At 68.4% G+C, this 56,079-nt stretch carries 54 protein-coding genes; 18 read left to right on the forward strand and 36 right to left on the reverse strand.

Going from position 1 to position 56,079, the window contains the following annotated elements:
* The first annotated feature begins 215 nt into the window (after positions 1-215).
* Positions 216-854: a TetR/AcrR family transcriptional regulator gene (locus OQ789_RS20785; RefSeq protein ID WP_420716164.1), complete on the forward strand. Its 639-nt coding sequence runs from the start codon at positions 216-218 to the stop codon at positions 852-854.
* Between the two features lie 133 nt (positions 855-987).
* Here OQ789_RS20785 and OQ789_RS20790 read toward each other — a convergent pair whose 3' ends face one another.
* Positions 988-1,872: an SDR family NAD(P)-dependent oxidoreductase gene (locus tag OQ789_RS20790; protein WP_324688039.1), complete on the reverse strand. Its 885-nt coding sequence runs from the start codon at positions 1,870-1,872 to the stop codon at positions 988-990.
* A gap of 671 nt (positions 1,873-2,543) precedes the next feature.
* Here OQ789_RS20790 and OQ789_RS20795 point away from each other — a divergent pair.
* From OQ789_RS20795 to OQ789_RS20805, 3 genes are all read left to right on the forward strand, one after another.
* Positions 2,544-3,359, forward strand: a complete 816-nt coding sequence (locus OQ789_RS20795; RefSeq protein ID WP_324688040.1) for a SigB/SigF/SigG family RNA polymerase sigma factor — start codon at positions 2,544-2,546, stop codon at positions 3,357-3,359.
* A 148-nt stretch (positions 3,360-3,507) separates the two neighbouring features.
* Positions 3,508-4,110 (forward strand): hypothetical protein, encoded by a 603-nt coding sequence (locus tag OQ789_RS20800; RefSeq protein ID WP_324688120.1) that lies wholly within the window; start codon positions 3,508-3,510, stop codon positions 4,108-4,110.
* A 29-nt stretch (positions 4,111-4,139) separates the two neighbouring features.
* Entirely contained in the window at positions 4,140-4,601 is a 462-nt protein-coding gene (locus OQ789_RS20805) for a DUF2231 domain-containing protein (protein WP_324688041.1), read from the forward strand.
* A 9-nt stretch (positions 4,602-4,610) separates the two neighbouring features.
* Here the strand turns inward: OQ789_RS20805 and OQ789_RS20810 are convergent, their stop codons facing one another.
* The gene (locus OQ789_RS20810; protein ID WP_324688042.1) at positions 4,611-5,087 is read right to left on the reverse strand and encodes a nitroreductase family deazaflavin-dependent oxidoreductase; all 477 of its coding nucleotides are present in this window, start codon (positions 5,085-5,087) and stop codon (positions 4,611-4,613) included.
* Positions 5,088-5,223: 136 nt separating this feature from the next.
* Here OQ789_RS20810 and OQ789_RS20815 point away from each other — a divergent pair, with 136 nt between their 5' ends.
* From OQ789_RS20815 to OQ789_RS20845, 7 genes are all read left to right on the forward strand, one after another.
* Positions 5,224-5,946, forward strand: a complete 723-nt coding sequence (locus tag OQ789_RS20815; protein ID WP_324688043.1) for a TetR/AcrR family transcriptional regulator — start codon at positions 5,224-5,226, stop codon at positions 5,944-5,946.
* Positions 5,943-7,166, forward strand: coding sequence for a cytochrome P450 (locus tag OQ789_RS20820; RefSeq protein WP_324688044.1), 1,224 nt, complete (start codon positions 5,943-5,945; stop codon positions 7,164-7,166). The genes OQ789_RS20815 and OQ789_RS20820 overlap by 4 nt, the downstream gene beginning before the upstream one ends.
* The gene (locus OQ789_RS20825; protein WP_324688045.1) at positions 7,160-8,107 is read left to right on the forward strand and encodes an SDR family oxidoreductase; all 948 of its coding nucleotides are present in this window, start codon (positions 7,160-7,162) and stop codon (positions 8,105-8,107) included. The genes OQ789_RS20820 and OQ789_RS20825 overlap by 7 nt, the downstream gene beginning before the upstream one ends.
* Positions 8,108-8,137: 30 nt before the next feature.
* The gene (locus OQ789_RS20830) at positions 8,138-9,310 is read left to right on the forward strand and encodes an amidohydrolase family protein (protein ID WP_324688121.1); all 1,173 of its coding nucleotides are present in this window, start codon (positions 8,138-8,140) and stop codon (positions 9,308-9,310) included.
* Complete coding sequence (locus OQ789_RS20835; RefSeq protein WP_324688046.1) at positions 9,307-10,566, forward strand: Xaa-Pro peptidase family protein; 1,260 nt, start codon at positions 9,307-9,309, stop codon at positions 10,564-10,566. Before OQ789_RS20830 ends, OQ789_RS20835 begins: the two co-directional genes overlap by 4 nt.
* The gene (locus OQ789_RS20840; RefSeq protein ID WP_324688047.1) at positions 10,556-11,686 is read left to right on the forward strand and encodes a M24 family metallopeptidase; all 1,131 of its coding nucleotides are present in this window, start codon (positions 10,556-10,558) and stop codon (positions 11,684-11,686) included. The genes OQ789_RS20835 and OQ789_RS20840 overlap by 11 nt, the downstream gene beginning before the upstream one ends.
* Positions 11,687-11,765: 79 nt before the next feature.
* On the forward strand, positions 11,766-13,121 hold the full coding sequence (locus OQ789_RS20845; RefSeq protein ID WP_324688048.1) for an HNH endonuclease signature motif containing protein: 1,356 nt from the start codon (positions 11,766-11,768) through the stop codon (positions 13,119-13,121).
* Between the two features lie 23 nt (positions 13,122-13,144).
* Here the strand turns inward: OQ789_RS20845 and OQ789_RS20850 are convergent, their stop codons facing one another.
* Entirely contained in the window at positions 13,145-13,381 is a 237-nt protein-coding gene (locus tag OQ789_RS20850; RefSeq protein ID WP_324688049.1) for a DUF1059 domain-containing protein, read from the reverse strand.
* A gap of 86 nt (positions 13,382-13,467) precedes the next feature.
* Here OQ789_RS20850 and OQ789_RS20855 point away from each other — a divergent pair, with 86 nt between their 5' ends.
* Positions 13,468-14,313, forward strand: coding sequence for a sigma-70 family RNA polymerase sigma factor (locus tag OQ789_RS20855; protein ID WP_324688050.1), 846 nt, complete (start codon positions 13,468-13,470; stop codon positions 14,311-14,313).
* Between the two features lie 32 nt (positions 14,314-14,345).
* Here the strand turns inward: OQ789_RS20855 and OQ789_RS20860 are convergent, their stop codons facing one another.
* The 8 genes from OQ789_RS20860 to OQ789_RS20895 all read right to left on the reverse strand — a co-directional run bounded on the left by OQ789_RS20860 (position 14,346) and on the right by OQ789_RS20895 (position 23,264).
* Complete coding sequence (locus OQ789_RS20860; protein WP_324688052.1) at positions 14,346-14,696, reverse strand: hypothetical protein; 351 nt, start codon at positions 14,694-14,696, stop codon at positions 14,346-14,348.
* A gap of 191 nt (positions 14,697-14,887) precedes the next feature.
* Positions 14,888-16,177 carry a hypothetical protein gene (locus OQ789_RS20865; RefSeq protein WP_324688053.1) on the reverse strand — a complete coding sequence of 430 codons (1,290 nt, stop codon included), beginning with the start codon at positions 16,175-16,177 and terminating at the stop codon, positions 14,888-14,890.
* Positions 16,178-16,181: 4 nt separating this feature from the next.
* A complete protein-coding gene (locus OQ789_RS20870) occupies positions 16,182-16,943 on the reverse strand; it encodes an SDR family NAD(P)-dependent oxidoreductase (RefSeq protein ID WP_324688054.1) in 762 nt (253 codons plus the stop codon).
* A complete protein-coding gene (locus tag OQ789_RS20875; RefSeq protein WP_420716165.1) occupies positions 16,940-19,273 on the reverse strand; it encodes a CoA transferase in 2,334 nt (777 codons plus the stop codon). The genes OQ789_RS20870 and OQ789_RS20875 overlap by 4 nt, the downstream gene beginning before the upstream one ends.
* A 19-nt stretch (positions 19,274-19,292) precedes the next feature.
* Positions 19,293-20,261, reverse strand: a complete 969-nt coding sequence (locus tag OQ789_RS20880; RefSeq protein ID WP_324688055.1) for an enoyl-CoA hydratase/isomerase family protein — start codon at positions 20,259-20,261, stop codon at positions 19,293-19,295.
* 9 nt (positions 20,262-20,270) lie between these two features.
* Positions 20,271-21,119: a mycofactocin-coupled SDR family oxidoreductase gene (locus OQ789_RS20885; protein WP_324688056.1), complete on the reverse strand. Its 849-nt coding sequence runs from the start codon at positions 21,117-21,119 to the stop codon at positions 20,271-20,273.
* A complete protein-coding gene (locus OQ789_RS20890; RefSeq protein WP_324688057.1) occupies positions 21,116-22,321 on the reverse strand; it encodes a cytochrome P450 in 1,206 nt (401 codons plus the stop codon). Before OQ789_RS20890 ends, OQ789_RS20885 begins: the two co-directional genes overlap by 4 nt.
* A 262-nt stretch (positions 22,322-22,583) precedes the next feature.
* Positions 22,584-23,264, reverse strand: a complete 681-nt coding sequence (locus OQ789_RS20895; protein WP_324688058.1) for a TetR/AcrR family transcriptional regulator — start codon at positions 23,262-23,264, stop codon at positions 22,584-22,586.
* 194 nt (positions 23,265-23,458) lie between these two features.
* On the opposite strand from OQ789_RS20895, the gene OQ789_RS20900 reads away from it, so the two are divergent.
* Together OQ789_RS20900 and OQ789_RS20905 are read left to right on the forward strand one after the other, a co-directional pair.
* Complete coding sequence (locus OQ789_RS20900; protein ID WP_324688059.1) at positions 23,459-24,067, forward strand: preprotein translocase subunit SecD; 609 nt, start codon at positions 23,459-23,461, stop codon at positions 24,065-24,067.
* Positions 24,067-24,903, forward strand: a complete 837-nt coding sequence (locus OQ789_RS20905) for a sugar phosphate isomerase/epimerase family protein (protein ID WP_420716167.1) — start codon at positions 24,067-24,069, stop codon at positions 24,901-24,903. Before OQ789_RS20900 ends, OQ789_RS20905 begins: the two co-directional genes overlap by 1 nt.
* Here the strand turns inward: OQ789_RS20905 and OQ789_RS20910 are convergent.
* Genes OQ789_RS20910 through OQ789_RS20920 form a run of 3 tightly spaced genes read right to left on the reverse strand, consistent with a single transcriptional unit; the run spans position 24,891 to position 28,744 of the window.
* The gene (locus OQ789_RS20910) at positions 24,891-25,883 is read right to left on the reverse strand and encodes a Gfo/Idh/MocA family oxidoreductase (RefSeq protein ID WP_324688061.1); all 993 of its coding nucleotides are present in this window, start codon (positions 25,881-25,883) and stop codon (positions 24,891-24,893) included. The genes OQ789_RS20905 and OQ789_RS20910 overlap by 13 nt on opposite strands.
* Positions 25,876-27,111 carry an FAD-dependent oxidoreductase gene (locus OQ789_RS20915; protein WP_324688062.1) on the reverse strand — a complete coding sequence of 412 codons (1,236 nt, stop codon included), beginning with the start codon at positions 27,109-27,111 and terminating at the stop codon, positions 25,876-25,878. Before OQ789_RS20915 ends, OQ789_RS20910 begins: the two co-directional genes overlap by 8 nt.
* A 31-nt stretch (positions 27,112-27,142) precedes the next feature.
* Entirely contained in the window at positions 27,143-28,744 is a 1,602-nt protein-coding gene (locus OQ789_RS20920) for an arylsulfatase (RefSeq protein WP_324688063.1), read from the reverse strand.
* A gap of 170 nt (positions 28,745-28,914) precedes the next feature.
* On the opposite strand from OQ789_RS20920, the gene OQ789_RS20925 reads away from it, so the two are divergent.
* A complete protein-coding gene (locus tag OQ789_RS20925; protein ID WP_324688064.1) occupies positions 28,915-29,934 on the forward strand; it encodes a nitronate monooxygenase in 1,020 nt (339 codons plus the stop codon).
* A 4-nt stretch (positions 29,935-29,938) separates the two neighbouring features.
* On the opposite strand, the gene OQ789_RS20930 is transcribed toward OQ789_RS20925, so the two are convergent.
* The 10 genes from OQ789_RS20930 to OQ789_RS20975 form a co-directional block, all read right to left on the reverse strand.
* Positions 29,939-30,760, reverse strand: a complete 822-nt coding sequence (locus OQ789_RS20930) for a class I SAM-dependent methyltransferase (RefSeq protein WP_324688065.1) — start codon at positions 30,758-30,760, stop codon at positions 29,939-29,941.
* Between the two features lie 6 nt (positions 30,761-30,766).
* On the reverse strand, positions 30,767-32,035 hold the full coding sequence (locus OQ789_RS20935; protein ID WP_324688066.1) for an amidohydrolase family protein: 1,269 nt from the start codon (positions 32,033-32,035) through the stop codon (positions 30,767-30,769).
* 48 nt (positions 32,036-32,083) lie between these two features.
* Positions 32,084-32,857, reverse strand: coding sequence for a class II aldolase/adducin family protein (locus OQ789_RS20940; RefSeq protein WP_324688067.1), 774 nt, complete (start codon positions 32,855-32,857; stop codon positions 32,084-32,086).
* Positions 32,844-34,466 carry a class I adenylate-forming enzyme family protein gene (locus OQ789_RS20945; protein ID WP_324688068.1) on the reverse strand — a complete coding sequence of 541 codons (1,623 nt, stop codon included), beginning with the start codon at positions 34,464-34,466 and terminating at the stop codon, positions 32,844-32,846. Before OQ789_RS20945 ends, OQ789_RS20940 begins: the two co-directional genes overlap by 14 nt.
* A gap of 36 nt (positions 34,467-34,502) precedes the next feature.
* Complete coding sequence (locus tag OQ789_RS20950) at positions 34,503-34,790, reverse strand: hypothetical protein (RefSeq protein WP_324688069.1); 288 nt, start codon at positions 34,788-34,790, stop codon at positions 34,503-34,505.
* A 36-nt stretch (positions 34,791-34,826) separates the two neighbouring features.
* Positions 34,827-35,339: a hypothetical protein gene (locus OQ789_RS20955; RefSeq protein ID WP_324688070.1), complete on the reverse strand. Its 513-nt coding sequence runs from the start codon at positions 35,337-35,339 to the stop codon at positions 34,827-34,829.
* Positions 35,332-36,633, reverse strand: a complete 1,302-nt coding sequence (locus OQ789_RS20960; protein WP_324688071.1) for a molybdopterin-dependent oxidoreductase — start codon at positions 36,631-36,633, stop codon at positions 35,332-35,334. The genes OQ789_RS20955 and OQ789_RS20960 overlap by 8 nt, the downstream gene beginning before the upstream one ends.
* Before the next feature lie 118 nt (positions 36,634-36,751).
* Positions 36,752-37,492, reverse strand: a complete 741-nt coding sequence (locus OQ789_RS20965) for an SDR family oxidoreductase (protein WP_324688072.1) — start codon at positions 37,490-37,492, stop codon at positions 36,752-36,754.
* A 36-nt stretch (positions 37,493-37,528) separates the two neighbouring features.
* Entirely contained in the window at positions 37,529-38,938 is a 1,410-nt protein-coding gene (locus OQ789_RS20970; RefSeq protein ID WP_324688073.1) for an acyl-CoA desaturase, read from the reverse strand.
* 67 nt (positions 38,939-39,005) lie between these two features.
* Complete coding sequence (locus tag OQ789_RS20975; RefSeq protein WP_324688074.1) at positions 39,006-40,103, reverse strand: ferredoxin reductase; 1,098 nt, start codon at positions 40,101-40,103, stop codon at positions 39,006-39,008.
* Positions 40,104-40,311: 208 nt separating this feature from the next.
* Here OQ789_RS20975 and OQ789_RS20980 point away from each other — a divergent pair, with 208 nt between their 5' ends.
* Positions 40,312-41,175: a DMT family transporter gene (locus OQ789_RS20980; protein WP_324688122.1), complete on the forward strand. Its 864-nt coding sequence runs from the start codon at positions 40,312-40,314 to the stop codon at positions 41,173-41,175.
* On the opposite strand, the gene fadD1 is transcribed toward OQ789_RS20980, so the two are convergent.
* Genes fadD1 through OQ789_RS21025 form a run of 9 tightly spaced genes read right to left on the reverse strand, consistent with a single transcriptional unit; the run spans position 41,156 to position 50,308 of the window.
* Complete coding sequence (gene fadD1, locus OQ789_RS20985) at positions 41,156-42,757, reverse strand: fatty-acid--CoA ligase FadD1 (protein WP_324688075.1); 1,602 nt, start codon at positions 42,755-42,757, stop codon at positions 41,156-41,158. The genes OQ789_RS20980 and fadD1 overlap by 20 nt on opposite strands.
* A gap of 23 nt (positions 42,758-42,780) precedes the next feature.
* Positions 42,781-44,376: an NAD(P)/FAD-dependent oxidoreductase gene (locus tag OQ789_RS20990; protein WP_324688076.1), complete on the reverse strand. Its 1,596-nt coding sequence runs from the start codon at positions 44,374-44,376 to the stop codon at positions 42,781-42,783.
* Positions 44,373-45,380, reverse strand: a complete 1,008-nt coding sequence (locus tag OQ789_RS20995) for an alpha/beta hydrolase (RefSeq protein ID WP_324688077.1) — start codon at positions 45,378-45,380, stop codon at positions 44,373-44,375. Before OQ789_RS20995 ends, OQ789_RS20990 begins: the two co-directional genes overlap by 4 nt.
* Complete coding sequence (locus tag OQ789_RS21000) at positions 45,377-45,778, reverse strand: Zn-ribbon domain-containing OB-fold protein (RefSeq protein ID WP_324688078.1); 402 nt, start codon at positions 45,776-45,778, stop codon at positions 45,377-45,379. Before OQ789_RS21000 ends, OQ789_RS20995 begins: the two co-directional genes overlap by 4 nt.
* Before the next feature lie 2 nt (positions 45,779-45,780).
* Positions 45,781-46,983 (reverse strand): thiolase family protein, encoded by a 1,203-nt coding sequence (locus tag OQ789_RS21005; protein ID WP_324688079.1) that lies wholly within the window; start codon positions 46,981-46,983, stop codon positions 45,781-45,783.
* Positions 46,980-47,426 carry an acyl dehydratase gene (locus tag OQ789_RS21010; RefSeq protein WP_324688080.1) on the reverse strand — a complete coding sequence of 149 codons (447 nt, stop codon included), beginning with the start codon at positions 47,424-47,426 and terminating at the stop codon, positions 46,980-46,982. The genes OQ789_RS21005 and OQ789_RS21010 overlap by 4 nt, the downstream gene beginning before the upstream one ends.
* Positions 47,423-47,923, reverse strand: coding sequence for a MaoC family dehydratase (locus OQ789_RS21015; RefSeq protein ID WP_324688081.1), 501 nt, complete (start codon positions 47,921-47,923; stop codon positions 47,423-47,425). Before OQ789_RS21015 ends, OQ789_RS21010 begins: the two co-directional genes overlap by 4 nt.
* Positions 47,920-49,095, reverse strand: a complete 1,176-nt coding sequence (locus tag OQ789_RS21020) for an acyl-CoA dehydrogenase family protein (protein WP_324688082.1) — start codon at positions 49,093-49,095, stop codon at positions 47,920-47,922. The genes OQ789_RS21015 and OQ789_RS21020 overlap by 4 nt, the downstream gene beginning before the upstream one ends.
* 22 nt (positions 49,096-49,117) lie before the next feature.
* On the reverse strand, positions 49,118-50,308 hold the full coding sequence (locus OQ789_RS21025; RefSeq protein ID WP_324688083.1) for an acyl-CoA dehydrogenase family protein: 1,191 nt from the start codon (positions 50,306-50,308) through the stop codon (positions 49,118-49,120).
* Between the two features lie 255 nt (positions 50,309-50,563).
* Between OQ789_RS21025 and OQ789_RS21030 the strand changes: the two genes are divergently transcribed.
* Positions 50,564-50,728 carry a hypothetical protein gene (locus tag OQ789_RS21030; protein ID WP_167540309.1) on the forward strand — a complete coding sequence of 55 codons (165 nt, stop codon included), beginning with the start codon at positions 50,564-50,566 and terminating at the stop codon, positions 50,726-50,728.
* Between the two features lie 11 nt (positions 50,729-50,739).
* Here OQ789_RS21030 and OQ789_RS21035 read toward each other — a convergent pair whose 3' ends face one another.
* Together OQ789_RS21035 and OQ789_RS21040 are read right to left on the reverse strand one after the other, a co-directional pair.
* The gene (locus tag OQ789_RS21035; RefSeq protein ID WP_324688084.1) at positions 50,740-53,391 is read right to left on the reverse strand and encodes an FHA domain-containing protein; all 2,652 of its coding nucleotides are present in this window, start codon (positions 53,389-53,391) and stop codon (positions 50,740-50,742) included.
* Between the two features lie 207 nt (positions 53,392-53,598).
* Complete coding sequence (locus OQ789_RS21040) at positions 53,599-54,642, reverse strand: alpha/beta hydrolase (protein ID WP_324688085.1); 1,044 nt, start codon at positions 54,640-54,642, stop codon at positions 53,599-53,601.
* A gap of 163 nt (positions 54,643-54,805) precedes the next feature.
* Between OQ789_RS21040 and OQ789_RS21045 the strand changes: the two genes are divergently transcribed.
* Positions 54,806-55,651, forward strand: a complete 846-nt coding sequence (locus OQ789_RS21045; RefSeq protein WP_324688086.1) for an SDR family oxidoreductase — start codon at positions 54,806-54,808, stop codon at positions 55,649-55,651.
* 180 nt (positions 55,652-55,831) lie between these two features.
* On the opposite strand, the gene OQ789_RS21050 is transcribed toward OQ789_RS21045, so the two are convergent.
* Positions 55,832-56,065, reverse strand: coding sequence for a CsbD family protein (locus tag OQ789_RS21050; RefSeq protein WP_324688087.1), 234 nt, complete (start codon positions 56,063-56,065; stop codon positions 55,832-55,834).
* Positions 56,066-56,079 lie beyond the last annotated feature (14 nt).

Below are 56,079 nucleotides of genomic sequence, written 5' to 3' on the forward strand. Positions count from 1 at the left end.
CCGACTCTATGAGCCAGACATCAGGTGATCAGGATCCAACCACCGCAACAAGCGGCAACATCACCCTGACACTGAGCGCCACTCTAGAACCACCTGCGCGGGTGGCGACCCGCGTTGTTCTAGACACCAGTCTGCAATCCGCCGCCCTCGCCGCGCGGCCGGTGGTGCATTGCCGGCAAAGGGCCAGCAATCGGGTCAGCCGACACGGCGGGTGGATGTTTGTTGGGGGCAGGCCTCGTTCCTACACTGGACGAGTGTCTAGCGATGCGCCGCCCCCGGTCGTTTCCGGAAGCGCCGCCGGCGTGGGCCGCCGGTCAGACCGGAGGCCCGGGCAGACGATCCGCAAGGTCCTCGATGCCGGCCTGGCGGAGCTGCGGGAATCCTCGTACGCGACGCTGACGATGCGCGCGGTGGCCACGCGCGCCGGTGTGTCGCCGGCCAGCGCCTACACCTACTTTCCGTCGAAAAGCGCACTGGTCGCGGCGGTGTATCTACGTTTCCTGCGCGACCTGCCCCTGCGCAACGACGTCAACGACACCACCAAGACCCGGGTCAGCGCCACCCTGCGCGACATGGCCGTTGTCGTCGCCGACGAGCCCGAGTTGACCGTGGCCTGCGGCGCGGCCCTGATGGCCGACGATCCGGCGGTCGCGCCGCTGCGGGAAGAGATCGGCGAAGAAGTGGCCAGGCGGATCGGGGCCGCGCTCGGTCCGGGTTGGCCCCGGGCCGTGAAATCCACGCTGCAGATGACGTTTTCGGGCGCGCTGATGACGGCCCGCTTCGTCAGCTTCGCCGAGATCTCGGGACAGCTCGACGAGGCGGTCAACCTCATCCTGGGCGCCTCGGTGGCCTGAAAGTGATTGCCCGCCGACACCCCGGATGTCACCCCGCCTGCTCTCCAGGCCATGCATATTCGTCGTTGTGTCCGTAGGGGCGCGCACACCCTGCGAGGTGGTGGGTTCGGCATCGGGCGCCCGCGTCGCTCCGCTACTGCGCGCCGCCGATCATGGTGTGCACGTCGCGCACCGACCACGGCCCGGCCTGGTGGTGGTCGCGGTAGCCCAGCAACTGCGGGGTCTGGCGGTCGAAGCGCCCCACGAATCCGCCCGCGGCCACGAAGATCTGGCCGGTCACGTCACGCGAGAGCTCGCTGGCGAGATAGGCGTAGACCGGCGCGACGAACTCGGGCGGGGCGCTGTCGAGTGATGCCCGCATGGTCGTCTCGTCGAGGAGGCCGCGCCGGTGCAGGTCTTCGATGTGTCGTTCGTAGTCGGGGCCGGACGACAGCCGTGTCCTGGCGCCGGGGCACACCACGTTGGCCCGCACGCCGTAAGGCTTCAGCTCGGCGGCGATGGCCATCGTCAGGCCGTTGACGGCGCCCTTGCCGGCCGGATATCCCGTGCCGCCGTAGTCGCCCAGGAACGCCACCGAGCTGGTGTTGACGATGGCCCCGCGCCCCTGTGCGGCCAGCACGGGCGCGGCCACCCGGCAGGTGTGGAAGGCCGTGCCGAGGTGGCCGCTGATCAGGTGGTCGAACTGTTCCGGCGAGATCGTCAGGATCGACGAGCCCGGCGGTTCGGCGATGCCCGCGCAGTTGATCAGGGTGTCCAACCGCCCGAATGCACTCAGGCATGCGTCGATGAGCGAGCGGGCGACGCGTTCGTCGTCCGCGGCTCCGACTACGGCGGCGACCCGCCCGCCCGACGCGGTGATTCCCGCCACGGTCTCCTGCACGGCGTGTTCGTCACGCCCGTTGACCACCACACCCGCGCCCAGGCCGGCCAGCAGCTCGGCGACCGCTCGTCCGACTCCACGGCTGCCGCCCGACACCACCACGCCGCGCCCCTTTAGCGCGAACTCCGTCCCGCTCACCGCTCGCTCTCGCCGGGTCGGCGCCGCGGGCTACGTAAAGCGTTGCGCGCGAATTGCTCTCGTCGCCGGTGGCAGGGACTGCCGATCGAGGTCAGTAACATGAGGCGAACAGTACCCAGCCCGGTCCGAAATGAGAACCGGCGGGTTGCGACGGCATCACCCACCCGGCTCTCCGGCACGGCGGTTTGCGCTCGGCACCGCCCGCGCTGCCGTCAGCCACCGCGAACCCCGCCAACCCCGCAGTTCCATAGGCAACCGCGCACTTTGGGCACATTACTCGGCGCCCGGCGCCGGCTTTGCTGGTCACGTTCGTACACTGTGGAAACTGTTAAGAGCTTCTGCGGACTTTGTGTTCGGATCCGTCACCCGATAGGGCGAGTGGGCGTATAGTCTCCAATGAAGTCCGCAATGGATGTGTCGCCGTTTAGCTAAAAGCGGTCCAGTCAGCCGCACGGCTGCTGAGCTTGGTGTGGCTCCGGCGAATCAGCTCCCCGTCATCCCCCGGTTGCCGTGCGCCCGGCAACGGCCCGTCCGGCGGATCGAGATGCAGTGGCCCGGAGTGAGCATAGCTGCTACTCCCTACTGCGCACGGCTCTAGGAGTCAGCATGCAAACTTGTTCTCGCGCAACCGTTTACCCGCTTGATCGTGTCGATACGGGATGCGCAAGCCGATGACCCGAGTCATTTCCGCAACTCGTCCGGCTCCGGCCGCGCCGCCCACCAGAAAATCCGACGATTCCTACGACGACGTCGTCGAGATGTTCATGGTGCTGCAGCGGTTGCCCGCCGAGTCGCACGAGTATGCTCACCAGCGCGAACGCATCGTGTCCCGATGCCTGCCGCTGGCCGACCATGTGGCCAGCCACTTCGCCCGCCGCGGCGAAGGCCTCGACGACCTGATTCAGGTCGCGCGACTGGGGCTGATGAACGCCGTCAACCGATTCGACCCCGCGAAGGGTCCCAGCTTCATCGGGTTCGCCGTGCCCACCATGATGGGCGAGGTCCGGCGTTACTTCCGCGATTTCAGCTGGGGAATGCGGGTGCCGCGGCGCCTGCGTGAGCTGCACGTGCAGATCAGCCGGACGACCGCGGAGCTGTCCCAGCAGTTGGGGCGGGCCCCCACCGCGGCCGAGCTGTCCCACGTGCTCGATGTGCCCCACGAGGAGATCGTGGAATGCCTCATCGCGGGCGATGCCTATCGGCTGGACTCCCTGGACGCACCGCTCGGCAGCGACGGTTCGGGAACGCCCCGCTCGGTGGCCGACTCGGTCGGCGGCATCGATCCGCAGATCGACCACATCACCAACCGTGAAGCGCTGCGGGTGCTGCTTGCAACCCTGCCGCAGCGGGAGCGCGACGTCCTGCGCATGCGGTTCTTCGAATCCATGACGCAGAGCCAGATCGCGGAGCGGATCGGCGTGTCGCAGATGCAGGTATCCCGCATCCTGGCGAACACGCTGAGCAGCCTGCGCGATCGCCTCGAGTAGGCGGCCGGCTCCCCCGGACGCTGCGCGGCAGGCCCTGCCGCGCAGCCCTGTACTGTGCGACTGGAAAAGGCGTGCGACTGGAACGACCCGCCTTTGTCGCCAGGACTACCTGGAAGGGAGCTGGATTGCGATGAGGATGTCACGGATGGTGATCGCGGGTGTCGCGGCCACGACGGCGCTCACGGTGTCGGTGGCCGGCTGCGGTAACAAGACGCAACCGTCACCGTCGAAGCCGGCATCGTCCACCTCGGTATCCGGCGCCACCAGTTCCGCGGCGGCCGCGCCGGCGCAGCCCAACGAATACGCCAAGCTGCTCATCCAGCCCAGCGACATCACCGCGCCCCCGGGCGTCACTTTCACCGCCGCACCCCCGACCGACAATCCCAACGGCCAGCCGGGCGTGGCGACCACCTTCAAGGACGACGACGGCAGCCACGTCATCAAGGTGACCATCCAGGTCTACGACGACGCCGACGCCGCCACGAAGGCGCTGAACGCCGCGAAGGGCCAGCAGGGCCAGGTGGTCAAGGAACCCACCACGCAATCGTCGAACATCGGCAGTGGCGGAACGATGTTGATGGGCAACGCCCCGGACAAGAGCAAGGGTGTGGTGGTCCTGCTCTTCACCGAGGGAAAGGCATTCGCCACGCTGGAATTCGACGGCCCCACCGATACCCTGGCCCCGCCGGAATTCGTCAACGATGTCGGCCAGAAGCAAGACACGGCCATCAAGAAGGGGCTCGGCGGCTAGGCCGTGCGCCGCCACCATCGGGGCACGCGATGAATGTCATCAACGGCATGCCGGCTCACGCCCTGCTGGTGCACCTCGTGGTGGTGTTGGTACCGCTGACCGCCCTGCTGGAAATCGTGTGCGGGTTATGGCCGGCGGCGCGGCGCGGGCAGCTGGTGTGGCTCACGCTGATCCTGGCGGCGGTGTCCATGGTGTTGACACCGATCACCATCAACGCCGGCGGATGGCTCTACGACCAGCAGAAGAATCCCAGCCCGATCCTGACCGCACACGCCGAGCGGGGCAGCCTGATGACCTACTTCTGCGCCGCGCTGCTGGCTGCTGCCATCGTGCTGGCCGTGGTCGGGCTGATCGAACGCCGGTCCGGTGCGAGCCGCGTCGCCACGCGGCTGATCGTCGCGATCTTGGTACTGGCGGTGGGGATTTCGTCGATGGTCCAGACCTATCGCGTGGGTGATGCAGGCGCGCAATCGGTATGGGCGCCGCGATAGCGGCCTGACTCACGCGGTCGGCGTGAGAAGAAAGAGCCGAAACCGGCGCCCGCCGGCGCGTTCCTGGGCGATCCGATAATTCGGCCAGCACTCAAGCGCGGTGGCCCAGGCTTCGTCACGCTGCGCGCCGTCGAGCAGCCGCACCGTCGCCACGAACCGGTGGCCGCGCCGGCGCACCGTGACCCGTTGCGCCGCTTTGAGATTCGCCGACCAGGACGGGTGGCGCGGGCGACCCCAGTTCGATCCGACCAACAGCAGGCCCTCGCGAAAGGGGACATACTGCACGGTCGCGCTGCGGGCGAGCCCCGTCTTGCGGCCCGAGATGGTGATCCGCACGTTGGGAAGGCCGGCCAGGTCCAGCACGCCGAGCCGACCGCTGGTCAGGAAGCGAAGCACGGCTTCGAGCCACTCCACGATCCGGTGACCGTTGAGGATCAGCAAGCGGTAGGCCGTCGGGTTTCGGGCCCACCGCCGCAGCGGATTCATCAGATGACTGTATTCCCCGCGCGCGGGATCGGGGCATCGGGACGATGAAATGTCATTGACCAACCGGCCTTTCGGCGGTCGATCGAATCCGATCGATTCGTACGTAAATAAACTGCTTGATTTAACCGGGCGCGCGGTGTTCACTGGGCCGATGACTGCCGAGCGGGCCGCCGGCTCCCACCGGTCGACGGGCACCCGGGAGGCCATCCTGTCGGCCGCCGAAGTGCTCTTCGCCGAACGTGGGATGTACGCCGTGTCGAACCGGCAGATCAGCGAGGCGGCCGGGCAGGGCAACAACGCGGCGGCGTGTTACCACTTCGGCACCAGGGTCGACCTGCTCCGCGCGATCGAGAGCAAGCATCGCGAGCCGATCGAGGGGCTGCGCGCCCAGATGTTGGCCGCCGTCGGCGATTCCACGGAGCTACGGGACTGGGTGGGCGCCCTGGTGCGCCCGCTGACCGATCATCTTTGCGCCCTGGGCGCCCCCACCTGGTACGCCAGGTTCGCCGCGCAGGCCATGGCCGATCCGACATACCGCCACGTGGTCACCAAGGACGCGCTGGCGTCGCCGTTGCTGGTTCGCACCCTCGACGGCATCAACCGCTGCCTGCCGGAGCTGCCCAAGCGCGTGCGCGCGGAACGGATGGTCATGGTGCGCAACCTGCTCATGCACACCTGCGCGGAACACGAAGGCGCGCTCGCCGAGCACGGACCGCGGTCGCGTTCGGCGTGGCCGGTGGCCGGCGAAGGGCTGATCGACGCGATCGTCGGCCTGTGGCGCGCGCCGGTCCACGTGGAGGCGGCCGGCGGCCCACCGGAACAGACCATCGCGCAGGCCAACAGCCGAGGAGCACGATGACACAAGGATCCACCGCCACCGATACCCCGGAGTTTCCGATGACGCGGGCGCCCGGCTGCCCGTTCGCCCCGCCGCCAAAGGCGTTGGCGCTCAACGCCGACAGGCAGCTGAGCAGGGTAGGGATCTGGGATGGCAGCACTCCCTGGCTCATCCACGGCTACGAGGTGATACGCGCGCTGTTCACCGATTCCCGAACCAGCGTCGACGACCGGTTGCCCGGCTATCCGCACTGGAACGAAGGCATGCTGGCCACCGTGCACAAGCGCCCCCGCTCGGTGTTCACCTCGGACGCCGAAGAGCACACCCGCTTTCGCCGGATGCTGTCCAAACCGTTCACGTTCAAGCGAGTTGAAGCGCTGCGTCCGGCCGTACAGAAGATCACCGACGACCACATCGACGCCCTGCTGGCGGGCCCGAAGCCGGGCGACATCGTCAGCACCCTCTCGCTGCCGGTCCCCTCCCTGGTCATCAGCGAACTGCTCGGCGTGCCCTACGAGGACGCGGAATTCTTTCAGACACAAGCCCAGCGCGGCATGGGCCGCTACGCGACCGAGGAGGACACCGCGCAGGGGGCCGCCTCGCTGGCGAAGTATCTGGCCAACCTGGTTCGGTCCAAGATGCACAGCCCCTCAGAGGAGTTGGTGTCCGACCTCGCCGAGCGGGTCAACGCCGAGGAGATCAGCGTGCGCGAGGCCGCGCAATTGGCCACCGGTGTCCTGATCGCGGGCCACGAGACCACCGCGAACATGATCAGCCTGAGCATTGCGGCGTTACTCGAACATCCCGACCAGCGCGCGCTGCTGCGCGACACCGACGATCCGAAGGTCGTCGCCACCGCGGTCGAAGAGCTGATGCGCTACCTGAGCATCATCCAGACCGGTCAGCGCCGAATCGCCGTCGAGGACATCGAGATTGGCGGCGAGACCATCCGTGCCGGTGACGGCATCATCTTGGACGTCGCTCCGGCCAACTGGGACGACCGCCAGTTCCCCAACCCGGACCGGCTGGACCTGCTCCGCGAGGACGGGCCCCACGTCGGGTTCGGCTACGGACGCCACCAGTGCGTGGGTCAGCAACTCGCCCGGATGGAACTGCAGATCGTCCTGCCCACGCTGCTGCGCCGTGTGCCGACACTGCAACTCGCCGTGCCGCTCGATGACCTTCCGTTCAAGCATGACGCGCTGGCCTACGGACTCTATGAACTGCCCGTGACATGGTGAAGCCTGATCTCGCGCTGGACGTTCCGGACCTGCGCGGCAAGCTCGCGGTGGTGACCGGGGCCAACAGCGGTCTGGGATTCGGACTGGCGAAGCGGCTTTCGGCCGCAGGCGCCGACGTGGTGATGGCGATCCGCGACCCGGCCAAGGGCGAGCGGGCGATCGCCGAGATCCGCCGCGAGGTACCCCGGGCCGAGCTCGGCATCAGCCAACTCGACCTGTCGTCGCTGTCCAGCGTCGCCACGCTGGCCGAGGAACTGACCACAGCGGGGCGCCCGATCGACATTCTGATCAACAACGCGGGCGTGATGACGCCCCCGCACCGGCAAGAGACCGGCGACGGCTTCGAATTGCAGTTCGGGACAAACCATTTAGGCCACTTCGCGTTGACCGTCCGGCTGCTGGGCCTGCTGCGGTCGGCCGCATCCCCCCGGGTGGTCACCGTCAGCAGCATCGCCGCGAGCCAGCGCAATCTCGACTTCGACGACGTCAACGCCGAACACGGTTACAAGGCAATGCACTCCTACGGGGTCGCCAAGCTGGCGCAGCTGATGTTCGCCATCGAACTGGATCGGCGCAGCCGCGTGGGCGGGTGGGACTTGATGTCGAACGCCGCGCACCCAGGCCTGAGCAAAACTAACCTGCTCAGCGGCGCATCGTACGGCCGCAGCACACCGACGTTGCAGGCCCGGCTCACACGCGTGACGTGGCGGCTGCTGCCGTTCATGTGGCTGGACATCGACGAAGGGATCAAGCCGACCCTCTACGCCGCGGTGTCATCTGATGCGCAGGGCGGCAAATACTACGGGCCGCGCGGCTTCTACGAAACCGTCGGGGGCGGAGTCACGTTCGCGGGTGTCCCCCAGCGGGCGCGCAGCGAGGCCGAGACGCGGCAGCTGTGGCAGCTCTCCGAACGGCTCACCGGCGTCAGCTATCCGGATTAACATACACGTGATCGCGACGAAGGGACGATGATGTCCACCCCAGCCCAAACCCTCTACCCCGAAGGCGTGATCGGTGCGCCCAAGGACCGCCGCGGTCACGCGGCGGAGTTCAGCACCGGCCTGCCCGCGGGCACCGAAGTGTTCTCCGCGGACAACCACATCTCGGTGGCCGACGACATCTTCTACGACGGCTTTCCCGCCGAGCTGAAGGACCAGGCGCCGCGCATCTGGTACGAGGACGGCGCCTATCTGCTCGGCCCGCCGGGACAGTCGATGGTCGTCGGCGATTTCAGCGCGGTGCTCATGCAGTACGACGACCTGGCCGGGGCGGCCACCAATAACGTCGACGCCCGGGTAGCCGAGCTCGCCGAAGACGGCGTGGACAGGGAACTGGCCTTCCCCAACGCCGTTCTCGCGCTGTTCCACCACCCCGACCACGAGATTCGCGAGCGGATCTTTCGGGTCTACAACGAGCACATCGCCGGCGTTCAAGAGCGCTCCGACGACCACTGCTACGGGGTCGGCCTGATCAACTGGTGGGATCCGGCCGGGGCCCGCCGCACGCTGGCGGAGCTGAAGGCGCTGGGGCTCAAGACGTTTCTGATGCCGATCAGCCCGGGCAACGACCGCGACGGCCGGCCCATCGACTATTCGAACACCCCGATGCGCGCGGTGTGGGACGAGATCGAAGAGGCCGGATTACCCGTCACGCACCACATCGGCGAGAGTCAGCCCAAATTCCCCAGCGAGGTCAACAGCGTCGCGGTGGCCATGATGGTCAACATCGACTCGTTCCGGGAGATGTTCTCCAAGTACATCTTCGGCGGCATCTTGGACCGGCATCCGCGGCTGCGGATCGGCTGGTTTGAAGGCGGAATCGCCTGGGTGCCGACGGCATTGCAAGACGCCGAACACGTGCTGGCATCCTATCGGCACATGCTGGCGCATCAGCCTGAGCGTGATGTCCGCTACTACTGGGACACGCACATGTGCGCGTCGTTCATGGTCGATCCCCTGGGCCTGCGGCAGCTCGACGAGATCGGCATCGACAGAGTGATGTGGTCATCCGATTACCCGCACAACGAAAGCACTTTCGGCTACTCGGAGCGGTCGCTGGCCGCGGTGGTCGATGCGGTCGGCCCCGAGAACGCCGTCCGGGTTGTCGGTGGGAACGTCAAGAGGTTCCTGAGAATCCGGGCATGACGAACTCACCGGCCACCCCCGCCGCGGTGCTCGACATCCCCGACCAGCCGGACTGGGCCCGCATGCGCACAGAGACCGGAGCGCGGATCCGGTCCGCGATGGCCGAACACGGCGTCGACGCGCTGATCCTGTTGATGAACGGCTACGTCGGCTACGCCACGGGCGCCAGCTGGCCGTTGCTGGATGCGGGCTTGTCGCATGTGGACCGACCGGTCGCGGTCGTGCTCGCCGACGACTCGCATCCACACCTGTTCATGCCGTTGCGCGGCGGAGCGTCCGCGGAGTCACCGGTGCCCGACGACCATCTGCACGGCCCCGCCTATCTCGAATTCGACTACGGCGTACAGGATTTCGCACGAACGCTGGCCGGGCTCATCTCGCCGGGGGCCAGGATCGCCGTTGACGAACTCACCGGGGCGATGCGCCGGGCGGCGCCGCGGCTGTTTCCCGCGGGCCCCCCGACGGACGCGGCGATCGTCATCGGCTCCGCGCAACTGGTGAAGACCCGCGACGAACTGTCCTGCCTGCGCAGGGCGGCCCGCATCACCGAGCAGGCGATCGTCGACGTGCAGCAGGGGCTGAAGCCCGGCGTACGACAGATCGACCTGTCGGCCACGTTCGTCCGCCGCGCCTTCGAACTCGGCGCCACCACCAACATGCTGGAGGCCATCTGGCAGGTAATGCCGGATTCGCGGGAAGCGGGCGTATGGACCACGCACGGGGATCTGGCGCTGCCGCTGCTGCCCACCGATCGCGAACTGGCCGCCGGCGATGTGCTGTGGACCGACATCAGCATCACCTACCACGGCTACTGCTCCGACTTCGGCCGCACGTGGGTGGTCGGCGAGCAACCCACGCCGCGACAGCAAGCCCAGTTCCGCCAGTGGCGAGCCGTGTTGGACGCGGTGCTCGCGGTGACCAAAGCCGGTGTCACGTCGGGAGATTTGGCGCGCGCGGCGATCGCGGCCAACGGCGGGCGCAAACCGTGGCTGCCGCATTTCTATCTGGGCCACGGCATCGGCACGTATCCCGCCGAGGCTCCGATGATCGGAACCGATCTCGGCGAGGAGTTCGACGACAACTTCGTCTTCCCGCCCGGCATGGTCCTGGTGCTCGAGCCCGTGATGTGGGAGGACGGAACCGGCGGCTACCGCAGTGAGGAGATCGTGGTGATCACGGACGACGGCTACGTGCCGATCACCGACTACCCCTATACCCCCTATGGCGATCCCCACGGCGGCCCCTATGGCGACTGAAGTCCTGCCCGACGCGCGGGCATTGCGGTCGGGCCGCCGCGAGCGGGCGCTGGCCCAGATGGCCGAACACGACCTGGACATCCTGGTGCTCGGCCGGCAGGCCAACATTCGCTACGTGACCGGCGCGCCGCAGCTGTGGATCGCCGGCACCCGGCCCTTCGGCCCGATGTGCGTGCTGGTGCGCGCCACCGGCGACATCTACCTCAACAGCACCGACGACGAGGGGGTGCCCGACGAGATCGGGCACGATCACCTCTACGGGCTGGCCTGGAACCCGATGACGCTGATCGGCGTCCTCAAAAAGGTCGACGGCGCCGAAGCGGCGCGGCGGGTCGGAACCGATGCGATCACCCCGACTTTCGCGGCCTTGCTGCCCGAGGCGTTCCCCAATGCGGAGATCGTCGATGCCGAACCCGCGCTGCGCGCGGCGCGGCGCGTCAAGACATCCGACGAGATCGCGGCGATGGATCAGTCGTTGCGTGTCGCCGAGCACGGGCTGGCCACCGCCCTGGGCGAATTGGCGCCCGGTGTATCGGAACAGGTGCTCGCCGGGGTCATGATGCAGGCGATGGCCGCAGGCGGGGTGAGCACGCCGGCCACCCAGGACGCCGCGTGGGTGACGTCGCGGGAACAGCCATGGCGCCGCGCCGCCGGGCCCGAGGTTCGCGCGGGTGACCTCGTCGCGTTCGCCGCAGGCGCGCTCGCCAATGGCTACGTAGCCGAGGTCGGCCGTACCTGGCCGGCCGGCGACACCGTCACCGATGGGGCCCGCGCACTCTTCGAGCGGTCGGATCGGTTGTACGACAGCATGCTTGGCGCCTGCCGCCCCGGCGCGTCCACCCGGGATCTGCTCGCCGCATACGGCGCGGTGGGTGAACCGATCCCGCCGATGCCGGTCGCGCACGGGCTGGGGCTCGGTTTCGACCCGCCCGTGGTGTCCGAAACCCTGGTGGCCGCAGGCGAACACGATCGGCTCGAGGCCGGGATGGTACTGGCGATCACCGCGTATGTGTGGCAGCAGGGTGTCGGCGCGGTGTTCCGTCGGGACACCGTGCACATCATCGACGGTGGCATCGAGGGTGGCGCCGAAGTACTGACCACCAGCCCGTCCTGGGCCTGACGAAATCACTTGTGCCACTGCTGTTTCAGGTGTCACAATGCACGGATTCGTGTCGGTGGGCTCCGATAGCGTCCGGGTTGTGAGTGTTGATCGGGAAGCGTTGTCGGCGGCGTTAGACGCGCTGGACGCGGCGTTCGACGAGGTGGCCGCGTTCGACTGCACGGCGCTGACCACCCCCGAACAACTCGCGATGCTGACCCGCTGCGAGAAGCTCCGCCGCCAGCTACCGGCCCTGGAACACCCGCTGATCAATTCCCTTGCCCACCAAGCCACTCCCACCGAACTGGGCGGCACCTTGCCCCACGCGATCGCCGAAGCAACACTGATCAGCCGCGCCGAGGCCACCCGCCGCCTCAAGGACGCCGCCGAACTCGGCCCCCGCCACGGACTCACCGGCGAACCCCTCGCCCCCGCACTGCCCGCCACCGCGGCCGCCCAACGCCACGGCACCCTGGGCCCCGGCCAGGTCGCCGTCATCCGCCGCTTCTTCCACCACCTGCCCGGCTGGATCGACACCGCCACCCGCGCCCAGGTCGAAGCCCGACTGGCCCAAGAAGGCGGCCGGTTTCGCCCCGAACAACTCGCCAAACTCGCCGACACCCTGGCCGACTGCCTCAACCCCGACGGCACCTACCGCGACGACGACCGCGCCCGCCGCCGCGGCCTGACCCTGGGTAACCAGCACGCCGACGGCATGTCCGAACTACGCGGCTGGCTCACCCCCGAACTGCGCGCCGCCCTAGAAGCCATGCTCGCCAAACTGGCCGCCCCCGGCATGTGCAACCCCGACGACCAGGTCCCCGTCGTGGACGGCGCCCCCTCCGAACAGGCGGTGCAACACGACACCCGCAGCGCCGCCCAACGCAACCACGACGCACTCCTTGCCGCGCTGCGCGCGCTGCTGGCCTCCGGAAACTTAGGCCAGCACAACGGGTTACCGGCCTCCATCGTCGTCTCTACCACGCTGTCCGAGCTGGAAGCCGCCGCCGGCACCGGACTTACCGCCGGGGGCACCCTGCTACCGATGTCCGATGTGATCCGTTTGGCCGGCCACGCTCGGCACTATCTGGCGATCTTCGACAAAGGCAACGCCCTGGCGCTGTATCACACCAAGCGCCTCGCCTCACCCGGGCAGCGAATTGTGCTGCACGCCAAGGATCGTGGCTGCAGCGCCCCGGGCTGCGACGTGCCGGGTTTCCTTTGTGAGGTCCACCATATCGACGAATGGGCCACCAGCTCCCGCACCGACATCGACCAACTCACCTTCGCCTGCGGACCCCACCACCGCCTCCTCGACAAAGGCTGGACCACCCGCAAAAACGCCCACGGCGACACCGAATGGATACCACCGCCACACCTCGACCGCGGCCAACCCCGCACCAACACGTTCCACCACCCGGAGAAGCTGCTAAGGGATGAGGACGACGAGCCGTAGCTCGAGAATTCAATCTCCGGGCGTCATCCCTCCGGCAGCTCGGCGAACCGCTTCTTGACGCCGTTGTACCAACCCATCGACTTGACCGGGTGGCGCCAGCGGCCCTTCATGTCGTCGCGCGCGGGCACGTGGGCGTCATCGCCGGCCGCAACCACCTCCTTGAGGTGTTGGTCCTGCGCCTTGATGATCTCGTCCGCACTCTCGCCGCGGTGCGCGAGGTCGCAGGGGCCACCGAGGTCCTGGCAGGTCATGGTCTTCATCAGGCTTCTCCTCCTCTTGGTCACACCGGGCGATCCCGCTGCGTCAGGATGGTGACGCATCCGACGACGAAAGTGTGACCGCCACTATGAATGACGACCACCTTCATGACGGCTTCGAGGCGGAGCGGCCCCGGCTGCAGCGCATCGCCGCGCGGATCCTGGGCGACGTCAACGAGGCACAGGACGTGGTGCAGCAGGCGTGGCTGCGGCTGCACGCCACGGAAGAGCTGATCGACAATCTGCCGGGCTGGCTCACCACGGTGACCTCGCGGCTGTGCCTCGACCGGTTGCGGGTGCGTACGCCGGTGCCGACGGAGTCGATCGAGGTTGCGGCGACGGCGCCCGATCCGGCGGACGACGTGGTGCTGGCCGACAGCGTCGGCATCGCGCTGCAGGTGGTGCTCGACCGGCTGTCACCCGCCGAGCGGGTTGCCTTCGTCTTGCACGACAGCTTCGGCATTGACTTCGAGCTGATCGCCAAAATGCTCGACACGACCCCGGCTGCGGCGCGCAAGCTGGCCTCTCGTGCCCGGGCCAAGGTGCGCCCGGCCGCGACCGAGGATGCCCTCGCCGACTGGGAGGTCGTGGACGCCTTCATGGCCGCGGCGCGCGACGGCGAGTTCGCTCGCCTGCTGGAATTGCTCGCGCCCGACGTGGTGGTCTCCGCCGACGCGGCCGCGGGCGCGCTCGGCACACCGACGCGCCTGCAGGGCCGCGAGGAGGTGGCCGGCTTCTTCAACGGCGCCGCCAAGGCCGCCGTCTCGGTCTTCGTCGAGGATCGCCCGGGCGCCGCCTGGATTCACCGCGGCGAGGTCAAGGTCGCCTTCGACTTCACCGTGGCGGCCGGGCAGGTGCGCCGCCTCCAATTCCGGGCGGCCGACGAGGTTTTGGCCGGGGTCCGGCGCCGCGAGGGCGCAAGCGCGCGGAAGTGAATGCGGCTGAGGCTGCGGTGGCAATCAAGCTGCTAGCAGAATTCGAGGGTCACGTCCCAATAGCCCCGCGGCTGTGCGGGCACCTTGAAGGTCCCCGCTGGAGCCGGTTGCTCGGTGTTGTCCCACCACACGTGGAACGGTCCTCCGAGGCCGGGCGCCGCATCGATGATGCGTCCGGTACCGCCTTGGCCGGTGGGATAGGGGCTATTCCACACGATGCGCTGAAACTGCGGAGGAGTCCGGGGCGTGCAGCCTCGCTGCACCTGTTCGTAGACCTGACGCACCGCCGCCACCAGGCTTGGTTCGTCACCATCGGCGTGCGCCACGGGGGCCAGAGTGATGCCCGCCGCCAGCGCTGCGGGTATCACTGCGGTGATCCTCATCGCCTGCACCTCAAGGGTTGATGGCCGGTCCACCCGGCCCGTCTTTCGGTAGCGACGGCCTCCCGCCACCGGTCGAAGTGTCGCACTTCGTGCTGACCGCCAGATGAGTTTCGACAAGTTACCTTGCCTGCACAGGGACCGCAGGGCGATAAGAGCCACATGTTACTGAGATGACGGCAACAGGGCGCGCCCTAGGCGACGAGCCCTTCCTCGGCCAGCGCCGCATCGAGCAGCTCACCCACCCGATGCCGTTCCCACAGGAACAGCAGGTTCGACAGCATCTGCAGCGGGGCGCGCACTCCTTCGTCGTCCCTGATGCGCGGATCCCTGTGGTCGCCGGGCGGCACATCTCCAAATCGCCTGCGAATCAAGGCGGGTACGCCGAGCAGCCACGCCACGCCCATCACCGCCGCATATAGCAGCATGTGTCGGCGCAGCCTGTTCGGCTCCACGCGCGGACCGCCATAGCGCTCGTATTCCGCCACGAACAACTGCAGCAGTTCATCGAGGTGGGCATCCCACATCTCGGTTTCGGCGCCGGACATCGCTCCCCACAACGCCATGCCCAGGTTCATCTGGCTGACGCATCCCCAGTCCATCAGGCCACAGCGCAGCGCCCCGTCGGGATCGCGCCAAAACCATGCGTTGTCGATGTTGGCGTTCCAGTGGCACAGCGCGACGTAGTCCGAGTCGGCGGCCAGGTGGCCGGTGATGGTCTGTTGGTGGTGCGCGAACCGGGGCGCGTCGTCGCGCAGGCGGGCGATGAACTCGGCCGAACAAGCGGGCAGCAGCCCGCCGTGGCTCTCGGTGAATTCGGCCAGTTGGTTCACCCGGCGTTCCAGCTTGGTCGCCGACAGCGGCTCGCGCTCCCCCACCGTCGCCGCCGCCACGTCCAGCGGAAAGGATCCGGTGAGCTCCGCAGGCAGCCGCCCGGACCGGTGGGTTCCGGCGAGCCGGGCCAGCGCGGTGAGCAGCGCGCGGTAGTGCGCCAACGGCTCGGGCATCTCGTAGTCGAGGCACTTGTGATATTGGCGTTCGATTCCTTTGTCGCCGAACGTGATCCGCTCGGTGATCAATATTCCGGTTCCGCTGTCGCGGTGATAGTCGGCGAACAGCACCCTGGGGACCGCGATGGGAAATTCCGGCGCGCCCGACAGCGCGGCGAACCGGACCTCGGACTCCATCTGGGTCTTCCCGCGATCGCGGTCCGGGTCGGCGAAGTCGCGGGAGAACTTGACGAACAGGTCGGTGGGCAGATCCACTGTGGGCCGGTCATATTCGACCGACAGTGCGACCTTGCGACCCGTGCTGCCGCCGCCGACCTCCGCGAAATCGCTGATGCGGGCCACACCGCTGTCGATCAGCACGCCGGAGGCGCGAAAGGCCTCCGTGAGGAATCCCGCCCCGCCACCGTGCAGGGCCCCGGCGTCGGCCGGAAAGGGCGCGCCGTATCGGTCGCCGACCGACCAATGTGAAATCACCCGACTACCACGTCTGTTCGGCCGCGCGCACCAGCATGTGGTTGACCGCCACCCTGCGGTCGCGCGTCACCATGAACAACACCGCGTCCGCGATGTCGTCGGGTCGCAGCATGACCATGCCGGCGGTCTGCCGTTCGAACGCCTGGCGGGACGCGTCCGCCAGATGACCGAAGATTTCGGTGTCGACCGTTCCGGGACCGACCACCCCGACCCGCACCCGCTTGCCGAGCACCTCTTGACGCAGGCCCTCGCTGAAGGCATTCACGCCGAATTTGGTGAGCGAATACACCGCGGTGTTGGGCCGCGCCACCCAGCCGGCGGTGGAGCTGACGGTGACCAGATCGGCCACCCCGCGCGGCGAGTCGGCGGCCGCGTCGATCAAATGCGGAAGCGCCGCGCGGGTGGCGTAGAGGACACCCCGCACGTTGACGGAGACCATCTGGTCCCACTCCGGCAGCGACGCCTCGATCGCGGGGGCCGACTGCATCAGTCCGGCGTTGTTCACCAGGATGTCGAGGCGCCCCAGCTCCGCGACCGTGCGCTGCACGGCGGACGCGACCTGCTCGGCGTCGGTGACGTCGGCGGTCACCACCAGCGCTGTACCACCGGCGGATTCGATCTGGCCCTTCACCTCCGCCAGCCGGTCGGCCCGGCGCGCGAGCAGAGCCACCGTCGCGCCCTGGGCCGCGAGCGCCCACGCGGTTGCCGCGCCGATGCCGCTGCTGGCGCCGGTGACCAGGGCCGCGGTGCGCGCCAGTGCCGTCATGTTCCGCCCGTCGGTTGCTTGCCGAGTAACTCGTGCAGAACATACCCGGTGTCCTCGCCCAGGTCCGGTGCCCCGCGCTCGATCCGGGCCGGGCAGCGGGCCATCCGCCAGGACGGCCCCAGCACCGGCCGGCTGCCTTCGCGGTGGTCGGTGACGAGGCGGTACAGCCCGCGGTCCCAAAGCCGTTGATCGGCAATCACATCCATCGCGGTGGCGCTCTTGGCGGCCGGCACTCCGGCCGCCCGCAGGCGTTCGGCGAGCCGCTCCGCGTCCTGCCCGCCGGTGAGTTGCGCGAGGTCCGCATCGAGCGCTTCGGCGTGCCGGTGTCGTGCCTCGGCCCTGGCGTAGCGGGGCTCGCCGGCCAGAGCCGCGGCGCCGAGCGCCTCGCACAACCGTTGCCATTCGGCATCGTTCGCGACGGCCACCGAGATCCACGCGCCACCCGTGCACGGGTAGCAGCCGTGCGGGCACAGATCCGGGTGGGCGTTGCCGGCGCGGCCCAGCGCCCGCCCGGTCAGCGAGTGCTCCAGCAGGCTGTCGCCGATCATCGAGGACAGGGTCTCCACCGCCGACACGTCGACGAATTGACCCGGGCCGCCGAGTTCCCGATGCAGCAGCGCCACCACGGCCGCGTAGGCGGCGGCCGCGCCGACCGTCGAGTCTCCGTAACGCATGCTGGTCCCTAGCGGGGGGCCGCCGGGATAGCCGACCAGCGAAGCCGGTCCGGCCAGCGCGGCAAAGCATGGCGCATAACCGGTCTGGTGACCCAGCGGGCCGTCGTTGCCCCACATTTTGATTGACACAGAGATGATGTCCGGCTTGATCTCGGTCAGCTGCCGATACCCCAGCCCCTGGCGTTCCATGGCGCCCGGACGCAGGTTGTTGATGACGATGTCGCTGCGGCCGATCAGCTCGCGCAGCCGCGCCATCCCTTCGCCCGACTTGATGTCGAGGTCCACGCTGAGGACCTCGGGGTTGATGCTCAAGAAATAGGGCGCGTGGTTGATGTCGGTGCCGCCGTACGCGCGCATCTCCTCGGGGGCGCCGGCCGTTTCGACCTTGATGACCTCGGCGCCCAGCATCGCCAGCAGTTTGCCGGCGTACGGGCCGGCCCACACCTTCGTGAGCTCGACGACGCGCACGCCTTGCAGCGGTCCGCCCCGCGGGTCCTTGGGCGGCTTGAGTTGCGCTCGCGTGACGGTCGGCCGGGCGCGCGGGGCATCGACGCTTTCCATGGCCGCCCGAGTGTACTCGCCGAGACGTGGTGCGGCACTGGTGATTCGGGCGGGCGAGGCGCTGAACGCGTACGGAACGGTCGGATACGCCGCCGCACCGAGCACCGGGTGGCAAACCTCTTGGAAGAAGCCGCGATACCGATACTGCGGCGAGTTCTGCAGGTCCGCGGCGCCGTTGAGGGGCACCAGCGGTACACCGAGCCGCTGGGCGCTTTCCGACGCCTCCTCTTTGCGCAAGCCGGCCACCCAGTCCGCGAAGCCCCGCTGAAAGGTGGCGACCTTGTCGGCGGTGACGGAGAACTCCAGCCAGTCGTCCTCGAACGCATCGAGCCATTCCGGATGGCCCATCAAGGTTTTCGCCCCGGCCCAGTGCGCGCCGCTGGTCATGTACAAGTACACGTAGCCGTCGGCACAGGCGAAAAACGAGGCCGGGCCGGCCTGGTCGTAATCGCCGCGCTCACCGGCGGCAGGCACCTCGCCGGTGACGAGGCGGCCCAGGATGCAGTCGGCGCGTGATACCAGCACGGCCTGCGCGGAGATATCGATGGACTCGCCGCGGCCGCTGTGCAGGCGACCGAACAGCGACGACGCGACGCACAGCGCCGCCTCCAGCCCGGCCTCGTAGTCGGCCAGAAAGCGGCCCGGTCCCTGCAGCGGGGGCTTGCGGGGGTCTGGGTGGCTCGGAGTGTGATATCCCCAGCCGCCGGCGTGAAACACGTTGATGCTTCGCGCATTGTCGAACTCCGCGGACACGCCTCGGCCGTATGGCGTGATGGAGCAGAACACCACCTCCGGATGCCGGTCGGACCAGCCGGTCTCACGGTCTTCGATGACCGCGTCGGCGCTGCCGATCAGCCGCTGCAAGTCCTCGCCGTCGAGCACCACGGACCGCTTGTTGGTGTTCAGGTAGGCGAACATGACGCTGCCGTCGGGGCCGTCGGTGAGGCGCGGCGCCATGGCGCGGGTCGCGCTGCCACCGTTCGGCGCCTCGACCTTGATCACCTCGGCGCCGAAGTCGCCCAGCAGCTTGCCGCAGTATTCTCCCGCGACGGATCCGGCCAACTCGACGACCCGGATACCCGTCAGCGCGGACATGCACGCCTCGCCAAAACGGTCAGGGCTTCGCGCGTCCGGAGCGGCTCAGGCGCCACTCCGGCGGGAAGTTCAGGTCGTTGTCCTTCACGACGTTGTTGAGTCCCTTTTCGAAGGTGCCCTCGGTCAGGTCGACCTCTTGCGCGTCGTTCTGGATCATCGGCAGCATGCCCTCGACCATGCCGGTGAGCAGGCTGCCGAAGTACTCGCCCTTGTGCTGCTTGTAGAGCTCCAAGAAGGTCTTCTGCACCGCGACGGTGTCGGTCGGCCGGGACCGCGAGCACGCCAGCGCGTACTTCTCGGTCTCCGCGTCCAGCTTGTCGCGCGGCACCACGCTGTTGACGAAGCCGCAGTCGTACATCTCCTTGGCGCTGAACGGCCTTCCGGTGAACAGCATTTCGGAGAACTTGCGCAGACCCATCGTCTCCGCCCACCACCACAGCCGCGGCCCCCAGCCGACGTAACGGAAGGCCGGATGGCCGAACAGGGCGTCGTCGGAGGAGATCACCAGGTCCGCGTCGCCGGCCTGGTAGAAGTGCCACCCGTAGCAGTACCCTTTCGCCTCGATGATGCTGATCTTCCGGAGTTCTTGCAGCGGGCGGTTTCCGGCGCGGGCCTTGGCGTAGAAGTCGGTGACCGTGGACAGGTAACGGTACGAGCCACCCGGCGGGTACTTGACGTCGTCGTCGTTGATCGCGAGCTCGTGGTGCAGAGGCAAGCCGGGATTCTCCAGCATCGGGCGCTGCTCGGGCAGGTCGCCGCCGCTGCCGAAATCCTCGCCCTCGCCCCGGATCACCACCACCTTCACGTCGTCGTCCACATTGCACTTGTGGATCAGATCGGCGTAGTTCTGCCGCATTCCCAGCGTGGTGGCGTTCTGCGCGTCGGGACGGTCGAACGTGATGTAGGCGATCCGGTTCTTCTTGTCCTTTTCGAACTTGATGTACTGCTCGGCTTCCTTCTTCAGCTCTTCGTAGTCGTATTCGGGCATCTGTTTCTCCTATTTGAGTAGAGCGCCCGCGTCGACGGGCAGCGAAACGCCTGTGATGTAACGAGATTCGTCCGAGGCGAGGAACAGGACGGCGTTGCTGATGTCGACGGCTTCCACCCAGGGCACCGGCATCATGTGGGTCATCTGCGAAAAAGGGGCGAAATCCTCCGGCCCCGGGTTCTCCAGATCCGGCCGAAACAGCCGGAAGGTGATGTCATTCATGGTCATCGGCGTGTTGACCTGGCTCGGATGGACCGAGTTCACCCGGATGTTGTGCTGGCCCAGCTCGACCGCGAACGCGCGCATCAAACCGAGCACACCGTGTTTGGCGGCGACGTAGTGGCCGGTGTAGGCCATGGCCTTGTGCGATCCGACCGAGCCGGTCAGCACGATGGAGCCACCGCGTCCGCCGCCGAGAATATGCGGCACACCGGCTTTCACCGTGTGCCAGACGCCGGACAGGTTGACGTCGATCATGTCCTGCCAGATCTGCTCGCCGATCTTGTGCAGTTTGTTGCCGAAGGTGCCGATGCCCGCGTTGGCGACGATGATGTCGAGACGCCCGAGTTGCTCGACCCCGCTGTCCACTGCGGCCTTCAGCCCGTCGTAGTCGCGGACGTCGACCTGGGCGGTCACGATGCGCCGGTCGAGGTTCTTCACCAGGTCCGCGGTCTCGGCGAGATCTTCCGGCGTCGAGTGGGGATAAGCCAGGTTCTCGATCGGCCCGCAGACATCGATCGCGATGATGTCTGCGCCCTCTTGCGCCAATCGCACGGCGTGACTGCGGCCCTGACCGCGCGCGGCACCGCTGATGAACGCGACCTTGCCCGCTACTCGGCCCTCTACCCGGCCAGTCATGATGACACGAGCGACGGCATGCACTCCCAGCCCCGCACCGTGGAGGTCGGGCTGAGCACCGCTTTGTTCAGGTCGACCTCCCACTCGGGGAAGCGCTTCAGAATCTCCTCCAGGGCGACGCGGCCTTCCAGGCGGGCCAGCGCCGATCCCAGGCAGAAGTGGGTCCCCATGCTGAAAGTGAGGTGCGGGCGGACGGCGCGGCGCAGATTGAAATCGGCTGCGTCAGAACCGAATTGGGCTTCGTCGCGGCAAGCCGACCCGATGAGCATCATCATCACGCTACCCTCGGGCACGGTCTGGCCGTGCACGCTGACGTCGCGGGTGACGTAGCGCGAGACGTGTGGTGCCGGCGGCTCGTACCGCAACAATTCCTCGATGGCGTGCGGGATGAGCGCGGGGTTCTCGACCAGGTCGCGGCGCTGGTCGGGGTGCTCGGCGAGAACCTTTCCGGACCAACCGATCAGCCGTGTGGTGGTTTCGTTGCCCGCCCCGGCGACGACATTGAGGTACACCAGGATTTCTTCGCGAGACAGCCGTCGGGTGGTTCCGGTTTCGTCCACGAATTCGACGTTGAGCAACTCCGTCATGATGTCGTCGGACGGATGTTCGGCGCGCCAGTCGATGTAGGCCTCGAACTGCTCGCCCACCGACAGGCCGTGCTGGGCGGCATCCATGGGCTTGCCGGCCTCGGTGCGCAGTTGCGCGTTGCCCCGGTCCCGGATGTACTCCTGGTCGTCCTCGGGGATGCCGAGCAGCATGCTGATGACCTTCATCGGCATCTGCGCTCCCAGGTCGGTGACGAAGTCGAAGTGTCCCGAGCCCACCAGCGGATCCAGCAGTTGAGCGCAGAAGTCGCGAATCATCGGCTCGAGCGCGGCGATCCGGCGCGGGGTGAACATCCGCGACAGCAGTTTGCGGTGCACGTCGTGAATCGGCGGGTCCTCGAAGATCAACATGCCCGGCGGGATGTCGAGATTGGCCTTGATCAGTTCCAGGATCGCGCCACGCGCCGAGCTGTAGGTCTCGTGGTCGACAAGCGCCTTGCTGACATCGGCATAACGGCTCACCGCGTAAAAGTCATATTCGGCGTTGTAGTAGAGCGGCGCCTCTTCCCGTAAGCGCGCGAACATGGGATACGGGTCGGCGATCAGCCCGACATCGTATGGATCGAAACGAACATGGCTATCGGTGCTCGCCGTCACGAAATCCTCCCTACCGCTGCAGTTTTGAATGCCCGCATTACCTGCACCGAGGCTCGCGCTGCCGGCGTTGCAGCGCCGGATTCGGCTGAGGGCAATTTATACACTCCGCTTAATTGCGTCGCTTTGACATGTACACAAGCTCGGCTGAAAACGGCGCATGAACGTGGGGCTACTCTATTCTCGTAGAGAACCATACAGCGGATGTTCCGGCAAGAGCCATAGCCCCGTGCGACGTGTCCCGCCAGGGCCCCCATCGCGAGCCTCATCCCGACCCGGCCGACCCGCGGCGCAGCACCCGAAGACCGCCGGTCTGGGTAAGCCGCCCCTTGGCCGGACTCTTCAAGATCCCGGTGGCGATCGCCGACAGGATTCCGTCCAGCTGTTCGGCGCTGTCGATGATCCGGTCGCCGTGCGCGAACCGCTGCAGCAGGCCGTTGATGAACGTCAGCGTGACGTTGCTCAGATCCTCGACGACGGCCGGATCCAACTCGGCGCCGTGCGGCATGAGCTGCACCAGGATTTCCCGGTGCAGCTTGGTGAACTCGTCGGTGGCCTGCTGCAGGATCGCGGCCAGCGCGGGATCGCGGGTGGCCTGCATGGTCAGCTCGTAACGGGCCCGGGTCCGGTATAGCTGCGGGTCGCTGCCGGCCTGGATGACCACCTGCGACAGCCGCGAGGGCGCGGGATGCTCGCCGGTGTCGGAACTGTCCGCGATCGCCTGCAGCTCGGCGAGGTCCAGCTCGGCCGAGCGCTCGGCCGCCGCGCGCAACAGCGCCGAGCGCGTGCGGAAGTAGAAGGAGGTCGTTCCGTCCGGCACCCCGGCCTTGCGGTCGACCTTCAGATGGCTCAACCCCTTGGCCCCATCGTCGGCCAGCAACCGGATCGCCGCGTCGCACAGGTCGCGGCGGCGTTCGGCGGGGTTGGGCTTTCGTCGTCTGTCCATCGTTGCTCTCCGGCCGCGACCCTACTCTATATTCGTAGTGTCGGTAAAGAGCGCATTGCCGCACACGAAACTTGCAATTGGCCGCATTTCGGCGATCAGCCCCAGCGCGTCAAACGAGCGGCGTCAAAGAAATTGCGGTGCAAGAGTTCCCGTCGACCAGGAAATCGACGACCCTGCGAGTAGAGTCTTCTCGGATGATTCACCGTCGTTTGAGCGCGCGCAATGCCGTACGGTTCGGATCCGTCGGTCTGCTCGCCGCAGTGATGTGCGGCTGCCAGCAGACGCACGGGCCCGCGCACACCGGCTCATCGACCACGGCACCGCCCGGCACGACGGCGCAGCCACCACCGCCGCCGCCCCCGCCGGTGGTGCGGATCGCGCCGCTGCCGGTGCGGCCGGTGACGAAGTCACAGCCGACGACGCCCGCCGTCAAGTGCCCGGCGATGGATCCGAACGCTCCGATAGCGCCGACCGACGCCCTCACCACCTGCGACATGGGGCGAACCACCGTCTACACGTTGGGTCCCGAGACCATGCAGCTCGGGCTCGTCCACGTGGACCCACCGAAGTCGCTGACCGCGGACTATTACGAGCTGACCCTCGTGCTGGACCCGCCGTCGACGGCCGCGTGGACCGAATTCACCAGCGCGCATCTGCAAGACCACGTGGCCTTCATCCGGGACAACATGGTCCTGGAGGCGCCGATCATCGAACAAGCGGCCACGTCCGGGCGAATCGTGCTGACCACCCAAACAGCCCAGGGCGCCGCGCAATTGGCCCAGTTGGTGGGTCGCCCCGCATGATGACCGCGGGGCGCACGGAGCGCCTCGGCATCGGCATGCTCAGCGTATTCGGGTTGCCTCCAATCGAATTGGTGGATCTCGCGGCCCAGTTGGGCTGCCGCCATATCTCGGTCGCCGTGCAGGGGATGCCCCTGGTGCCGCTGGGTTATCCCCCCTTCAACTTGCGGGACGACGACGGACTGCGGAAAGACTTGCTCGCCGCGATGCGCGACCAGGGCGTGAGCATCTCGCTGGGCGACGGGTTCCTCGTGCTGCCCGGCGCCGACGTCAGCGCGCTGCGCGGCGACCTCGACGCGCTGGCCGGGCTCGGTGTCCCGCGGGTCAACGTGGTCAGCATGGACCCCGACCTGCCCCGGACGCTTGACCAGTTCGCCGCGCTGACCGAGCTGGCTGCCCAGCGCGACATCGGCACGGTCGTCGAGCCGGTGCCCGGCCTGACGATCGGCGATTTGGACGCGGCGCTGGACGCCAAGAACTACGTCGGCCGAACCGAATTCCGGTTGTTGATCGACACCATGCACCTGGTGCGGTCGGGTTCTGCGGCCACCGACCTGGCCGCCGTCGCTGCCGATGCCATCGGCTACGCCCAGCTCAACGACACGACGCTGCGGCCGCGCACGGACAACTACCTGGAGGAAGCCATGTTCGAGCGGATGGTGCCCGGGGAGGGCGAACTTCCGCTGCCCGACCTGCTGTCCGCGCTGCCCGCCGACATCGTGCTCGAAATCGAGGTTCCCAGGCGATCATTGGCGCTGGCGGGCATGAGCCCGATCGACCGCCTACGACCTTGTGTCGAGGCGGCGCGCCGGTTGCTGTCGGAGCTTCAGCTCGGGTAGCGCAGCGGAAGGCCCGCGCCACGATAGATCGCGTCGATCACGCTCATGTTGTCCACCGCGTCGCGCGAGGTGGTCCTGACCGGCTCCCCGCGCAGCACCGCGGCGGCGAACGCGTCGAGTTGATACGCGTAGGAGGCCCGGTGGCCGAACCGCTCCGCCCGCCTGCCCTCGCGCGACCGCACCGAGAGCCGGTGGAAGTACTGCGGCATCACGGGATTGAGGAGGCGCAGCTCCCCGTGTTCGCCGATCACCCGGGCGCTGATCTGCAGCAGCCGCGACGACCACATCGAGCAGCGCACCCGCCCGGTGTGGCCGGCCGCGAACCGCAAGTCGGCGGTCATGGCCCGGTCGACCCGCGCATCGCGCAGCTTGGCTTGCGCCGCAACGACTTCCGGGGCCGGTCCGCCGAACGTGCGGACCATGTGCACCGCGTAGCAGCCGGCGTCCATCGTCGCCCCGCCGGCGAGATCGTAGTTGTAGCGGATGTCGGAGAACTTCGGCAGCGGGAAACACAACGCGGCCTCCACGTGCCGCAGCGTTCCCAGCTCGCCGGAGGCGATGATCTCCTCGGCACGCAGGGTCAGCGGGTGGTAGCGGTAGTGGAAGGCCTCCATCACCACGCGGTCCGAAGCGGCTGCCAGCTCGGCGATTTCGTGCGCCTCGGCCGCGTTGGCGGTGAACGGCTTTTCGCACAGCACGTGCTTGCCCGCCGCCAGCGCAGCCCGCGTCCAACGCCCGTGCAGGCCGTTCGGCAGCGGGTTGTAGACGGCGTCGATGTCCGGGTCGGCGAGCAGCGCCCCGTAATCGCCGTGCACCGAAGCGATGTTGTGCCTTGCGGCGTACGCCCGCGCGCGGGACACGTCGCGGGCCGCCACCGCGGCGACGACGACCTCCGGGTTGTCGGCGGCGGGGCGGATCAACGCCGCCGGCGCGATGCTGGCCGCGCCGAGAACACCGATCCGTAGCGGGGTGTCAGCCATCGCGCCCCTGCGAGCCTCGTCGGGCGAAGGGCGGTGCATGCTCGGGCCTGACCCCGACGCCGACGAAATAGGCGGGCACCGCCGACAGCCACGGCAGCCATCGCAGCACGTTCAGCAGCATCGCGGGCGGTCTGGCGTCAGCACCCCCAAAAACCGCGCGCAGCAACACGATCTGCAGCACTCGCTGCGCCGTCTGGGTCAGCGCGGCGGGCAGTGCGCGGCGGCGACGGACGGCGGCCAGGTCGCGTTCGGTGACCCGGTGGCGCAGCAGGGGTTCGGCCAGGAGGGTCGCGGCGGCGACGGCATCCTGGATGGCCAGGTTGATGCCGACCCCGCCCAGCGGTGACATCGCGTGTGCGGCATCGCCGATGCAGAGCAGCCCGTTGGTGTGCCAGCGCCGCAACCGATTCACCCGCACGTCGAGGTGTTTGACGTCGTCCATGGACTCCAGAGCCGCGACGGAGTCGGGCATGTCAGGCAGGAGCGCATCGAGGTCACGCCGGAACACGTCGATACCCCGCGCGCGCAGCTGGGCGTCGGCGCCCTTGGGTCCCAGGTAGGCGATCTGGTTGTAGCCCTCGCGCGGGATTACCGCCAGCGCCTTGCCCGCCCCAATCCGGGGCAGAAAGGAATGATCCGCGTTGCCGTCCCGCGGCAGCTTGAACCACCACACGTCGAAGTTCGCCGGGTATTCGCGCGCACGCAGGCCGGCCTCCCGGCGCACCACCGACCACCGGCCGTCACAGGCGACCGTCAGTTCGGCCCTGAGCTCGCCGGGCCCGGTGGCGCCGTCGTACCGCACTCCGGTGACCCGGTCGCCGTCGCGCAGTAGGCCGGTGACCTCGGTGCGCATGCGCAAGGTGAAGCTCGGTTCGGCGCGGGCCGCCTCGGCGAGCAGGTTCAGCAGGTCCCACTGCGGCACCATGGCGATGTATCGGTGCGCCTGCCGGATCCGGTCGAAGTCCAGGTAGGTCACCGAGTGACCGTCGGATTCCAAAGTGCCTCTGCGGAGTTTGCTGTAGGGCAATTCCTGGAACCGCTCCCCCAGGCCCAGCTCGTCGAGCAATTGCAGCGTCGTCGGATGCACCGTGTCGCCTCGGAAGTCACGCAGGAAGTCGCCGTGCTTTTCCAGCAGGGTGACCTCGATGCCGGCCCGGGCCAGCAACAGCCCGAGGACCATGCCCGCCGGGCCGCCGCCGACGACCGCGCATGTCGTTGTCTCCACCATCAACGCCCAAGCATATGCGGCACCGGGACCTTCAGAGCTGTACGTCGTACACGGAGATGGGATCGAGGATCACGCCGGTCTCCTCGACGTAGCGATCCCACAGCGCCAGCAGCTCGGCCAGCTTGTCGGGCCGCGCGACGGCCAGATCGTCGATCTCGCCCGGGTCGGAGGCCAGGTCGTAGAGTTGCCAGCCGCCCGGGCCGTACGGCGCGGGCAGGTACAGCGCCTTCCAGTCGCCCTGCCGGATGGCGCGGCGCCCGAACAGCTCCCAGCCGGTCCCGGTGCCGGCGTCGTGCACGCTCTCGGCCGCGCCCGTCAGGTAGTCCACCAGTGAGCGACCGCGCATGGGGGCCACCTCGCGGCCCCGGTAGGAGGTGCCCGGGTGCGTGGTCCCGGCGAGCTCCAGCAGGGTCGGCGCGATGTCCATGACGGTGCTGAACGCGGTGCCGATCTGGTGTTGCCGGGCGAAGCCGGGCCAGGTGACGAAGCCGGTGACGCGGATTCCCCCCTGCGTGGTAAACGCCTTGTGCAGGCGCGACGGCGCGGTCGCCGCCTGCGCCCAGCGGGGGCCGTACCAGATGAACGACGTGGGCCGGCCCAGGTTGTCCAGGCTGTTGTCGCAATGCTTTTCGATCTGTGCGGCGATCTGCGGACCGCGCAACGGCATCGCCTCCACGATCGCTCCCTCCGCCCCGTTGTCGGACATGAAGATCACCACGGTGTTGTCGCGTTCGCCGCTGGCCGTGAGGAAGTCGATCACCCGGCCGACGTTGTAGTCCATCCGGTCGACCATTCCGGCGTAGACCTCCATGCTCCGGGCCGACACCGCGCGCTGCTCGTCGGTCATGTCGGCCCACTCCGGCGCACCGTCGGCCACCACCGGGTGCGCGACGACGTCGGGTGGGCACAGGCCGAGCCGCTTGAGCTCGGCCAGGCGTTCCTCGCGCAGCGCATCCGGGCCGGCGTCGTAGCGGCCGCGGTACTTCGCGATGGATTCGTCGGGCGCCTGCAGGGGCCAATGCGGAGCCTGGAAGGGCAGATAGGCGAAGAAGGGCCGGTCGTCGTCCGGGTCCCGCTCGTCGAGATACCGCAGCAATGTGTCGGTGTAGGAGTCCGAGGAATAGAAGTCGTCGCCCACCGTGACGAAGTGGTCGTCCTCGGTGTACAGCGTCGGCACCGGCGAGAATCCGCGCGCGCCCGCGCCGCCGTAGTGGCTGGCCCCGGCCGGCAGCAGCGCGAACGAGCGCTCGAAACCACGCGCCCACGGCGAGGTGTCGATCGTCGCGCCCAGATGCCACTTGCCCGACATCAGTGTCAGGTAGCCCGCGTCGCGCAACAATTCCGGCAATGCGACGACCCGATCGTTGAGGTAGCCCTCATAGCCGGGCGCGCCGCGGAATTCCGGCGACGCCACCTCGAGCATCGTGCCGATGCCGGCGATGTGGTGGTCGGTCCCGGTCAGCAGCATCGCCCGGGTCGGTGAGCAGGCCGGGGCCGAATGAAAATCGGTGAGCCGGATTCCCGCGTGCGCCAGCCGATCGAGGTTGGGCGTCTCGATCTCGCCGCCGAATGCGCCGATGTCGGAGAACCCGAGGTCGTCGGCAACGATGACGAGGAAGTTAGGGCGCGCCACGCTCAAGGATCCTGCCAGGTGCGGCGCCGGGGCGAAACGCCGCCGTCGCGGCGCCGATGCTGACACGTGCCGATGCTGACACGTGCCGATGCTGACAAATGAAGCCGCGGCAGGCACCATCGGGGTTGACCTCGCCCGAACGGCGAGCCGAACAGCGAAGGGGCGTCGAGATGCTGGCCCGGTTTGGGGTGTCCGTTCCGCTGGTGGCGGCTCCGATGTCGGGTGGCCCGACCACCCCGGCCATGGTGTCGGCGGCCGCGCGCGCCGGCGCGCTGGGCTTCCTCGCAGCCGGATACAAGACCGTCCAGGCCGTCGACGCCGAGATCAAAGCCGTTCGCGCCGAGGGTATTCCGTTTGGTATCAACGTGTTCGCACCCAATCCGATGCCCGTCGACCCGCGGCGTTACCGCGCGTACGCCGCGCTCATCGCAGCCGAGGCCGACCAGTTCGGGCTGACGCTGCCGGCCGAGCCCATCGAGGACGACGACAGATTCGACGAGAAGGTCACGCTGTTGCTCGACGACCCGGTTCCGATGGTGTCGTTCACGTTCGGCATTCCGCCGCGCGACGTGATCATCGCGTTGCAGCGTGCAGGCACCGTTGTGGTCCAGACGGTCACCACGGCCGACGAGGCGGCACAGGCGCACGACGCCGGTGTCGACATGCTCGCGGTGCAGGCGGCCGACGCCGGCGGCCATTCCGCCACCCTCTCGCCGCAGCGCCCGCTGACGCCGGTCCCGATCGTCGAGTTGGTGCAGCGCGTCGTCGCGAAGGTGCCGCTGCCCGTGCTGGCCACCGGCGGCCTGGCCACCCCCGCCGCGGTCGCCGAGGTGATCCGGGCGGGAGCGACGGCGGCCGCCGTCGGCACCGTTCTGCTGCGCGCCGCCGAAAGCGGCGCTTCGGCCACGCATCAGGCGGCCCTGGTCGACCCCGCCTACACCGAGACGGTGATCACCCGGGCCTTCACCGGCCGGCCCGCCCGTGGCCTGCGTAACGCGTTCATCGACGCCCACGAAGCCGAGGCGCCGCCGGGTTACCCCGCCATTCACTACCTGACCAGCCCGCTGCGCAAGGCCGCCGCGGCGGCGGGCAAGCCAGACTACATGCACCTCTGGGCGGGCACCGGATACCGGCACGCGACCACCGAGCCCGCCTCCGACATTCTCGGCCGGCTGGCCTGCGCCCTGTAGCCGGTCAATATGCGAAGCGGTTGAGCACGTCGTAGTGGCGACCGGCCGTCATCCACGTCAACCGGTAGATCGACCGCACCCCGGCCGACTGGATCCGCTGGTAGTCGGCCAGCACCGGTGTCTGCTCCAGGAACCGCAACCGTGGATTCCAGTTCGCGATGTCGCGCACGTCCCGAATGCCCCACTTGATGATGCCCCGGGTGAAGAGCTTCGACAGCTGCGGCGCCAGCGCCGAGAGCGTGTCGAAATGCATTTCGCCACCGGCGAATCGGTCGGTCAGGCGCTGCAGTAGCCGTCGCACCTCCCTCTCGGGCAGGTACATCAGCAGGCCCTCGGCGACGACCAGCGTCGGACGCCCGGTCGGGACTTGATCGAGCCACTGGAGTTCGGTCACCGACGAGCCGATCATCCGGTAAGCCTCAGTTTTCTCGTAAAGCCTGCTGCGCAAACCGATTACGCTTGGCTGATCGACGTCGAACCACGACACCGTCGGCGGCACGGCCAGTCGGAAGGCGCGCCCGTCGAGGCCGCAACCCAGATGCAGCACAACGGCATCCGGATGGTGTGTGAGGAAGCCGGCGCACCAGTCGTCGAGCTTTCTGGCCCGCAGCGCCACCAGGTACTGGTTGACCGCCGGCCACGAAGACCTTCGGATTCTGCTGAAGTCGTAGGCGATCCGGTCCACCGCGTCCGCGGCCGCCCTGTCCCCCAGAATCGGGTGCCGCGTGCGGCTTTCATGGGCGCGCAGATACAGGGTGACGAGATTGGTCCACTCCACCGAACCCCATCGGACAGAACTGAAGTCGATTGTGTCCATCGCGGACATCGCCGGTCAGAACGCCTCGGGGTCGCGCTGGACCGCGGCAGGCACCGGGTGCCGGTAGAGCCGAGATGCATTCTCCCAGCTGAATTTTCGAATGACGTCGGCAGGAAGATCGCCGAGCTGTTCGTGAATGGTCTGTTGGGTGTGCGGCCACGTCGAGTCGCAATGCGGATAGTCCGCTTCCAGCATGATGTTGTCGACGCCTATCCGGTCACGCTGCACGAACGAGGACTTGTCCTCGACCGCGCAGAACCAGAAGTTGCGGGTCAGCACCTCCGCGGGGGTCAGCGGCTCACCGAGCGCCTGCCAGGTGCCGTACATCGCGTGATAGCTGAGCATGTGGTCGAGGCGATCGAGCAGCCCAGCCACCCAACCGATTCCGCCCTCGGACAGGCAGATCTTCAGGTCGGGGAACCGGCTGGGCAGTCCGGAGTACAACCAGTCGACCGCGGCGGAGATGGCATAGGCGAAGAACAGCACACCCTGCACGTCCGGTGGCGCGTCCGCCGTCGTCGACGGCGCCGACCCGGACGATCCGATGTGCAGGTTCACCACCGTGCCCGTCTCGGCGCAGGCCGCCATCAGCGGATCCCAGTGGCCGGTGTGGATGCTGGGCAGCCCGAGCATGGCCGGGTTCTCGCTGAACGTGACGGCGTGAAAGCCGCGGTCGGCGTTCTCGCGGATCATCGTCGCGCCGAGTTCGGGATCGAGCAGCCACGGCAGTTGACACGGGATGATCCGGTCGGGATAGGACCCCGCCCAGGCGTCGAAATGCCAGTCGTTCCAGGCTCGCACGGAGGCCAGCGCCAGGTCGCGGTCCTTGGTCACCTGCTGCAGGCGTTGCCCCGCGAAGCCCGGCAGGAACGACGGGAAGTTCAGCGAGGCGTAGATGCCGTTGAGGTCCATGTCCTTGACGCGGGCGTGGATATCCCACGCGCCCCTGCGCATTTCGTCGAATCTGACGGGCTCGAACCCGTATTCCGCCACCGGCCGGCCGACCACCGCGTTGAAGCCGACGTTCGGCAGTTCGTTGCCGTCGTAGACCCACGTCTGTCCCCCGCCCTCGGTCTCCACGACCCTGGGCGCCCGGTCGGCGAACTTGCCGGGCAGCCGACCGGTGAAGGTGTCGGGGGGTTCGACGATGTGATCGTCCACGGAGATCACCGTGTAGCGGCGCACGGCCCGGGGCGGATCCGGCAGCAGGGTCACCGAGCGCTCGGTGCCGGTCTTCGCGGTGGTGAAACTCAGGTCGGCGGCCAGCTCGTCTATCGATTTCACTCGTCACTCTCCTTGCGGGACATCGGCATTGAGGCGCAGGGAGGCAGTTCAGGTGAGCACATCGCCGCCGGCCTTGATGGTCATCCGCGCCGCCCCGGCCCAGTACACGTCGGCCGCCCGTTCGGTCAGCGACCGTTGCATGCCGGCCATATCCGACCAGTTCATCGCCACCGGATCCCGGCCGGTGAGCATGACGTCGTAGGCCAGCTTGCAGACCCGCTCGATCGACGCCGCGCGGTACACGGCTTCGGGCAGGTTGCGCCCGGTCGCGATGACGCCGTGGTTGGCCAGGATGGTCAGGTTCGCGCCGCCGATCCGGGCGGCAAGTTCCGCGGCGCGGGCCGCGCTGTCGATTTCACCGTCGTACGTGTCGACCAGGCACAGGTCGTCGAGGAAGAGCGACCCGGTCTGGTGCACCAGCTCGGGCAATCTGCCCAGCGCTGCGAGCACGCAGACGTAGTACGGGTGGTTGTGGATCACCACCCGGGCGTCGTCGCGCACCCGGTGCAGTTCGGTGTGGATGTGAATGGCCGGGGTCACGTCCCAGCGCCCGCTGACCACGCGCGCGTCGCCGTCGACCACGCAGATGTCGGACGCGGTGATCTCCTGCCACCACAACCCCCAGGGGTTGACGAACATCGTCGGCTGCCCGTCGGGCTGCCAGGTGATGTGCCCGGCCATGTTCTCGGCGAAGCCGATGCCGGCCAGGTGACGGAAGGCGATGGCCAGCGCCTGCTCGTGGGAGAGGTCGACGCCGATGGGCGGAACCACCGCGGGCGCCCAGGCTTCCAATCCGCCGCGCCGTGCATCACGAGCAGTCATGACCAGCCTCCATTCTGGCTCCAATATCCTCGCGCAGCCGCCCCTTGGCTATCTTTCCGCCGGACGAGCGGGGCAACTCGTCGACGACGATGAGCCGCTCGGGCAGCAGTTCCTTGGAAACCCCCAGCGCCAGCAGGTGTTCGACCAGTCCGGTCAGCTCGACGGTGGCGGAGCCGGTGAGTTCGGCATAGAGACAGACCTTTTCGCCGAACACCGGGTCCGGCATGGCGACCGCCGCCGCCACCGCGATGGCGGGGTGGGTCATGACGGCGTCTTCGACCTGGCTCGCGCTGATGTTCTTGCCGCCGCGCACGATGAAATCGGACGTACGCCCGGTGACGCGCAGGTAGCCGTCGGCGTCGATCTCGCAGACGTCGCCCATCCGCATCCACCCGTCGGGGGTGAACAGTTGGTCGTGGTCGGTGCCACCGAGGTAGCCGAGGCTGGTGGCCGGCCCCCGGCACGCGGGCTGGCCACGGCCCGTCGCGGTGACGTCGCGGTCGCCGTCGAACAGCCGCACGGACATCTCGGGGATGACGCGGCCGGCGGTGCGCAGCCGGTGTTCGCGCGAGTCGGCGGCGGTGGTCGCGCTGAGCATCCCGGTTTCGTTGGAGCCGTAGAACTGCAGGATCTTCGCGCCGGTGAGTTCCTCGAATTCCGCAGCGGGCCGATACGGCAATGCCTCCCCGCCGGTGTACACGACACGCAGCGAGCTGAGGTCGTGGCGTCGGGTGGCCGGGTCCGCCATCAGCATGGTCAATTGCGTGCTGACACAACATAGTACGGTGACCTGATGGCGCGCGATCGCCTCACAGGTGGCTCTGGTGGTGAACCGGTCCAGAATCACCGCGGTGGCGCCGAGGTAGATCGGGGTGGTGTGGCTGGTCCACAGCCCGAAACCGAACGGGGTGGGAATGACCGGCAGGAATACCTCGTCGCTCGTCAGCAGGCCGTTGGCGACGGCCTTCTGGTGGAAGTAGTGCCAACGGTTCTGGGTGTGCACCACGCACTTGGGCAGCCCGGTGGTCCCGGACGTCGAGTTGATCAGGAACACGTCGTCGCCGCCGAGCTCGCGGCCGGGCGCCAACGCCGCGGGCTCGGCCTCGACATCGAGGCCCAGCGTCGCGTCGTCGCGGCTCAACACGATCCCGGGCACCCGCAGTTCGCCGGCCACCTGCGCGGCGGGCGCCGCGCGGTCCAAATCGCTGATCAGGATTTTCGGCCGGGCGCTGCGCAGGATCGCCAACGCCTCGCGAGTGCCGGCGCGCGCACCGACGCCGACGACCACCGCCCCGCAGCGTTCGATCGCCACGAACAACACATGAAGGGCGGCGCAGTCGCCGTGCCATGTTGCCACCCCATCACCGCGGGCGACGCCCACCCCGGCCAATGCTTCGGCTAATCGAGTTGCTGCACAGTCGAATTCATGCCAGGTATAAGCCGGCCCATCGTGATCAAGATAGGCGGGGCGATCCGGTGTCCGTTCGGCGTTGCGGCGCACCGCGCCCGAGAGCGTCCAATCGCTCCACCAGCCTGCCGCGCGGAACCGGGCCGCGTCCTCGTCGGTGAACGCCGGCGAGCCCACGGTTTCCAGCCCACCGGCACTCATCACCACATGATAGGAAAGCCCGCGGCTGTGTCGGCGCTAGAGTTCGGCCGGGCCCGGCTCGAGGTGCTGCCTGTTCTCGACGTTGGGGTGGCGTGGGTGCGGCGTGGGGCAGGTGACCTTGCGGACGCACCCGCAGTTGAGGCCGATGATGCAGCCGCCTCCCCCGGCGGGCTGCACCCGCACGGCCCCACCCGGAGCCGACGGCGCATCGGATGAACTGGCGGTGGCCGCGGGTGCGCCGGCGGTCGAGAGTCCCGCCGCCACCACGAACGCGGCGACGCACCCGCACAGCGCGGCGCGCGTCTTGACGTTGAGGAGGCTCACGAGCACCACCCTAGCGGCTCGCCGATAATGCGCAGGTCATGGCGGTGAAGGGTGGGCACCCGGCCGCGTCCGTCGCCGCGCCACCGCCAGCCGGGCGGCATAGACCGCGGCGCTGGCCGCGAACATCGCGGCCGTCAACAGCAGCCACCGGCCAAGAAACGGGTCCTGGGTCTGACCCGTAGCGGCCAGGTAGGTACCGGCGCCCTGCCTGACGATGCCGGGCAGGAACACCAACAGCGTGAGGGCCGCGCCCAGCGCGGGCACCCGGACGTGATTGAGCACCGGCACGCCGGCGGCGGCACGGGCCGGGGTGGCGCGGGCGCGGGACAACAGGCGGTCGGCGAGGGCGTACACGGGGAACAACACCAGGTCGTGGGCGATGACGGCCGCGGCGAACCAAACGATGATCGATTGCCACCACACGTGTGGGTTCCACAACGTGAGCGGCCTGATGACGGCGACGACGTAGCCCAGCAGTGCGAAGCCGGCGATCATGGTCAGCAGGTGCAGCGGGCGGGACCCGTAGATCCTCGCGAACGCGCTACGCATGTGTGCCCGACCTAAAGTCAATGGAAGCAACCCATTTCGTGTTGTGCACGCCGGGTAGTGCCGGCACGACGATGCGCGCGGGGAACCCGTGATCCGGGGACAGGTCAGCGCCGTTCACCCGCAGCGCCAGCAGCGCGTCCGGGTGCAGTACCTGGTTGCGCTGCAGCGTCGCGGCGGCGAAGGCGCCGGAGCGTTCCAGCGACGACACCCGGGCGGATTCCGGTGCCGGCACGCCGGCCAGCCGGGCCAGGTCGGCCAGGCGCACGCCGCTCCACGTTTGGGTGGTCGACCAACCCTCGACGCAGGCGATCGGCAGGGCGGCGGTGTGCTGCGGCAGTGCCAGTAGCGCCGCGCGGTCCAGCGCCACCGGCTGGGGGCCGCCGGTCAGGGTGAGCCGCCAGCGCTCCGTCGTATCCAGGACCGAAATGCCGGCCGCGGTCGCGGTCCGGTTGACCTGGAAGTCGTTGGGGCCGGCTCCGAGGCGGCGCCCACGCGGCAGAAGCAGCGCGGCGGGCCGGGCGTAGCCACCCAGCGTCTGCCCCGCGGTGAGCACCGCCAAGAGCAAGGCGCCGCCGCCCACCAGCGCCAGGGCACCGCGGCGGCTCATCGTCGCCGGCCCTGGTTCTGCGCTGACCAGACCGCCGGGCCGCCAGGGCTCGGCTGTGGTGCCGGCGAGCCGGCTGCGCAGCACGTCGCGCAGCGACAACGACCGCAGGCCCGCCCACATGCGCCGGCCCTTGAGCGCGACGTGCATGACGAAGCCGGTGATGAACACCCACGCGCCGAAGTAGTGCGCGGTGTAGAAGCTGAAGCCGAAGATGTAGTCGTACTGGATGTTAAGCACACCGGTCACGATCTCGAACAGGATTCCGCCGACCAGCATCAGCAGCGAAATCCGTTCCAGCAGCTGGGCAATCGAGCGCACCGGTGGGAATTCGAAGAGCCGGGGGATCACCGACCACAGCTTGGCCAGCACCACCGGGATGAGGACGAGCCCCAGCCCGACGTGGAGTCCCTGCGTCAGCCGGTACAGCCACGGCGGATTGGTGGGCCAATCGAACGTCGGCAGCTTGAGCCAGCCGACGTCGCCCGGGATGGCCTGGCCGAACCGTGGCCCGTAGGCGACGTAGGACAGCAGGCCGGTGAGGATGACGATCGGCAGCGTCACCAACAGCACCGAGCCGAACACCGACGTCAGCCACGGTCCCCGCAACGGACTGCGCCACAGCCGGGTCTCGCGTGGCGCTCCGGTGTCATCGGAAGCAGGCGCCTCGGTCGTCCGCGTCGGCTTCATTCGTCCCCCGATCCGCGAGCACGTCTGCCGCGTCGTTCGTAGTCATTCACGGAACGGCTGTACCGGCGGTTCAATTCCGGCGACCGGCGCCGAGGCGTTCAGCGACGCGGGCATGCGACTAGCCCTGGACCGTGGGACGAATCGTGATTTCGCCGATTTCGACCTCGTGAGGTTGTTCGATGGCGAACGCGATGGCGCGTGCGACCGCCTCCGGCGGCAGACCGAAGTCGCTCATGTTGCGTCGGATCTGCTCACGCATCGCGTCGTCGTCGATGGAGCTGTCCAACTCGGTATCGACGAATCCCGGCGAAATGGACGTGGTTCGCACCACGCCGTCGGTCGACTCTTGGCGCAGACCTTCCATCAGGGTGCGCACGGCATTCTTGGTGGCCGCGTACACGACCATGTTGGGCACGATCTTCAGTCCCGCGGTGGATACCGTTGTGACGACGTGCCCGCGGCCCTGGCGGCGGAACAGCGGCAGGGCCGCGGCGATGCCGTGCAGTACTCCGCGCAGGTTGACATCGATCATTGCCGACCATCCGTCGACGTCCAGATCCGATAGCGGGCCGATCTTGCTGATGCCGGCATTACACACCAACACATCAAGGCGGCCGAACTCGTCCATCGCCATGCCGAGGAGCCGCTCGAGGTCCTCGCGGCGCGCCACATCGGTCGCGCACGTGATAGCCGTCGCGCCGCCGGCGCGGATCTCACCCGCAATCCGATCGAGGCGTTCGACGCGGCGCGCACCGAGGACGACTCGGGCGCCGCGCCCGGCCAGCAGTCGGGCCGTCGACTCGCCGATCCCGCTGCTGGCTCCGGTAATGGCGACGACGCGTCCGTCTGTTGCGGTCATCTGTTCAGGCTAGACGGACGCCGAACTCGTTGTGCCTCAGTCTTTACCCCGCGGCGGCGGCTGCACCTCGACGCCACCGGAGTCGTGTTCCGGGCCCGCGACCGGATGTTCGGCCGGGACGCGTTCGCGGAACCGGCCGCCCTCGCTGGGCCGCCGGGCTTGCGGCCGGCTGACCTCGCTGCGGTACGGCCCCGGTTTCGGCCTCGGCTTGCCGCCCGGGAAGGCGAGCCGCAAAATGGTGCGCTGCACCATGAGCCACTGCTTGCCGAATGGGCCGGAGTTGTAGGGCAGTTCGTAGCGCTCGCAGATGTCTTTGATCCGTGGCGCGATCTCGGAGTAACGACTGCTCGGCATATCGGGGTACAGGTGGTGCTCCACTTGGTAACCGAGATTGCCGCTGATGACGTGGAACAGCGGGCTGCCCTCGATGTTGGCGGCGCCGAGCAACTGGCGCACGTACCAACCGCCGCGCGTCTCGTCCTCGACCTCTTCGGCACTGAAGCTATAGGCCTGGTCCGGGAAATGCCCGCAGAAGATGATGGCGTTCGACCACACGTTGCGCATGAGGTTGGCGACGGCGTCGGCACCCAAGGTTCGCAGATAGGTGCTTTCCACGCCGGGCACGGTCTTGTCGAGGAAACCGGCCAGGGCCCCGATGCGGCCCTGGCTCGACACCTTGCGCAGCCGATTGCCCAGCCGTGACCGCGCCGGCTGATCGATGCTGCCGCGAAAAGCCAGCTGCGCCAATGCGAATGCGCCGGCGCTGATCATGGGCCACCCGATGTAGTCCTTGATGACCTGCGCGCGCGCCTTGACGCTGATGCCCTTGAGGTCCTTGCGCACCTCCGACCACGACTTCTCGCGTTTGCGTATCGCGTCGATGTCCATGTCGTGGATGGCCACACCCCACTCGAAGAGCAGCATCAGCAGGATGTTCGAGATCGGCTGAAACAGGTAGCGCGGCACCCACTTCTGACTGGGGTCGATCCGCAGCAGCTCGTAGCCGAGGTCCTTGTCCTTGCCCCGGATGTTCGTGTACGTGTGGTGGATGTAGTTGTGGGAGTGCTTCCAGGCCTCGGCGGTCGAGGCCGTGTCCCAGTCCCACACCGAGGAATGAATGTCGGGATCGTTCATCCAATCCCATTGGCCGTGCATGACGTTATGACCGATCTCCATGTTCTCCAGGATCTTGGCCATTCCCAGACAGGCAGTTCCCAGGACCCATGCCGTTTTCGAGCGCGAGGCCAGCAGCAGCACGCGGCCGACCACGACGATCTGGCGCTGCACCGAAATCACCGTCTTGATGTAGTGCCGATCCCGCTCGCCCAGGTCGGCAAAGACTTCGTCATGGATCGCATCCAGTTCTTTGGCGAGCTTTTCGATTTCCTGCTCGCTCAGCCGGGTCAGGGGGCTTTCCTGCCCGGCTTTCTGTACGGCGCTGGTCATGGGCCGCTCCTTTCCATCAAAGTTCGAGTCCAATCAAAGTTCGAGTCCAATGAAAGTTCGAGTCGAATCAAAGTTCGAGTTCTACGTCGCCTTCGGCGGTGTTGATGCAGATCCGGACGTCCTGCCCGGTCGGCTCGGTCACTTCGCCCGAGCGCAGGTCACGCAGCTTGCCCGACTTCAGCGTTCCCACACAGGTATGGCAGATTCCGATGCGGCAGCCGTGGGCGAGGTTGAGCCCGTCCTGCTCGCCTGCCTCCAGAATCGAAGTGCCACCGTCACATTCGACGGATTTGTCGCTGTCGAGGAAGCACACCGTGCCGCCCTCGCCTGCGTTGGCGTCGCCACCGATCTTGGGCTGGAATCGTTCGTAGTGCAGGCGGTCGCGATCGCCGTTGCCTTCCCAATGCTCGATCAGTTTGTCGAGCATGTCGCCGGGGCCGGAGCAGAACGCTTCGCGTTCTCGCCAGTCCGGGCACGCCTCGTCCAGATCGGCCGGCTCGAGCCGGCCGCGCTCGGCGGTGATGCGCAGATCGAGCCGCAGTCGCTGGTGGCGGCGGTCCAGTTCCTCCAGCGTGGACAGGAACATCGTTTGCTCGCGGGTGCGGGTGGAGTGGATGACCACCGCATCGGTCATCCGATCCTGACGGTCGAGGCTGCGCAGCATGCTGACGATCGGGGTGATGCCGCTGCCGGCACTGATGAACAGCAGCTTGGACGGCAGCGGCTGGGGCAGCGTGAACACTCCCTCGATCTCGCCGAGTCGCACCAGATCACCCGGCTGAATCTTCTGCACCAGGTACGGCGACACGACGCCGCCGTCCACCCTCTTGGGCGTCACGCTGATCAGGCCGTCTTCGGGCGAGGGATCGGAGGTGAGCGAATAGGCCCGCCAGTGATAGACCCCGTCGACAACCACACCAAGCCGCACATATTGGCCCGGCTCGTGGCCGGGCCATTCGTATCCGGGCCGGATCAGGACGCTGGCCGCTTCCGAGCCCTGCGCCTCGATCCGTTCGACCTTTCCCCGCAGTTCCTTGGTGGTCCACAGCGGGTTGATCATCTCGAGGTAATCGTCCGGCTTCAGCGGGCTGAAGAGCCGCCGAACCGCGCGCAGCAAGAGTCGGCGTCCCCTGGGGACGTTGGGCTGGGCGCCGCGTTCGGCCATGGGCGCAGAGTACACACTTGTACACCAACTCTAAACATCGAATTGAATAATGTTGGCGCACTTGGCCAGCCGCCTATCTTCCCAGACCATCGTGAGTTTTTACTGTTCACTAACGATTGTGGGCTGCATATCGGGGTGCTGTGGCGGGTGCTGGTGAAGTGCCCCGGGCGCGCGTCGCGCAAACGTCTGTTCAGCGATGTTGACGCTAGTGTCGGCGGACGTGCTGGTCGGTTTCCTCCTCGCCCTGGGTTGCTCGCTGTGTTATGGGACGGCGACCGTGCTGCAAGCGGCCGGGGCGCGATCCGTGGAGGCGGGCAGCGGCTCGGGTCTGGACGCGGTATTGCTGTTGCGCGCCGTCCGGCAGTGGCGCTATCTGGCCGGGGTCGGCCTCGACATCGCCGGGTTTGCGCTGCAGGTCGCCGCGCTGCGGCTGGTCCCGATCTATGTGGTCGCGGCGGCGCTGGCCGCCTCGATCGCGGTCACCGGCGTCGTCGCCGCATGGGTGCTGTCGGCCCGCCTGTCCTCGGCCGAGTGGACCGCCGTCGGCGTCGTCTGCGCGAGCCTGGCCGTGCTCGCCCTCGCCGCCGGTCCTGGCCACTTTCGGCACGCCCCGGCCGGGCTCGGCTGGGCGCTGCTGGGCGTGGTGGCCGCGATATTCGCCGGCGGTGCCGCCGCGGGGCGGCTGCCCGACCGGGTCCGCGCATTGACGCTGGGCCTGGGCGCCGGCACCGGCTTCGGCGTCGTCGAGGTGGCCGTGCGCCTCATCGACGCGATCGATCCCACCAAACGCGCCTTCTACACCAACCCGGCGCTGTATGCGGCGGCGGCCGGGGGCGCCGCGGGATTTCTGTTGCTCACCTCCGCCCTGCATCGCGGATCGGTCACCGCCGCGGTCGCGGGCATGGTGGTCGGTGAAACGCTGGCACCCGCGTTCGTCGGGGTGGTGTGGCTGGGTGACACCGCACGCGACGGGCTCGGCTGGCTGGTGGTCGCGGGCTTCGCCGTCGCCGTGTCCGGGACGCTGGTGCTGGCACGCTTCGGCGAGGCGCCCGTCACCGAGACTGCGGACTGAAGCCCTCGGCTACCGGCTCGTAGCGGGTACCGCGGGCGGGCCGCGTCCACAGCAGGCCGTCGCCGGCGGTGACGCCCGCGGCGATCAGCGCCCGCTTGAGGATCTTGTTCGTCGCGGTCGTCGGCAGCTCATCGTTGATGCGCACATAGCGCGGCCACGCCTTCGGCGACAGGTCGGCCTGTGCGCCTAGGAATTTCTCGAAATCGGCCGGCGTCAGGCCCGCCCCCGGCCGCAGCACCAGCGCGGCCATCACCTGGTCGCCCACCCGGTCGTCGGGGACCGCGAAGACGGCGACCTGGCTGATGCCGGGCAGCCGCGCCAGGATCCGCTCGATCGGGCCTGCCGCCAGGTTCTCCCCGTCCACCCGCATCCAGTCGGCGGTGCGCCCGGCGAGATAGATCCAGCCGTCCGCGTCGCGGTAGGCCAGATCGCCCGACCAGTACATGCCGTGCCGCATCCGCTCGGCGGTGGCTGCTGCGTCGTTGTAGTAGCCGGCGAAGGGGCCCGCGCCCTGGGTGTTGACCAGTTCACCGACGGCCACGTCGAAATTGGTCAGCGCCCCGTGCGCGTCGAACCGCGCGACCTCGCACTCCCGCAGCGTGGCCGGGTTGTATACGCTCACCCCCGGATACGGCTTGCCGATGGAGCCGGGCGGGGTGCCGTCTTCGCGCACCACGATGACCGCGAATTCGCTCGAGCCGAAGCCGTCGATCACGCGGCACCCGAAACGCCTTGCAAATTCGGCGATGTCGCGATCGGTGGCCTCGTTGCCGAACGCGACCCGCAGGGTGTTGTCGGCGTCGTCGGGCCGTTCGGGGGTGGACAGGATCAGCGCGAGCGGCTTGCCCACGTAGTTGAGATACGTGACGCCGTAACGGCGTATGTCGTCCAGGAAACGAGACGGCGAAAAGCGCGCGGGCACCATCGTGGCCCCGCATCCGATGGCGACCGCCCACCCGGCCGCGACGCCGTTGGAATGGAAGAGCGGCATCGACAGGTAGCAGACGTCGTCGGCGGTGATGTCGTATTGATAGATCAGGCTGGCACCGCACATGATCGCCATGCCGTGGGCGAACCGGACGACCTTGGGGTCGCCGCTGGTGCCCGAGGTGAAGATCATCATCAGCGTGTCGGCCGAGGCCACCTCGCGCACGGGGACCAGCACCGGCGCGGCGGCCACCGCTTCGGTATAGCGTCTTTCGGTCACGTCGAGGATCTGAATCCCGTTGAGGTCCAACCCATCCAGCAACTCGCGATGTTCGGGGTCGACGAGCAGCATCTGGCAGTCGGATCGGCGGATGTCGCCCAGCAGTCCGGCCCCGCGCCGGGTGGTGTTGATCCCGCACAACACGTAGCCGCCGAGGGCGGCGGCGGCCATGGCCCGCAACGTGGCTGGCGAGTTGCCCAGCAGGGCACCGACGTGCAGCGGCCGCGCGGGGTCCGCGAGTGCGATGAGCGCGGCGGCCTCCCCCTCGGCCTCGGCGAGGTGCTCGCGCCAGGTCCAGGTTCGGTCACCGTGGGCGAGCGCCGCAGTGCCGTCGTGCCGGCGCTGCCGCAGTAGTTGTTGAACCGTCTCCGGCACGCGTTCACTCCCCATCGGCATCGTCATCGGGTGGTCAGCACCAACCCGGCGTAGTCGTCGCGGGCGACAGCGTCGCAGTGGCGCCGGTAGGCGCCGAACCCGCCGATGTAGGGCATGAAAACCCGCTTCTTGCCCTCGATGTTGGAGCCCAGGTACCAGGAGGACGCGGCCCTGGGGAACAGCGTGCGCTCGGCGGCTTGCGCGACGTGCCGAGTCCAGGCCAGCGCCGCGTCACCGCGTGGCTCGACCTCGCTCACGCCCCGGCGTCGCACCGCGCGCACCAGTTCGATCGCCCAGTCGACCTGAACCTCGGCGTGCAACACCATATTCGCCAGCACCGAGGGGCTGCCCGGCCCGCTGACGGTGAACAGGTTCGGCAGCCCCGGCACCATCAGGCCGAGAAAGGTCACCGGGCCGTCGCCCCAGATCTCGTGAAGCCGTTGTCCCCCAGCAGTTTTCGGGTCGATTCGGGCCAGCGCCCCGGTCATGGCGTCGAAGCCGGTGGCGAACACCAGCACGTCGCAGGGATAGGTCGCCTCGCTGGTTCGCACCCCGGTGGCGGTGACCGCTTCGATGGGCTGGCGGCGAAGGTTGACCAGCCGGACGTTGTCGCGGTTGAACATGGCGTAGTAGCCGTCGTCGGTGCAGATCCGTTTGGTTCCGATCGGGTGATCGACCGGGATGAGATCGGTCGCGACGTCGGGGTCGGAGACGATCTCCCGGATCCGCTCCTCGGCGAAAATCCGCGCGACGTCGTTGGCCGCCGGTTCGCTGGTCTGATCGGGGAAGGTCTTGGCGAACAGCACGCCGCCCTCGCGCCAGCGCCGCCACAGGGCCTCGGACCGCTCGTCGGCGTCGGCGTCGAGGGCGTTCTTATGGTAGGTGCCGTGCGGTGTACCGGCCGCCGCGTAGGCGGAGGCGCGGCGCCGCGCGGGGTACTGCTCCTGAATCTGCCGCTGCTCCTCGGCCGACCAGGGCCGGTTGGGCATCGGGATGGTGTAGTTCGCCGATCGCTGGAAAACCACCAGGCTTTCGGCCTGTGCGGCGATGATCGGCGCCACCTGGATGCCCGACGACCCCGTGCCGATCAGACCCACCCGCTTGCCGCGCAGCTCCGGGTGTTCGCGGGGCCAGGCGGCGGTGAAATACACCTCACCCGAAAAGCTCTCGACGCCCGGGATTTTCGGCCGGTTCACCGCGGACAGACAGCCTGTCGCACACACCAGGAACTGCGCGGCCAAGATGTCCCCGGTCGCGGTCTCGACGTGCCAGCGGCCCCGCTCGAACGTGGCGGCGATCGCGTCGACCCCGAATCGGTAGTGCCGGCGCACGTCGAAGCGGTCGGCGACGTGCCTCAGGTACGCCAGGATCTCGGGCTGGGCGGCGAAGCGCTCTGTCCACTGCCAGCTCCGTTGCAGCTCCTCGGCGAAAGAGTAGGAGTAGTCCACACTTTCGACGTCGCAGCGCGCGCCCGGGTAGCGGTTCCAGTACCAGGTGCCGCCCACGTCGGGCGCGGCCTCGATCCCGGTCACCGACAGCCCGGACGAGGTGGCCCGGTGCACGGCGTAGAGCCCGGCGAACCCGGCGCCGACGACGATGACGTCGCTGACTTCGGTCACGGCACCGCGCTCCGGTCTGCCGGATACAACAGCCGGCGCAGGTCGGCCCAGACCAGCTGCCGTGCCGATGCCGCGGGCGCGAAAGCCTGGATCGTCAGGAACCCGTGGAAGAGCCCGGGAAAGTCCCGGTGCACGACGGGCACGCCCGCCCCGCGCAGCAGGCGCGCATAATCGCAGCCCTCGCCGTGCAGCGGATCCAGGCCGGCCGTCACGATCAACGCCGGGGGCAGCCCCGCATGGCTGTCCGCGCGGGCCGGGGCCACCAGATAGGGCGGATCGAAAACCGTTTGCGCGCCTAGGTATTGGCGCCAGTACCACTGCATCGCGGCGCGGGTGTTGAAATACCCGGTGGCGTAGCGGCGATAACTGTCGGTGTCGAGGGCCGGGTCGAGCGCCGGGTAGATCAGCAGCTGCGCGGCGGGCGGGGTGACCCCGCGGTCGTGGCAGAGTAGGGCGGTGACCGCGGCCAGGTTGCCGCCCGCGCTGTCGCCGGCGACCGCAGTGCGTGCGGGGTCGATGCCCAGTTCGGCGGCGTGCCGGACCGTCCAGCAGTACGCCGTGAAGGCGTCGAGCACCGCCGCCGGGGCGGGATGCTCGGGGGCCAGGCGGTAGTCCACCGACACCACGACGGCGTGCACACCGCGGGCCAGGGCCCGGCAGAATCCGTCGTGCGACTCGATGTCGCAGAACACGAATCCGCCGCCGTGGCAGAACACGATGGCGGCGCGGTCCCCCGGCGTCCCACCGTGCGGCTCGTAGACGCGGACCGGCACCGCGCCGTCGGGCCCGGGGATCGCGCGGTCGGTGGCGCTGCCGACGTCGTCGAGGTTGTCGACCGGCACGCGCCGCTCAGCCACCGCGGCGCGCGCCTGCGCGGCGGTCATGGTCTCGACGCGCGGGAATCCGGCGTTGAGCGCCTCGAGCATCGCCTGCGCTTCGCCGTTGAGAGGGTCGGCGTTGACGGGATCGTCCATGTCCGCCTCCGACCGTGTCGTCGAGGTCATGCGGGCCGATATTTCAGCAGGGTGATGCCCTCATCGGGCAGATCGTAGAACACAGGCGCCAGACGCATCCCGATCCGGATGTCGCCTGGGTCGACGTCCACCAACTCGGTGCTGAATTTCGGTCCGGCGTCCCACTGCACCACCGCGAGCAACTGCGGCAGCGCATCCTGCCACGGCGGACCGGTGGGCCGGCGCGCGATCGTGAACGTGTACAGCGTCGCGGCACCATCGATTTCGCGCCACTGAAGATCGTCGGCCAGTGTCCCCGGGGCCAGTGTGCGCGGATAGAACACGTAGCGCTGCGACGACGGTGAGTACTGCACCAGAATCCGGTGTTGGGTCAGGCCATCCCAGAACGGGCGCGAGACGGGTGTGGGCTCGGGGATGGGCGCGCTCATGGCTAGTCCCCCCGCATCAGCAGTGCGACCTGTTCGCTCATGATGCCGCCGTTGCCGGTCACGAACGCGGTGTGGCAGTCCGGCACCTGCGCATCGCCGGCGCGGCCCATGATCTGGCGGGCGCCGTCGACAACGTGGTGCATGCCCCCGGCCATCCCGGCCTGGCCGAAGGACAGTTGGCCACCGGCGGTGTTGAGCGGGAAGTCACCTCGATAGGTCAGGTCGTGCCCGCTGATCCAGGACATGCCTTCACCTTTCGCGCAGAACCCGGCGTCCTCCAGGCTCATCAGCACCGTGATGGTGTAGCAGTCGTAGATCGACGCCACGTCGACGTCGGACCGGTTCAGCCCGGCCATCGCGAAGGCCCGGTCGGCGGCGCGGGCGATCGGGGTGGCCAGCAGGTCCTCGGCATAGGTGGGCGTCTTGAACGCGATGTGTTCGCCGAAGCCCTGGATCCACACCGGGCGGTGGCGGCAGCGGCGCGCGATATCGGCGTTGGCGACCAGCACCCCCACTCCCCCGTGCACCCGCATCACCGTTTCCAGCATGTGAATCGGGTCGGCGATCATCGGGCTCTCCAGCACGTCCTTCAGCGCGATCGGGGTGCCGTGGAACACCGCGCCGGGATGCGCGCACGCGTTGGTCCGTTGGTCGACGGCGATCTTGGCGACCGCGGCGGGGTCGTAACCGAATTCCGCGGCGTATCGCTGGGCGATCTGCGCATACGGCGCGTTCTGGCCCACGTTGCCGTACGGGATCTCGAACTCGGCCTGCGGCGAGCCGTAGTTGTTCGATGAGGCCCCATACCAATTCGGGTCCGGGGCCGGTCGCCGCGAGGACTGGGGCAGCGACGCCGATCCGGGCACCACGGCGAGTGCCGCTTCGCAGACGCCGAGTTCGACGGCCGCCGCCGCCCGCCAGATCATTCCGGCGGCGGTGGCCCCGCCGAGATCGACGCGCTCACCGAAATCCAGTGCCAGGCCCAGATATTCGCACAGCGTGGCCGGCGCGAACATGACCGACTCGGCGACGCCGTGGGTCAGCAGGCCGTTGACTACGCCGGGGTCGACCCCGGCGTCATCGACAACCATTTTCGCCAGCATCGCGTACTGGTCGAGGGTGAACAGCGGCGCGGGGGTGGGACGCCGTTGCGCGGGCAGCTCCGCGATGCCGACGATGGCGGCCTCGCCGCGCAGCCCGCTCACGGCAGGGCTCCCCGCAGCGGCAGCTCGACCGTCGCCAGCCCCGGCATCAATATCGTGTCGTCGCGGCGGCCGGCGATGACCAGATCGACGAGCCCGGACCCGTTGTCGCTCGGGCGTTTACCGGTGACTTCACCGCCGAAGCGCAGCGACTCGCCGGGATGGGCGATCGCCCGGTTCTGCACCGAGAACGACACCAGCCGCCCGCGGCCGCCGATCCAGTCACCGAGGGCACGGGCCAGCAGCGCCGCCTGGAGCGGACCCTGCACCAGGACGTTGTCGTAGCCTTCGGTCCCGCGCGCCCAGTCTTTGTCGTAGTGAATGCGGTGGCCGTTGTAGGTGGCTGCGCTGAAGAAGAACATCTGGGTCTCGTCGACGGTGACGGTGAGTGTGGGTATGTGCTCGCCCACGGTGACGTCGTCATAGAACACCTGCTGATCGGTCATGGGCGGGCGATCATCGACGTCGACGACTCGGCCAGCAGCTCGCCATGCTGGTTGCGGTACACGGTGTGCCAGGTGACGAGCACGAATGTGCCGGTGCGGCCTTGCTTTTCGACGATCGACTCGATGCTGCGGACCATGTCGACCTCGTCGCGGTGGTAGGCGGGCAGGTGAAATGTGAAGCTCTCCCCGCCGGCCATCCGCTTGGGGGCGCGGGGAAACGCCAGGCTTCCTGAGACCGCTCCGGACGATCCGTCGGGACGCAGCGAGTCGAGCGACGCCACGCCCAGGACCGCGTACTGCAGGAACAGCGGCGGGCAGATGATGTCGCGATATCCGTTGGCCCTGGCGTACTCCGGGTCGAAATACAGCGGATTGTGGTCACCGACCGCCGCCGCCCAGCGTTGCCAGTCGCGCCGGTTCACCTCGCCGGTCGCCGAGGCGGCGATGGTGCCCACGCGCGCCGCCGACTCCGGATCGATCAAACTGTCCTCGCTCAACGGCGCTCCTCTTCGTCTGTCTCATCGTGCAGGCTCTGCTCGAGCCAGTGTGCGGCGACGTCGGCGCCGCCACCGAGCGTCGAACCGAACCGTGCCCGTTCGCTCCACAGCCACAGGTCTGTCTCGGTGACGTACCCCATTCCCCCGTGAAGTTGGTGGGCGTCCAGCGTGATCAGCCGCGCCGCCGTCGCGGCGTGCATGCGCGCGATGGACGTCTCCCTGGTCGCGACGCGGCCGCGGCCCAGCCAGAACACCGCCGAGTGCGCGGCCAATCGCGCTGCCGCCAGGGCGATGTGCATGTTGGCGATCAGATGCTGGGCGGCCTGGAACGACGCGATGGGCCGGCCGAATTGGTGGCGCAGCCTGACGTAGTCGACGGTGCGGTCGAGCACGGCCTGGCCGGCACCGACCAGGTCCAGCGAGCCCAGCGCCACGGCGGTGTTGGCCAGCCGGCGCAACGCCGGTGCGCCGCCGAGGGCCCCGTCGGCGATGACGTCGGCGATGACGTCGGCGATGACGTCGGCGCTGACGTCGTCGAAGCGCACCGTGCACGCCCGAAGCCCGCCGGCCATGTCGAGGGGTTCCAGGCTGACACCGCCGCTGCCGACGTCGACGACGAAGACCAGGGTGCGCTCGTCCGCCGAGGCGGACACCACGATGAGGTCGGCGACGTCGGCGTCGAGGACGTAGTCCGCGGTTCCGTTGAGCCGCCAACGTTTTGCCGATCGCGTCTGTGCCGATCGCGTCGCCGAGGCGTGCAGCGCGGGCGCGACGAGTGCGGCGTCGCGGGCGTTCCACAGCGCGGTGGTCGCGCGGACGCGTCCGGACGTGAGCGGCGGCAGCCACCGTGCCCTGTCGTCCGCGGAGCCCAGCCAGTCGATGGCCAGCGCGGCCTGCAGGCTGCTGTGCACCGTCGTCGGGCACAGCGCGCGGCCGGCCTCGGTGTAGAAGACGGCGAGGTCGTCGAGGACGCCCCCGGCCCCGCCGTAGTCCTCGGCGATGGTCAGGCCGAGAACGCCCGCGTCGGCCAGGGCCCCGAACAACGCCGGCCTGCGCCGGTCTGCGCGGGGCTCATAACCAGCCCGCACCGCGGCGATCGGGTTCTCTGCGGCCAGCAGGGCGCGTATCGCCGCGGCGAACTCGCGCTGTTCGGCGGTGGGAATCGTCTTCATGTGCGGTGTGCGCGGCCTTGTGTCAGCGTCCATAGGAGGGCATGCGGTGTCCGCGCTGGGCGATGATGTCGCGCAGCACCTCGTTGGTTCCCCCGCCGAAGCGCATCAGCGGGGCCGCCCGGTAGAGCCGCTCGAATTTGCCTGCCAGCGGCGCGTGTTCGCCGCGATGGGCCAACAGGCCGTCGGGGCCGAGCAGATCGAGCGCCAGCGCGGCGACGCGCTGGCGCAGTTCGCTGGTGAACACCTTCTCCACGCTGACCTCGACGCTGGGGATGACGCCGCTGTCCAGGATCGACGCCGCCTCGTAGCCCATCAGGACGGCCACCTCGACGTCGGCCTCGGCTTGGGCCAGCCGCCGGCGCAGCGACGGGTCGTCGGCGGGCACGGTGCCGTCGCGCCGCGGGCGTCGCGCCAACCCGTGCAGCTCCTCGACGGCGCGGCGCAGGTCTCCGGCGTTGGTCAGCGCCCCGCGTTCGAGATCGAGCGCACCGGTGATGTAGGTCCAGCCGCGGTTGACCTCGCCGACGAGATTGGTGACCGGCACCCGCACGTCACGGAAGTGCACCTCGTTGGTGCGATAGCCCGACCATGCGTACAGCGGGCGGATCTCGACGCCCGGGCTGTCGATCGGCACGATGACGACCGAGATGCCGCGATGCCGCGCAGCGGCCGGATCGGTACGGACGCAGAGCCATTCGTGCGTCGCGCGCTGGGCGCCGCTGTTCCAGATCTTGGTCCCGTTGATCACCCATTCGTCGCCGTCGCGGGTGGCACTGGTGCGCAGGGCGGCCAGGTCGGTGCCGGCCTCGGGCTCGGAATAGCCTACCGCGCAAATCATTTCGCCCGTGGCGATCGGGGGAAGCCATTCGGCTTTGTTGCGTTCGGTTCCGTGCCGCATGATCATCGGCGCCACCGACGTCACCGTCAGGTCGGGGCCGGGCACGCCCCAGTATTCGAATTCGCTCATCAGCAGGTGCAGGTGGACGGCGCCCAGGCCGCGTTCGCCGGCCAGGCCCCCGTACTCGCGCGGCCAGTTCAGTCCGAACCAGCCCTTGGCCCCGACCTTGCGACGAAACCGCGCCACCTCGCCGTCGGGGAACTCCAGGTCGTGCTCGGCGAGCTCGGCGCGCAATTCCGGGGTGACGTTCTCGTGCAGGAATTGGCGAACCTCGGTGAGCCAGGCGCGCTGGCCGGCGTCGAGTTCGAAATCCATTCCGGCGCCTGTGCCTTCCTTCCAAGCCTTACACCAACCAGCGTCAGCGTAACGCCACGGTGGAACGGCGCCGCGAATTTCGGAGATGCGCCATGCCGCCGAGCCCCGCGGGCCGGTGTGCGGACTGTAAACACGCCGTCAATCTCTGGTTAAAACGTGTCGGCGCTCTCGCGGTGCGGATGGGCGGCCTGCGAAGATTTTCAGATCGGCTGGTCGACGCAGACCAGGCTTTCTGCCCGGCCCGAGGGAGAAGTCATGCCCACTGTTGAGATGCGCCTCCGCGAAGACCTGCGCAATTACGCCGTCGAACTGCGGCAGCTGGCCTACACGCTGCCGTTGGGTGTGGGCGAGCACGATCTGCTGCAACTGTCGGACCGCATGCGGGCCGCAGCCGAGCAGCTGGTGCGCAAGGGGGCCTGACGCGCGGCCGGTCAGCCGCCTTTGAGACGGATCTTCCAGCGCACGAAGCCGAGGTAGACGGCGCTGATGACGAACAGCATGCCGACGTCGAACCACCACGTCGCCGGGGCGTGCCGCCAGTGCGAATCCTTCGGGGTGAGCGGACCGGGCACCAGCTTGGTCAGGTCGGCGGTGGAGGCTGACGCCGCGAATCCCCAGCGCGCCGGCGTCGCCCACGACATCTGGTCGAGCCCGACGCGCGCGGTGACCGGGATCATCCCGCCGGAAAACACCAGCTGAGACATCACCGCCACCACCAGCAACGGCATGATCTGCTCGTTGGACTTGGCGACGGCGGACAGTGCCAGCCCCAGCATGGCCGACGCGACGCACGTCAGCGCGACGTCGGCGAACAGCTCCAGACCCGGCTTGCCCAGCGCGACCGCGCCTTGCGTGGGGGCGCCCTTGCCGAGCACCGTGATGATGCTGACGATCGCCGACTGGACGATCGCGAACACCGTGTACACGCAGACCTTGGCCAGCAGGTAGGCCGTGGTGGACAACCCGACCGCCTGTTCACGCAGGAAGATCGCGCGCTCGCCGATGAGGTCGCGAATGGTCAGGGCGGTGCCCATGAACACCGCGCCCACGTTGAGCAGCACCAGGATCTGCCCCGGCTCGTTCGGCGACGCACCCATCGGGTTCGGTATCCCGAAGCCGGCGTCGCCGGGCACCGACATGGACAACGACCCCATGATGAACGGCAGCAGCGCGAGAAACACGAAATAGCCGCGGTCCGAGACGATCAGCCGCATCTGGCGCCGGGCGATCGTGGAGAACTGCCGGAACAGACTGGTGTGCGAGGGATCGCCGAGTTCGGCGGGCTTCTCCGCTGGTGGCGGTGGCGGCGGCGGACCCGTGCGCGCCAAATAGCGCGCCTGGGCGCCGCCGGGATCGTTCGCGACGCCGCTGAAGATGTCCGCCCAGTTCGTGGTGCCCATGGCGGGACCGATCTGGCCGGGCGGGCCGCAGAACGCCGTCTTGCCGCCCGGGGCCAGCAGCAACACCTGGTCGCAGACGTCCAGGTAGGTGAGCGAGTGGGTGACCACCAGCACGACGCGGCCGGCGTCGGCCAGCTGTCGCAGCATGGTCATCACCTGCCGGTCCAGCGCCGGGTCCAGGCCGGAGGTCGGTTCGTCCAGGATCAGCAGCGACGGCCCGGTGAGCAGCTCGAGCGCCACCGACGCCCGCTTGCGCTGACCGCCGGACAGCTTGTCCACCCGGGTGTGCAGGTGCTGGGTCATCTCGAGTTCCTCGAGCACGCGGGCCACCACCTGGGCACGGTCGTCCTTCGTGGTGTCCGGCGGCAGGCGCAACTCGGCGGCGTACATCAGCGCCTGCTGCACGGTCAGCTGACCGTGCACCACGTCGTCCTGGGGCACCATCCCGATCCTGCTCCGCAACGAGGCGTACTCAGCGTGGATGTTGTGGCCCTCGAACGACACCGTCCCCGTCGTCGGGTGGGTGTACCCGGCGACCAACCGGGCGAAGGTGGACTTGCCTGCGCCGGACGGACCGATGACCGCCGTCAGCGTGCCGGGCAGCGCGGCCAGCGAGATGTTGTCCAGCAGCGTCTTGTTGTTCTCGATCGTCCAGGTCACCCCGCGCACGTCGAGGCCGCCGCTGCGCGTCGCGGTCGCGGTCTGGTCGCGGCGAGCCAGGGTGCCGCCGTGAAAGACCAGGTCGATGTTGCCGATGGTGACGACGTCGCCGTCGTGCAGCACGGCCGAATCCAGTCGCACGCCGTTGACGAAGGTGCCGTTGATGCTGCGGTTGTCGTGGATTTCGGTGCCGTGGGGGGTGGGAACCAGCGTGGCGTGGTGGCGCGACGCCAACACCTCGGGGATGACGATGTCGTTGTCGTTGGCCCGGCCGATCTTGATGGCGCCCGGCACGTCCAGCCCGCCCTTGCCCGGCCGCAAGATCCTCATCATCGACGTCGCGATCACCGACGAGTCGCCGCCGATGCGGCCCGTCTGCGGCGCCGACGGCAACGCGGTGGTCGGCGGCGCGGACTGCATCGACGGCGAGCGGTAAATCTGCGGCGCGGACTGGGGCCCGCTCGGTATGCCGCCGGTCGGGTACTGGGGCTGCGGCCCCGACGGATAGCTCGGAATGGGGCCGCTGGCCGGCTGGCCGGGCTGTGCGGCCGGCGGATGGACCGGGTGGCGGAAAGACGCCGACGCCGGCCGTTGCGGCTCGCCCGGGCGCTGCGCGCCGAGCGGCTGGCTGTACGGCGCCCGCGCGAGGGGTTCACTGGGGTTGCTGACGATCGGTATCGACGTCGTCAGCGGCGGCCGCCCCGCCGAACCCTGGTGGCGCCCGACCTCGAAACTGAGCGCGGGGCCGTCCGGATTGCCCATGTTGACCCGCAACCCGTCCTGGATGTCCACGACCGGGACGCGGCGGTTGTGGACGTAAAGGCCGTTGAGGCTGCCGTTGTCGATGGCGACCCATCGGCCCTGGTCGTACCGCACGATCAGGTGGGTGCGGGAGATCAGTGGGTGGGCGACTCGCACGTCGGCGCGAAGATCACGCCCGATCACTACGTCGTTGCCCGGCGCGAAGGTGCGCTCGGCTCCCTCGTACCGCACGGTCAGCGCAGGCGGGGCTGGTGGGGTCATCAGGACCAACTGTAACGGCAGCGACCCGGCTCATGCGCCAGGTTTGCCGTCAGGCTTTGGCGCCAGGCCTTGTCGTCAGGTTTGTCGTCAGGCCTGGTCAGGCCTTGCCCGGGTCGGCGGCCGGCGGGGTGAGCACGACGCGGCGCCACCACCGTAGAAACCGGATCGATTACTAACCCGCTTGCGGCACAACTACGTTCGCATCCTTCAAACGGCCGTCGCGGCGGCACGAAGGTTGCGCACGCTCGGGGCCTTGGCGCGGGCGGCGGTGACCTCCTTGACGAAGTCGCCCAGGTATTTGATGGCACGCCTGCCCTCGGGCAATACGTCGGCGGCCAAGGGGAAGTCGTGAATCTGCCCGTCCCACAGATGCAGATCGCAGCGGATTCCGCTGGCTTGCAAGCGCTTCGCCATCAGTTCGGCGTCGGCGAGCAGCAACTCGTCCGAGCTGGCGTGAATGGTGACCGGTGGCAACGAGGACAGATCGGCGTCCACCGGAGAGGCAACCGCGGTGGCATCCCGGCCCTCCACAACCTGCGCCTTGTTGAGGAACTCGGCGAACCGCGAGAAGGCACGGCGGGTGAACATCGAACACTTGCGTGCGTTGCGGTGTTTGAGTTTTCGCACCGGATCGGCGTCGGTGAACGGCGAGACGGTCGCGACTCCGGCCGGGTCCATGATGCCGTCCTGAATCGCCAGAAGCGTGGTCATGAACGCCAGGTAGCCGCCGGCGGAGTCACCGGCCACCACGATCTGGTCGCCGTCGTAGCCGCGGTCCTGCAGCCAGCGCAGGCCGCTGATCCCGTCCTCGATGGCGTCGGTGATCTGATGTGAGGGCAGCTTGCGGTAGGCGACCGCCAGCACGGACGCGTCTGCCGCCTTCGCCAAGCGAGTCACCATGGAGCGGTGGGTGTTGAGGCCGCAGGTCAAAAACGCGCCGCCATGCAGATACAGGATCGCCCGCTTTCCCGATCCGCCGGGCGCGTGAATCCATTCCGCGGCACAGTCCTCGAGCCGCACCCGTTCGGTCTTCGCCGCGGATCCCAGGCGCGGGGCCAATCCCGCTACGCCGTCGACGAATTCGAACGGCCAGCGCAGGTTCGGCGTCAGTGCCCACACGCGGACGGTGTTCTTGATGACCAAGCGGCTCGCAAGTCCGACGGCAACCGACTGCGGGCTGTGCCGGTGGTGCACGCGCCGCGTGGTCGCCACGCTCGGCAGTATGCGAGCCGGTCCGGTTGTACTCACCATTGGGTTCAACCTCCTAAGTCGCAACGGGATACCCGCCACGAAGGTGGGCTAACTAGATGGGAACGGTCGGTGAATGTCGGCTACGTCACGTTTTCCGGCGCGCAAAAGTGGGTAAGCGGAGCCAACTGTCGCCTGGGTCGCCGAATGGCCCAATATATGAGCGATGACGCACGTGCAGCCCCCTGAGCCACTGCTGACCGACCGGGTGGCGGTCGTGACGGGAGGCGCGGGAGGTATCGGCGCCGCGACCGCGGGGCTGTTCGCCGAACACGGGGCCGAGGTGGTCATCGCCGACATCGACGCCGACCTCGCCGACGCGACGGCTTCCTCGATCGTCGACTCCGGCGGGTCGGCCCTCGCGGTCGCCACGGACGTCCGGGACGCCGACCAGGTCACCCGCCTGGCCCGCACGGTCCTCGATCGGTTCGGCCGGGTGGACGTGCTGGTGAACAACGTGGGCCACTGGTTGCGCCACCCCGGAGACTTCGCCGGCACGGATCCGAAGCTGTGGGACGAGCTCTACCGGATCAACCTGCACCACGTGTTCCTGCTGACCCACGAGTTCCTGCCGGCCATGGTCGCGCGGCACACGGGCGCGATCGTGAACGTATCGTCGGTCGAGGGGCTGCGGGGCTACCCGGAAGACCCGGTGTATGCCGCCTTCAAAGCAGCGGTCAACGCGTTCACCCGCAGCCTCGCGGTCCAGGTCGGCAACGACGGAGTGCGGGTGAACGCTATCGCGCCCGACGTCACCGAATCCCTGCAAGTGCCCTATTCGCAATGGCTTTCGGCCGCGGAGCAGACGCAGTGGCCCCAGTGGGTGCCGGTCGGACGGATGGGCGTGCCCGAGGATCAGGCCCGGGTCATCCTGTTCCTGGCCTCCGACCTCTCCGGCTTCGTCACCGGCCATGTCATCCCGACGGACGGCGGCACCGGGGCGGCCGGCGGATGGTTCCGCTCGACGCGCAGGCCCGACCGCCAGTGGACCAACCGGCCTGTCGCACCCTGAGCACCACCGCGGACGCACGTCCGTGCGGCGCGAAACACCCCGTGGGACAGACCGAATCGCCGGGTCTACTGAACTCTCACCCGCGATTTGTCTGCCGCACAAGGCTTTTCGTTCCGCGCGATGGAGCGCGGCAAAGCGGTGGCCCGGTCACCCTCGTGACCGGGCCACCGTCGACTGCCGCTACTGCGCGGCTTTCTGACGAGCTTCGTTGATTTCAGCGGCCTTGCGGGCACTTTCGGCCTCGGCCTCCTTCTTTGCAGCTTCGCGCTGCGCGTCGGCCTTGTCCTGCTGAGCCTGGCCCTCGCGCATCAGGTCGTCTCGCCCGGCAACGGCGCCCGCGACTTCCTTGGCCTTGCCCTTGACGCCCTCGACGACGCCCGCGATGGCCTCTTCGGGTCCGCTCTTGTCCGACATCCGTTCTCCCTCCT

Origin of the sequence: Mycobacterium sp. 94-17 (assembly GCF_035617725.1) — a bacterium.
GTDB lineage: Bacteria > Actinomycetota > Actinomycetes > Mycobacteriales > Mycobacteriaceae > Mycobacterium.

What these genes read in the sequence shown, in the direction of transcription:
- OQ789_RS20955 (WP_324688070.1), bottom strand. Translation starts at nt 35,339, where the DNA reads ATGCGTAGCGCGTTCGCGAGGATCTACGGGTCCCGCCCGCTGCACCTG.
- OQ789_RS20945 (WP_324688068.1), bottom strand. Translation starts at nt 34,466, where the DNA reads ATGAGTGCCGGTGGGCTGGAAACCGTGGGCTCGCCGGCGTTCACCGAC.
- OQ789_RS20830 (WP_324688121.1), top strand. Translation starts at nt 8,138, where the DNA reads ATGTCCACCCCAGCCCAAACCCTCTACCCCGAAGGCGTGATCGGTGCG.
- OQ789_RS20975 (WP_324688074.1), bottom strand. Translation starts at nt 40,103, where the DNA reads ATGGCCGAACGCGGCGCCCAGCCCAACGTCCCCAGGGGACGCCGACTC.
- OQ789_RS20785 (WP_420716164.1), top strand. Translation starts at nt 216, where the DNA reads ATGTTTGTTGGGGGCAGGCCTCGTTCCTACACTGGACGAGTGTCTAGC.
- OQ789_RS21040 (WP_324688085.1), bottom strand. Translation starts at nt 54,642, where the DNA reads ATGGTGAGTACAACCGGACCGGCTCGCATACTGCCGAGCGTGGCGACC.
- OQ789_RS20965 (WP_324688072.1), bottom strand. Translation starts at nt 37,492, where the DNA reads ATGACCGCAACAGACGGACGCGTCGTCGCCATTACCGGAGCCAGCAGC.
- OQ789_RS20885 (WP_324688056.1), bottom strand. Translation starts at nt 21,119, where the DNA reads ATGACTGGCCGGGTAGAGGGCCGAGTAGCGGGCAAGGTCGCGTTCATC.
- OQ789_RS20835 (WP_324688046.1), top strand. Translation starts at nt 9,307, where the DNA reads ATGACGAACTCACCGGCCACCCCCGCCGCGGTGCTCGACATCCCCGAC.
- OQ789_RS21050 (WP_324688087.1), bottom strand. Translation starts at nt 56,065, where the DNA reads ATGTCGGACAAGAGCGGACCCGAAGAGGCCATCGCGGGCGTCGTCGAG.
- OQ789_RS20860 (WP_324688052.1), bottom strand. Translation starts at nt 14,696, where the DNA reads ATGAGGATCACCGCAGTGATACCCGCAGCGCTGGCGGCGGGCATCACT.
- OQ789_RS20825 (WP_324688045.1), top strand. Translation starts at nt 7,160, where the DNA reads ATGGTGAAGCCTGATCTCGCGCTGGACGTTCCGGACCTGCGCGGCAAG.
- OQ789_RS20905 (WP_420716167.1), top strand. Translation starts at nt 24,067, where the DNA reads ATGACCGCGGGGCGCACGGAGCGCCTCGGCATCGGCATGCTCAGCGTA.
- OQ789_RS21035 (WP_324688084.1), bottom strand. Translation starts at nt 53,391, where the DNA reads ATGACCCCACCAGCCCCGCCTGCGCTGACCGTGCGGTACGAGGGAGCC.
- OQ789_RS20895 (WP_324688058.1), bottom strand. Translation starts at nt 23,264, where the DNA reads ATGGACAGACGACGAAAGCCCAACCCCGCCGAACGCCGCCGCGACCTG.
- OQ789_RS20900 (WP_324688059.1), top strand. Translation starts at nt 23,459, where the DNA reads ATGATTCACCGTCGTTTGAGCGCGCGCAATGCCGTACGGTTCGGATCC.
- OQ789_RS20875 (WP_420716165.1), bottom strand. Translation starts at nt 19,273, where the DNA reads ATGTCCGCGCTGACGGGTATCCGGGTCGTCGAGTTGGCCGGATCCGTC.
- OQ789_RS20925 (WP_324688064.1), top strand. Translation starts at nt 28,915, where the DNA reads ATGCTGGCCCGGTTTGGGGTGTCCGTTCCGCTGGTGGCGGCTCCGATG.
- OQ789_RS21045 (WP_324688086.1), top strand. Translation starts at nt 54,806, where the DNA reads ATGACGCACGTGCAGCCCCCTGAGCCACTGCTGACCGACCGGGTGGCG.
- OQ789_RS20960 (WP_324688071.1), bottom strand. Translation starts at nt 36,633, where the DNA reads ATGAAGCCGACGCGGACGACCGAGGCGCCTGCTTCCGATGACACCGGA.
- OQ789_RS21000 (WP_324688078.1), bottom strand. Translation starts at nt 45,778, where the DNA reads ATGAGCGCGCCCATCCCCGAGCCCACACCCGTCTCGCGCCCGTTCTGG.
- OQ789_RS20840 (WP_324688047.1), top strand. Translation starts at nt 10,556, where the DNA reads ATGGCGACTGAAGTCCTGCCCGACGCGCGGGCATTGCGGTCGGGCCGC.
- OQ789_RS20915 (WP_324688062.1), bottom strand. Translation starts at nt 27,111, where the DNA reads ATGGTGGAGACAACGACATGCGCGGTCGTCGGCGGCGGCCCGGCGGGC.
- OQ789_RS20995 (WP_324688077.1), bottom strand. Translation starts at nt 45,380, where the DNA reads ATGACCTCGACGACACGGTCGGAGGCGGACATGGACGATCCCGTCAAC.
- OQ789_RS20970 (WP_324688073.1), bottom strand. Translation starts at nt 38,938, where the DNA reads ATGACCAGCGCCGTACAGAAAGCCGGGCAGGAAAGCCCCCTGACCCGG.
- OQ789_RS20810 (WP_324688042.1), bottom strand. Translation starts at nt 5,087, where the DNA reads ATGAATCCGCTGCGGCGGTGGGCCCGAAACCCGACGGCCTACCGCTTG.
- OQ789_RS20880 (WP_324688055.1), bottom strand. Translation starts at nt 20,261, where the DNA reads ATGCCCGAATACGACTACGAAGAGCTGAAGAAGGAAGCCGAGCAGTAC.
- OQ789_RS20795 (WP_324688040.1), top strand. Translation starts at nt 2,544, where the DNA reads ATGACCCGAGTCATTTCCGCAACTCGTCCGGCTCCGGCCGCGCCGCCC.
- OQ789_RS21020 (WP_324688082.1), bottom strand. Translation starts at nt 49,095, where the DNA reads ATGAAGACGATTCCCACCGCCGAACAGCGCGAGTTCGCCGCGGCGATA.
- OQ789_RS20850 (WP_324688049.1), bottom strand. Translation starts at nt 13,381, where the DNA reads ATGAAGACCATGACCTGCCAGGACCTCGGTGGCCCCTGCGACCTCGCG.
- OQ789_RS21010 (WP_324688080.1), bottom strand. Translation starts at nt 47,426, where the DNA reads ATGACCGATCAGCAGGTGTTCTATGACGACGTCACCGTGGGCGAGCAC.
- OQ789_RS20940 (WP_324688067.1), bottom strand. Translation starts at nt 32,857, where the DNA reads ATGACTGCTCGTGATGCACGGCGCGGCGGATTGGAAGCCTGGGCGCCC.
- OQ789_RS20855 (WP_324688050.1), top strand. Translation starts at nt 13,468, where the DNA reads ATGAATGACGACCACCTTCATGACGGCTTCGAGGCGGAGCGGCCCCGG.
- OQ789_RS20930 (WP_324688065.1), bottom strand. Translation starts at nt 30,760, where the DNA reads ATGTCCGCGATGGACACAATCGACTTCAGTTCTGTCCGATGGGGTTCG.
- OQ789_RS20805 (WP_324688041.1), top strand. Translation starts at nt 4,140, where the DNA reads ATGAATGTCATCAACGGCATGCCGGCTCACGCCCTGCTGGTGCACCTC.
- OQ789_RS20820 (WP_324688044.1), top strand. Translation starts at nt 5,943, where the DNA reads ATGACACAAGGATCCACCGCCACCGATACCCCGGAGTTTCCGATGACG.
- OQ789_RS21025 (WP_324688083.1), bottom strand. Translation starts at nt 50,308, where the DNA reads ATGGATTTCGAACTCGACGCCGGCCAGCGCGCCTGGCTCACCGAGGTT.
- OQ789_RS20910 (WP_324688061.1), bottom strand. Translation starts at nt 25,883, where the DNA reads ATGGCTGACACCCCGCTACGGATCGGTGTTCTCGGCGCGGCCAGCATC.
- OQ789_RS21030 (WP_167540309.1), top strand. Translation starts at nt 50,564, where the DNA reads ATGCCCACTGTTGAGATGCGCCTCCGCGAAGACCTGCGCAATTACGCC.
- OQ789_RS20870 (WP_324688054.1), bottom strand. Translation starts at nt 16,943, where the DNA reads ATGACGGCACTGGCGCGCACCGCGGCCCTGGTCACCGGCGCCAGCAGC.